Annotated in this window: 39 protein-coding genes, 1 tRNA gene and 2 pseudogenes (1 of these 42 running past the window's edge); 23 read left to right on the top strand and 19 right to left on the bottom strand. The window is 64.9% G+C overall.

What is annotated here, in order from left to right:
• Both D9599_RS19790 and D9599_RS19785 read left to right on the top strand, forming a co-directional pair.
• On the top strand, positions 1–882 hold an 882-nt coding region (locus D9599_RS19790), incomplete at its 5' end, for a bifunctional diguanylate cyclase/phosphodiesterase (protein WP_232480700.1).
• Positions 883–1,505: 623 nt separating this feature from the next.
• Positions 1,506–2,837: a TIGR03013 family XrtA/PEP-CTERM system glycosyltransferase gene (locus tag D9599_RS19785; RefSeq protein ID WP_198383013.1), complete on the top strand. Its 1,332-nt coding sequence runs from the start codon at positions 1,506–1,508 to the stop codon at positions 2,835–2,837.
• A gap of 516 nt (positions 2,838–3,353) precedes the next feature.
• Here the strand turns inward: D9599_RS19785 and D9599_RS19780 are convergent.
• Positions 3,354–3,575, bottom strand: a complete 222-nt coding sequence (locus D9599_RS19780; RefSeq protein WP_198383012.1) for a hypothetical protein — start codon at positions 3,573–3,575, stop codon at positions 3,354–3,356.
• A 282-nt stretch (positions 3,576–3,857) separates the two neighbouring features.
• On the opposite strand from D9599_RS19780, the gene D9599_RS19775 reads away from it, so the two are divergent.
• Positions 3,858–4,652, top strand: a complete 795-nt coding sequence (locus D9599_RS19775; protein ID WP_232480699.1) for an N-acyl amino acid synthase FeeM domain-containing protein — start codon at positions 3,858–3,860, stop codon at positions 4,650–4,652.
• 111 nt (positions 4,653–4,763) lie between these two features.
• Positions 4,764–5,477: an OmpW family outer membrane protein gene (locus tag D9599_RS19770; protein ID WP_309228666.1), complete on the top strand. Its 714-nt coding sequence runs from the start codon at positions 4,764–4,766 to the stop codon at positions 5,475–5,477.
• 19 nt (positions 5,478–5,496) lie between these two features.
• Here the strand turns inward: D9599_RS19770 and D9599_RS19765 are convergent, their stop codons facing one another.
• Positions 5,497–7,797, bottom strand: coding sequence for a bifunctional diguanylate cyclase/phosphodiesterase (locus tag D9599_RS19765; RefSeq protein ID WP_198383010.1), 2,301 nt, complete (start codon positions 7,795–7,797; stop codon positions 5,497–5,499).
• 14 nt (positions 7,798–7,811) lie between these two features.
• A complete protein-coding gene (locus D9599_RS19760) occupies positions 7,812–8,249 on the bottom strand; it encodes an isoprenylcysteine carboxylmethyltransferase family protein (RefSeq protein ID WP_198383009.1) in 438 nt (145 codons plus the stop codon).
• Between the two features lie 408 nt (positions 8,250–8,657).
• On the opposite strand from D9599_RS19760, the pseudogene D9599_RS19755 reads away from it, so the two are divergent.
• Positions 8,658–9,368 (top strand): annotated as a pseudogene (locus D9599_RS19755) (IS6 family transposase).
• Between the two features lie 70 nt (positions 9,369–9,438).
• Here D9599_RS19755 and D9599_RS19750 read toward each other — a convergent pair.
• From D9599_RS19750 to cyoA, 7 genes are all read right to left on the bottom strand, one after another.
• Complete coding sequence (locus D9599_RS19750) at positions 9,439–9,975, bottom strand: response regulator transcription factor (RefSeq protein WP_198383008.1); 537 nt, start codon at positions 9,973–9,975, stop codon at positions 9,439–9,441.
• A gap of 1 nt (position 9,976) precedes the next feature.
• Entirely contained in the window at positions 9,977–11,209 is a 1,233-nt protein-coding gene (locus tag D9599_RS19745; protein WP_198383007.1) for an ATP-binding protein, read from the bottom strand.
• 83 nt (positions 11,210–11,292) lie between these two features.
• The gene (locus tag D9599_RS19740; protein WP_198383006.1) at positions 11,293–12,021 is read right to left on the bottom strand and encodes an SURF1 family protein; all 729 of its coding nucleotides are present in this window, start codon (positions 12,019–12,021) and stop codon (positions 11,293–11,295) included.
• A gap of 4 nt (positions 12,022–12,025) precedes the next feature.
• Positions 12,026–12,412 (bottom strand): cytochrome o ubiquinol oxidase subunit IV, encoded by a 387-nt coding sequence (gene cyoD / locus D9599_RS19735; protein ID WP_198383005.1) that lies wholly within the window; start codon positions 12,410–12,412, stop codon positions 12,026–12,028.
• The gene (cyoC, locus tag D9599_RS19730) at positions 12,409–13,047 is read right to left on the bottom strand and encodes a cytochrome o ubiquinol oxidase subunit III (RefSeq protein ID WP_198383004.1); all 639 of its coding nucleotides are present in this window, start codon (positions 13,045–13,047) and stop codon (positions 12,409–12,411) included. Before cyoC ends, cyoD begins: the two co-directional genes overlap by 4 nt.
• Before the next feature lie 2 nt (positions 13,048–13,049).
• The gene (cyoB, locus tag D9599_RS19725; RefSeq protein ID WP_198383003.1) at positions 13,050–15,050 is read right to left on the bottom strand and encodes a cytochrome o ubiquinol oxidase subunit I; all 2,001 of its coding nucleotides are present in this window, start codon (positions 15,048–15,050) and stop codon (positions 13,050–13,052) included.
• Positions 15,051–15,116: 66 nt separating this feature from the next.
• Complete coding sequence (gene cyoA / locus D9599_RS19720; RefSeq protein ID WP_232480697.1) at positions 15,117–16,268, bottom strand: ubiquinol oxidase subunit II; 1,152 nt, start codon at positions 16,266–16,268, stop codon at positions 15,117–15,119.
• Positions 16,269–16,375: 107 nt separating this feature from the next.
• Here cyoA and D9599_RS19715 point away from each other — a divergent pair, with 107 nt between their 5' ends.
• On the top strand, positions 16,376–17,704 hold the full coding sequence (locus D9599_RS19715) for an MFS transporter (protein WP_198383002.1): 1,329 nt from the start codon (positions 16,376–16,378) through the stop codon (positions 17,702–17,704).
• Between the two features lie 356 nt (positions 17,705–18,060).
• On the opposite strand, the gene D9599_RS19710 is transcribed toward D9599_RS19715, so the two are convergent.
• Positions 18,061–18,381, bottom strand: coding sequence for a hypothetical protein (locus tag D9599_RS19710; RefSeq protein ID WP_198383001.1), 321 nt, complete (start codon positions 18,379–18,381; stop codon positions 18,061–18,063).
• A 212-nt stretch (positions 18,382–18,593) separates the two neighbouring features.
• Entirely contained in the window at positions 18,594–19,319 is a 726-nt protein-coding gene (locus D9599_RS19705) for a hypothetical protein (protein ID WP_198383000.1), read from the bottom strand.
• 28 nt (positions 19,320–19,347) lie between these two features.
• Between D9599_RS19705 and D9599_RS19700 the strand changes: the two genes are divergently transcribed.
• Complete coding sequence (locus D9599_RS19700) at positions 19,348–19,542, top strand: hypothetical protein (RefSeq protein ID WP_198382999.1); 195 nt, start codon at positions 19,348–19,350, stop codon at positions 19,540–19,542.
• Positions 19,543–19,597: 55 nt separating this feature from the next.
• Here the strand turns inward: D9599_RS19700 and D9599_RS19695 are convergent, their stop codons facing one another.
• The gene (locus tag D9599_RS19695; protein WP_198382998.1) at positions 19,598–20,629 is read right to left on the bottom strand and encodes a tyrosine-type recombinase/integrase; all 1,032 of its coding nucleotides are present in this window, start codon (positions 20,627–20,629) and stop codon (positions 19,598–19,600) included.
• 392 nt (positions 20,630–21,021) lie between these two features.
• Positions 21,022–21,393, bottom strand: a complete 372-nt coding sequence (locus D9599_RS19690) for a hypothetical protein (RefSeq protein ID WP_198382997.1) — start codon at positions 21,391–21,393, stop codon at positions 21,022–21,024.
• A 95-nt stretch (positions 21,394–21,488) separates the two neighbouring features.
• Here D9599_RS19690 and D9599_RS19685 point away from each other — a divergent pair, with 95 nt between their 5' ends.
• The 3 genes from D9599_RS19685 (at position 21,489) to D9599_RS19675 (ending at position 24,766) form a co-directional block, all read left to right on the top strand.
• Positions 21,489–22,229, top strand: coding sequence for a tyrosine-type recombinase/integrase (locus tag D9599_RS19685; protein WP_198382996.1), 741 nt, complete (start codon positions 21,489–21,491; stop codon positions 22,227–22,229).
• An 83-nt stretch (positions 22,230–22,312) separates the two neighbouring features.
• Positions 22,313–23,245 carry a replication protein RepA gene (locus D9599_RS19680; protein WP_232480696.1) on the top strand — a complete coding sequence of 311 codons (933 nt, stop codon included), beginning with the start codon at positions 22,313–22,315 and terminating at the stop codon, positions 23,243–23,245.
• An 876-nt stretch (positions 23,246–24,121) separates the two neighbouring features.
• The gene (locus D9599_RS19675) at positions 24,122–24,766 is read left to right on the top strand and encodes a ParA family protein (RefSeq protein ID WP_198382995.1); all 645 of its coding nucleotides are present in this window, start codon (positions 24,122–24,124) and stop codon (positions 24,764–24,766) included.
• Between the two features lie 702 nt (positions 24,767–25,468).
• Here the strand turns inward: D9599_RS19675 and D9599_RS19670 are convergent.
• A pseudogene (locus tag D9599_RS19670) lies at positions 25,469–25,939 on the bottom strand (IS6 family transposase); the annotation flags it as partial.
• A gap of 222 nt (positions 25,940–26,161) precedes the next feature.
• On the opposite strand from D9599_RS19670, the gene D9599_RS19665 reads away from it, so the two are divergent.
• Together D9599_RS19665 and D9599_RS19660 are read left to right on the top strand one after the other, a co-directional pair.
• The gene (locus tag D9599_RS19665; RefSeq protein ID WP_198382994.1) at positions 26,162–26,407 is read left to right on the top strand and encodes a hypothetical protein; all 246 of its coding nucleotides are present in this window, start codon (positions 26,162–26,164) and stop codon (positions 26,405–26,407) included.
• Positions 26,404–27,024, top strand: coding sequence for a hypothetical protein (locus tag D9599_RS19660; RefSeq protein ID WP_198382993.1), 621 nt, complete (start codon positions 26,404–26,406; stop codon positions 27,022–27,024). Before D9599_RS19665 ends, D9599_RS19660 begins: the two co-directional genes overlap by 4 nt.
• Positions 27,025–27,166: 142 nt before the next feature.
• Here D9599_RS19660 and D9599_RS19655 read toward each other — a convergent pair whose 3' ends face one another.
• Positions 27,167–27,634, bottom strand: coding sequence for a hypothetical protein (locus tag D9599_RS19655; RefSeq protein WP_198382992.1), 468 nt, complete (start codon positions 27,632–27,634; stop codon positions 27,167–27,169).
• A gap of 208 nt (positions 27,635–27,842) precedes the next feature.
• On the opposite strand from D9599_RS19655, the gene D9599_RS19650 reads away from it, so the two are divergent.
• Positions 27,843–28,022, top strand: coding sequence for a hypothetical protein (locus tag D9599_RS19650; protein WP_198382991.1), 180 nt, complete (start codon positions 27,843–27,845; stop codon positions 28,020–28,022).
• A 338-nt stretch (positions 28,023–28,360) separates the two neighbouring features.
• Here D9599_RS19650 and D9599_RS19645 read toward each other — a convergent pair.
• Together D9599_RS19645 and D9599_RS19640 are read right to left on the bottom strand one after the other, a co-directional pair.
• Positions 28,361–28,433 (bottom strand) — tRNA-Gly (locus tag D9599_RS19645).
• 477 nt (positions 28,434–28,910) lie between these two features.
• Positions 28,911–29,993, bottom strand: a complete 1,083-nt coding sequence (locus D9599_RS19640) for an IS5 family transposase (protein ID WP_198382990.1) — start codon at positions 29,991–29,993, stop codon at positions 28,911–28,913.
• Positions 29,994–30,484: 491 nt separating this feature from the next.
• Between D9599_RS19640 and D9599_RS19635 the strand changes: the two genes are divergently transcribed.
• The 10 genes from D9599_RS19635 to D9599_RS19590 all read left to right on the top strand — a co-directional run bounded on the left by D9599_RS19635 (position 30,485) and on the right by D9599_RS19590 (position 49,947).
• Positions 30,485–30,649 carry a hypothetical protein gene (locus D9599_RS19635; protein WP_198382989.1) on the top strand — a complete coding sequence of 55 codons (165 nt, stop codon included), beginning with the start codon at positions 30,485–30,487 and terminating at the stop codon, positions 30,647–30,649.
• Entirely contained in the window at positions 30,646–31,836 is a 1,191-nt protein-coding gene (locus tag D9599_RS19630; RefSeq protein ID WP_198382988.1) for a cysteine desulfurase family protein, read from the top strand. Before D9599_RS19635 ends, D9599_RS19630 begins: the two co-directional genes overlap by 4 nt.
• Positions 31,833–32,762, top strand: coding sequence for a DUF4007 family protein (locus D9599_RS19625; RefSeq protein WP_198382987.1), 930 nt, complete (start codon positions 31,833–31,835; stop codon positions 32,760–32,762). Before D9599_RS19630 ends, D9599_RS19625 begins: the two co-directional genes overlap by 4 nt.
• Complete coding sequence (locus D9599_RS19620; RefSeq protein WP_198382986.1) at positions 32,759–35,950, top strand: hypothetical protein; 3,192 nt, start codon at positions 32,759–32,761, stop codon at positions 35,948–35,950. Before D9599_RS19625 ends, D9599_RS19620 begins: the two co-directional genes overlap by 4 nt.
• Positions 35,947–36,759: a phosphoadenosine phosphosulfate reductase family protein gene (locus tag D9599_RS19615; protein WP_198382985.1), complete on the top strand. Its 813-nt coding sequence runs from the start codon at positions 35,947–35,949 to the stop codon at positions 36,757–36,759. The genes D9599_RS19620 and D9599_RS19615 overlap by 4 nt, the downstream gene beginning before the upstream one ends.
• 14 nt (positions 36,760–36,773) lie before the next feature.
• Entirely contained in the window at positions 36,774–38,642 is a 1,869-nt protein-coding gene (locus D9599_RS19610; protein ID WP_198382984.1) for a hypothetical protein, read from the top strand.
• Between the two features lie 2 nt (positions 38,643–38,644).
• Positions 38,645–40,300, top strand: coding sequence for a hypothetical protein (locus D9599_RS19605; RefSeq protein WP_198382983.1), 1,656 nt, complete (start codon positions 38,645–38,647; stop codon positions 40,298–40,300).
• Positions 40,301–40,343: 43 nt separating this feature from the next.
• The gene (locus D9599_RS19600; RefSeq protein ID WP_198382982.1) at positions 40,344–45,635 is read left to right on the top strand and encodes an FtsK/SpoIIIE domain-containing protein; all 5,292 of its coding nucleotides are present in this window, start codon (positions 40,344–40,346) and stop codon (positions 45,633–45,635) included.
• Positions 45,636–45,637: 2 nt separating this feature from the next.
• Complete coding sequence (locus D9599_RS19595) at positions 45,638–47,656, top strand: DNA phosphorothioation-associated putative methyltransferase (protein ID WP_198382981.1); 2,019 nt, start codon at positions 45,638–45,640, stop codon at positions 47,654–47,656.
• 497 nt (positions 47,657–48,153) lie between these two features.
• Positions 48,154–49,947, top strand: a complete 1,794-nt coding sequence (locus D9599_RS19590; protein ID WP_198382980.1) for an SIR2 family protein — start codon at positions 48,154–48,156, stop codon at positions 49,945–49,947.
• 56 nt (positions 49,948–50,003) lie between these two features.
• Here the strand turns inward: D9599_RS19590 and D9599_RS19585 are convergent, their stop codons facing one another.
• Positions 50,004–50,581 carry the final stretch of an AIPR family protein gene (locus tag D9599_RS19585; protein ID WP_198382979.1) on the bottom strand. The gene runs 1,180 nt beyond the window's last position, so only the last 578 of its 1,758 coding nucleotides appear in the window; its start codon lies beyond the right edge, outside the window; its stop codon occupies positions 50,004–50,006.

Raw genomic sequence — 50,581 nt, 5'->3', positions numbered from 1 at the left:
CTAGATACCCTGTTGAGCAATGCTGACCTTGCGCTCTACCAGGGCAAGGCAGCCGGACAGGGCACCTGCCGGCTTTTCGAGGCGTCCATGCGCGCGGAGTACGATGCTCGGCGCAGCCTGGAGGGAGAGGTTCAACTCGCCGCCCACCGCGGCGAGTTCGAGCTGTTCTACCAACCCCAGGTGCGCCTTGCGGATGGCGCGCTGGTCGGCGCTGAGGCGCTGCTGCGCTGGCAGCACCCCAAGCGTGGGTTACTGGCTCCTGCTGCCTTTCTGTCCGCGCTGGAAGCGGGACCCCGGGCCGGGAGCGTGGGTGACTGGGCGATCAACGAGGCCTGCCGGCAAGCCGCAGCCTGGCGCGAGCGCGGCTTCCCTCTCAAGATCGGCGTCAACCTGTTTAGCGAGCAGCTGCGCACAGGGAAGCTGGAAGCGACAGTTTCGGCGGCGCTGTGCCGGTGGCAACTTCCGGGGGAAGCGCTCGAGCTGGAACTCACCGAGATGATCGCCTTGCGCCACGATGACGCCACCCTGCGGCCGCTGCACGCCTTGCGGGACCGGGGAGTGGGAATAGCGTTCGACGACTTCGGCACTGGCTTCGCCTCACTGGCGACGCTCAAGCGCTTTCCTCTCACCCGCCTCAAGATCGACCGCAGCTTCGTCACCGATCTCGGGGCGGATCCGCACGACGCGGCGATCGTCGAGGCGGTTCTGGCGCTCGGCCGAGGGCTGAAGCTGAACGTCGTGGCCGAGGGGATAGAGACGGCGGGGCAGGAGGCTTTCCTGGCAGCACGCAACTGCGACGAGGGACAGGGCTACCTATACGGGCGACCCTGTTCCGCACCCGACTTCACCACTGTGCTTCAACGCCGGACCGGGGCTCTCTGAAAACCGGCCGCAAGGCACTGGTACCACAACGAATTTCTGCCAGAGGGTGGGGTCCCGGTTTGGCGTTTCTCTACATCCAGACGACGATCATCGGTCACAACCTTCAGCAGAATAATCCGTCATTAAGACAACTTTATCGTGTGTGATGTAGCCAAATTATCCGTGCGATGTTGGAATGGTACACTTGTCGAGAGGAGCGCTCCATGACCGCGTCCGCTTCGAAAACTCAGGATGTGGCATCACGCCAAGAGCAGGCACGAATCGACGAGGCGCCGCCTCGTTGGAGCTTGGGGACGTGCATAGGGATAATCGTCGGCGTGTCCGCTGCTTTGTGGTTTGGCCTCTATACCGCCGTTGTCGCGCTGCTTCGATGACGCCTCTGAATTGCGCTACTGATTAGGCCCGCCGGGCTGCGTCCTGACCCTGTCTCACCAGACAAGCTGATGGGCGAACGGTTGCCAGTTTAACCTTCCACCGTGGGTAGCCCGAGGCGTGCCGTTCCTTTTCCCGTCATGCCGCGCCTAGTGTTTCAGCGGTGGCCGGGACCACCTTCATCTTCCTGGAATCCCAACATGTTTGTCCAGGCGCGCTCCGGCTTCACTGCCGCTCATGCTCTGTTTCTGTTGGACGCAGCCTTAATCGGCCTGGCCTGCTGCGCTGTGATGGTGCTCGTCGGCAGGGATCATCCCATCGGGGTCGCCGCCCTGGCTTTCCCAGCAGTCGACCTGTTGCTTCTCTACGCGCTGGGCCTCTACCGGCGTGAGGCACTCGTCGAGATGGGTGAGACGCTTGGGCGTGTGCCGATCGCGGCCGGTGCCGGCAGCTTGGTCGCCTGGGCGGCGACGGCTGCCTTACCGGCGCCCTTCGGCAGCCCTGATGCTCACCTGTTGTTCGCTGCCGCCGTGCCATGCTTTGCCGTCGCCGGCCTCGCCGCTCGCCTTGCGCTTCACCTGCTCCGCCGGTGGGGTGCCTTTCGCCGCCGCCTCCTCGTCGTTGGCGCCGGGCGCCGCGCATGGGATCTGGTCTGGATGCTGCGTCGAGAGGCGCGAACCTTGGCGTTCGAGGTTGTCTTCGTCCACGACGACGTCATGGGGGAGGTGGATCCACGCCTGACAGCAGACCCGACCAACAGGATTGTTCCCGGACTGAACGGCCTGCTTGCCACCGCGCGCAGTCTCAATCCCGACCAGATTGTGGTGGCGCCCGACGAGCGGCGCGGCTTGGCCATGGATGGCCTGCTGGCGTGCAAGATGGCGGGATACCCGGTGAGCGAGTACGCGCAGTTCCTGGAGAGGGAGATCGGCCGGATCGATCTCAAGCGCCTTGACCTCGGCTGGCTCCTCTACGCGGGTGGCTTCGTCATGGGGACGAGTGACCGTTTTCTCAAGCGCGCTCTCGACCTGACCGTCAGCGCCGCCCTGCTGGTGTTCGTTGCTCCGACCCTCATTGTCGTTGCCCTCGCCGTGAAGCTCGATGACGGCGGCCCGGTCCTCTATCACCAGGACCGTGTGTCGCGGGGAGGGCGCGTCTTCCGTATCCTAAAGTTTCGCACCATGAGGACAGACGCTGAGCGGGGAGGTGCTGTCTGGGCTGCGGAGAGCGATCCGCGCATCACGAGGATCGGGTCCCTTCTGCGCCGCACTCGGCTGGATGAGCTTCCGCAGCTCTTTAACATCCTGCGTGGTGACATGGCCTTCGTTGGCCCACGACCGGAGCGGCCCGAGTTCACCCGGGATCTCTCCGCGCGACTACCGCTTTACAACGAGCGGCACCTGGTACGTGCCGGCCTCACCGGCTGGGCTCAGGTGAACTACCCCTACGGCGCCTCGCTGAACGATGCCCGGTCCAAGCTCAGCTACGACCTGTTCTACGTGAAGAACTTCGGCATCCTGTTCGATCTGCGCATCATCCTGCAGACCCTGCGCGTCATCTTCTGGCCCGGTGGAGTTCGATAACGCCAGCCGCTCTGAAGGATGATTAGCCGCGACACGTTGCCGGCCTGGAGAGGAGCGAAGAGCCGCGCCGAAATATGAGTTGCGAGCCTTCGTCGCATTGGTTCCTACGACTCCCATTCGAAGCATGGCTTGGCCCAGCCTTGCTTTGCCGATGCTACGGGTTCTATCCGGACAGCATTGTTGGCAAGGCCGGTCACTACCTCGACAGCTTGTTCGAACCCGGCGGCTTCGCTGAGGGAGCCATTCTATTCAATTTTCGCCAGTGCGCCGGGCAACATCGAATTAATGCTGCTTAGAATTTCATCACGCTTATCAAGCGGAGCAGAGTTCAGAAGCGAGACATGCGCAATAAGGATTGCTAGCACTCCTTTCAGAGCATGGACTTCACCCTGAAGCTGGAGGAACTCCCCCCCCCGGGGATGCACCGACAGTTTATTTGGATGTGAGGACATAGAACCTGACTTCCTGGCTGCGAGGCTTTAAGCAATTACAAACCCATGCAGACCAATATAGGACTTAAAATTCGGCGAGTTTTGCGAATTCCTGCTCAAGTTGAAGCTGGGCCTGATCCGGCTCGATGAAACCTGCGTCGACCGCTCCATTACGCCAGCCATGCCAATACGACATGGTCATGTCCTTCTCGCCCACGAGGCCAGCCATACCATCCATGTAACCGATGAGGATCTCTGCTTCATCTAAACTTCGAAAGTCCGTGACGCTCCGGACAGCCTTAAACATCACCTCTATCCTCACCGCGCCGGTCTGCACAACCAGATATAGCTACCATAATGCGGCCTTCTTACGCTGGGTATAGCCTGTGTGAGTAGCCGTGACCGTGTCCTTCAACTTTGATTGATTCAATTTTGCGCTGATTCGGGGTTTTAACCCGACCTCGCGAATTTTCATCACGGCTGCGGCGACAGGAGCGTTCAGAGCGCCCTCGAAACAAGAGGCTGATGCTTCGACTTGGCAGGATGGCTACCTTCCTTCTGGGGCAGAGACCCAGACAGGAGATTTTAGATGCTTCATCAGAACGACGAAGGCGCTGTATCGACCGGCCAGTCGCTGACGATGGTGAGTCTGGCGCAGACTGAACTTGTTCAGCCAACCGCGCCACCAAAGCGTCGGGTTATACCGGGCACATCGGCGAGAGGTGCGTCATACATTGCGCGAGCTGCCGTTTCGGCGAAGGTTCGGGACGATGCGTACCGCTTACGATACCGTAGCTACCTGGCTGGCGGGTTCATCAGCGAGCACCCGTCGGGCCAATTCCATGACCATTACGACGAGATGGTCAATGCAGACACGGTCGTGCTCTACGACGACGAGGTTCCAGTTGCCTCGGTCCGCGTCTGCCGGCTTGAACTCGGGTCGAACTACACTTCGCCTGCCATGGATACGTTCCCTACGGAGGTCCTGGCGCTCTTGAACGGCCGCCCGAACGATGCTTTTCATGGGCGGGCTATTGAAGTGACGCGTCTCGTCCGCAGCCCTGAGGCCGAGAATAACCAGGGGCTGGTTTTCCTACTTTACCGCATTGCCGGTTACATCGCCCTTTGTCACCACACTCAGATCTTCCTGGCCTGCGTTAGATCGAACCACGCTCCGTTCTACAAGCGCCTTGGCTATTCGAACGCCTCTGAGCCGCGCCCTTATCCCGGCCTTAGCTGCCAGATGCAACTCATGGCGAGTGACCGGCAGCGCTATGATCAGGTTCGCACGAAGGTACCGATGATGGACCCCATGACAGACGCCACAAAGAACCTGGAGGAGTTCTACAAGGGAGGGGAGGTAAGGCTGTTCCTGAACCGCTGAGTCGGCGAGGCCGCTTTCATCCAGGAGTGGCCTCAGTCCACCCCAGTTCTCGCCGGTTGGCTCTGCGTCACAGCAATTCGACGGGATTGCAGTTCCGCGCGCACGCGTAACGTGGTAGCCAACCTGTCGAGCCTACGCGGGATATCCATCTTGCACTCCAGTAGTCGTCTGGCCTGTCTGTTTGCCACTACTTGTCTGATCGCCGTTGGCGCAGCAGCACGTCCGAGCCTCTCTCAAGAGGTTTCGGACGGGGAAACGCCATTCTTCGTTCGGCTGGGCTATGGGGTGGCATCCTACCGGACCACGGGCCGAGCCGCTGTGGCTGGGCAGGCTCAGGAAGGGGCTCGCGTGGCGCTTGGCGATGTTTCCTTCGCAGCAGCAGAACTGGGTTGGCGTTTCGCGCCAGACTGGAGTGTGTCGGTCCTTGGTGGGCTGCCTCCGACGGTCGCACTCTATGGTCGCGGCGACTTTGCAGGCCAAGGGCTGCTGCGGAAGGTGACCTACGGCGCGGTAATGGTCGGGGTACAATATCATCCTTTCACTCTCGGCCGGTTCGAGCCGTTCTTGGGGGCTGGATTAAACTACACGGCGATCTTCAGGACGCGAGCGGGCGCGTTGTCCGAATTGCGTGTTGCGGACAACGCTGGACCCTACGTGCAGGTAGGTGGCCAGTTACACTTTACGCGCAGCCTTTCGGCTTTCGTGGATGTCCGTAAAACGTGGCTGTCCTTTGACTCCAAAGGCGTGGCTGCTGGCGCTCCAATCCGAGTAAGCATCGATCCCGACCCAGTATCCGCAACACTCGGCCTTTCGTACAGGTTTTGAAGGCGGACGGGTCCACCATTCAGGCCAAATATTCGATCCTTGTGGTGGGTGGTGATGGCGAGGGACGCCCAAGCAGATATCCTTGCGCAAAACGGATGCCATTCTCATTGAGCCATTCCAATTGGCTGGGCTCCTCGACGCCTTCGGCAACCACATAGATATTCAGATCCATCGCTAGGCGGGCGATCATTCGGTAGATCACGGCAACTTTCCTCTCCGGTAGCTTCCGGGTGAAAGCAGCGTCGATCTTGATGCCGCTCACTTCCACCTCGTGGAGGTAGGTGAGGGATGAATAACCTGTACCGAAGTCGTCCAAGATAAGCTTCACGCCGAGTTTCCGGATCGCGTCAAGCTGGCCCATAGTTCGCTCATCCTGGTCGAGGAGGACGCTTTCGGTGATTTCAATAGCGAGACGTTCAGGTGGCAGCCCACTTTCCTGAAGCACCTGTATAAGGATCCGTGGAAAATTGCCCGAACGTAATTGGCGAGGCGACAGATTGACGTTGACCTGAATCAGAGCTGGCCACTGGGCAGCATCGTGGCAGGCGAGTTGGAGGATTACCCGGCCGAGTTCCTCCATCAAATCAGACTTCTCCGCAGTCTTGATAAACTCGCTCGGCGGGATGGTGCCTCGAGTTGGGTGATTCCAGCGAACCAACGCCTCTACTGATACAATGCGTTGAGACTTAAGATCGACAATCGGCTGATAGAGGAGACCGATCTGGCCTGCGCTGATTGCTTCGCTCAACTCGGCTTCCCGGCTGATCAGGCTGTGATGCTCTTCCTCGATCCATGGATCGAACAAGCAGGCCTTGCCCTTACCCTCTTCCTTGGCCTTGTAGAGTGCAAGATCAGCCAGCATCATCAGCCGCTGTGGGTCGCGCGCATCCTGAGGGCAAGTGCTGACGCCGATGCTGGCCCCTGGACGGATGGTGACGCCGTCAGACTCGAAATTTTCGCAAAGACGAAGGGCCAGCCTCTGAGCGATCGCTAAGCCTTCCTCTCCATCAACTCCAGCGATGAGTACCGCGAACTCGTCACCGCCCAGCCGCGCAGCAGTATCCTGCGGGCGGATCGCCTGATGTATCCGGCCGGCGACATTCTGGAGGAGCCTATCACCAGTCTGGTGCCCATAGGTATCGTTGATTCCTTTGAAGTTATCGAGATCGATCATGGCAAGGGCAAAGGAGCGCTGCTCGGCGCAGAGTGTCTCGACGCGTTCCACGAAGGAGCGGCGGTTGAGCAACCCGGTCAGGCTGTCGTGACTGGCCAGGAAGATCACCTTCTCACTGGCCTCGTGACCGGACGTCACATCACGGCCGATGCCACGAAAACCCGAGATGCCGCCGTCGTCGTCAAAGATCGGATGGCCGGTCAGGCGGAACCATCGCGTTCCATGCGCGCCTTCGCAATGGACCAGCAATTCGCGAAATGCTTGGCGCTCTCGAAAGTAGTCAGCCAAGTCCTGGTGGACGCGATCTTCCGCTCCCCTATTTTGGGATGAAGTCGAAATTAGCTCGGGCAGCATCTTCCCATTCGCGATCATCGGCGTCAGCCCGAGGGCATCAGCCATTCGCTCCGTGGCTTCTTTCACCCGCCCGTCGCGATCGGTCTGCCAAAGCCAATCGGGAGAGCCCTCCTCATACTCGCGCAAGAACACCTTGACCGTCTCGATCTGCCGCTGCAAAGCGGCGCGAGCCTCGGAGCGACCGCTGAAAGTAATATTGGTAAAGATGATGCCGAACGTGGCATAGGCACAGAAAGATATGAAAGCTGTTGCCGAGAAGATATCGGCGTGGGGCATGGCAAAGCCGACGCCGTAAATTGAGAGCAAAGCATTGGGAATGAAAAAGCCGAAAGCAACGGTCATAGGAACGCTGATGATAGGTGTTGAAATGACGCCTGCGGCAAGACCGAGCAAGAGAACAGTTTGATCGGGCCGGCCATTTATCGCGAATAGGGTGATAGTTGTTCCCCACGCAAAGCCTAAGCAGGTATAGAGAAGCTGCGCGCACTTAAGAAAACGGTAGTCGTCCTTATTTCGATGCCAACGCAGGGCTGCTCCGATTATTGCTCCATAAAGCAGAACAACAGCAGCAACCACCATCATCATGACCGGTTCGCTGGACACCCCGAAGGCCAGCGAGTTAATAACCACATTGAGGACGCCTGCGGCAGAGAAAAGCAGGCAGAGTAGAAAGAGAAGGTTGCACTGATCACGCATGACCGCCGCTTCTTGTTCACTCCTGGGTATACGGACGATAAATGCGTCCCGGATCCTGCGGAAAATGCACCCAGTCCAGGCAACAAGCTTACGCATGCTGGTAGGCTCCATCAGAGCACACGCGGTAGGATCAATCCGGTCTTATCCCGATACCGCGCATACTCCGCGGCCAAGCCTGAGCTGGCGAAATGCTCCTCCTCCTCATGAGCCGTTTTATAATACCAGGCAATTAGAAGGATGGCAGGAATCCACTGGATCGGACCGCCCACCAGGGCGGTAGCAAGCCAGCCAAGACTGTAAGCAAGGTAAAAAGGATGCCTGACATAGGCGTAAGGACCGTCCGCGTAAATCATAGTTGGAACGTTGTTGGTGTGAGCAATCGCGGGCGGCCGAGCCTTTGTCGCGCGGACGGTCCACCAGAACAGCAGGCCACTCGCCAGGAACAGTGCTATCGCAGCGATGCCCTTGCCGAAATTAACGCCGAAGAAGGAAGCGAGCACGACGAAAAGCAGGAACGCTGCGGTGCTGCATGCGGAGAGCTTGCGCATTCTTGAAGGCATTCCACTCTCAACCCGAAAGTGGCGCTTCAATCCCCAAGCGAATGAACCAAAAGTAATGAAACCGGTGATTAATGTAGCAGCGGTCAACATGTCACGTCCGTCATCAAGTTTGGCTCCTCGACGCAGGGGCTACAGATCTTCAACTATTACGCGAAATTCGGCTGCGTGCACGACCGGTGGAGCTTGCGAATCCGGCGTTTCCCGAACATTTCGTTGTGAAGACATCCCATTCTCTTCATCGAACATGTCATGGCCAGGTCGGTTCAGCTCGTTAGACGAAGGCGCCTCGCACTTGGCCATCGTCGCCGCCAGCAGCGCGCGCAACACTTCGGGATGGCATTGTCACGTTGGAGACCGCTGGCCGGGGCGGAGCAGCTGAGCCAGGATGGCAGCGAGATGACGTCCGAGCCCACCACCTACCCCGGCTACCGCTTTCCGGCCGAGGTCGTCCGGCATGCGGTCTGGCTCTATCACCTCTTTAGCCTGAGCTTTCGAGACGTTGAGCTGCTTCTCGCTGAGCGGGGCGTGGTGGTCAGCTACGAGAGCATTCGCCGGTGGTGCCTTCGCTACGGCGCGGATTTTTCGACCAGGCTGCGCAAGCGTCGCCCGAAGCCCGGTGATACTTGACACGTGGATGAGGTGTACCTGAGGATCAACGGCGAGCTCTTCTATCTCTGGCGGGCAGTGGACCAGCACGGTGTCGTGCTCGACATCCTCGTGCAGAAGCGGCGGAATGGCACGGCCGCCAAGCGCTTCTTCAAGCGCCTGCTGGCTGGCCTTAAGTACAAGCCCCGCAAGATCGTCACGGATGGGCTGCGCAGCTATGGCGTTGCGCAGCGGGAGGTCTTGCCCGATGTGCAGCATCGGACCAGCCGGTACCTGAACAACCGTGCCGAGAACTCCCATAGGCCAACGCGACGCCGAGAACGCGGGATGCAACGTTTCAAGTCATGCGAGCAAGCACAGCGCTTCCTCTCGGCGCACTAGATGATCTACGGCCACTTCCGTCCCCGGCCGCACCCGATGACCTCCGATGGGTACCGCCGTGCGCGTGACGGCGCCTTCCGGATCTGGAAGCGGGAGACGTGCGTCCAAGTGGCAGCGTAAGGCTGGCCAAGCTCTGCCGCTCGGTTCAACGCGCCTCGTGGCCAAACAACGTGACAATGCCCCTTTTCAGTCACACGATTGGACGCTTCTCCAGCTTCCTGGCCAAAGTTCGGCGGTGCATACCGAGACGGCGCGCCGTCTCCGAGATGTTAAACCCCGTTTCGGCGAGCACCTCATTGATCCGCTCCCATTCAAGAGTCTTGATGGAAGCGGTTGGCCGACTGGTCACGGATACGTCCGGGTCACCGGCAGCCCTGTTAAACGCGGCCTCGATGTCGTCCGTGTTGGAGGGTTTGGCCAAGTAGTGGCACGCGCCGAGCTTGATCGCTTCCACCGCCGTTGCGATACTGGCAAAGCCTGTGAGCACGACGATGCGCATCGAGGGGTTGCGCTCGTGCAGCGTTCGGACGCAAGGGAGGCCCGAGGCGGCCTTCAGCTTCAGGTCCACCACAGCAAAGCTCGGTACGGTCTTCTCGAGCAGGGTGCCCAGATCCTCTGGGCCAGAGACGAGGTGGACCTGGTAACCCCTTCGCTCGAAGGAGCGCTGTAGTGTCCGTCCGAAGGTGGAGTCGTCCTCCACGATAACGAGCGAGCGCGGGTGCTCCATCTCAAGCCTGCCTGCCGTGTGCGGGCGCGAGTGGGATAAGGAGCCTGACTTCGGCGCCGCCTTCGGGAAGATTGGTCGTCTCGACACGGCCGCCGAGGCGGCGCGCCACAGTAACGACAAGGAAAAGGCCCACGCCATGGCCCGCGCCCTTGCTGGACCGGTAGGGTTGACCGAAGTGCCGCAGCATCTCCGGCGAGAAGCCAGGACCGTGGTCACGGACAGCTAGAACCAACCTGTCGCCGCGCTGCGCCGCCAGAAGATGAACCCTCCGCGGCGACACGTCGGCCGCATTCTCCAGCAGGTTCCAGACTGCCTGGCGCAGAGCGGGATCGCCTACCATCACCGGCCCCGTACTCAGGCTGCAATCGCAGATCAGCGGCATCAGAGGATGGGCGATCTGCCAAGCCTTCGCCAGCTCCTCGACAAAGGTGCAAGGATCGATGCTCCCCATCGTTTCGCTTCTGGGCTCCCCGGCCGAGTGGAGGATCTCCGTCACGATGGATTTGCAGCGCTGAACCTCAGCCTGCATCTCCCTCAACTCTCCCATCAGCTCTGGGTCATCGGCCAGCTTGGGCATACGCTGCCAGTCGCTGAGGATCACGGACAGGGAGGCCAGGGGTGTGCCAAGCTCGTGCGCGGCCCCGGATGCAAACAGGCCCATGCGTACGATGTGGTCCTCCTCGGCTGCGTGTTGGCGCATAGCGGCCAAGTAGGCCTCGCGCGCACGAAGGTTGCGGCTGATGCGGGTGATGAACATGACCAGGAGCATTGCCACGAGTGCGAAGCTCAGCCACCGCCCCAGCGTGTAAAGATCGGTGACCTCGCCCAGCAAGCCCGGTGGAAAGAGCAGGGGGCGATGACGATAGGTCAGGAGCGCGAAGCACGCCGTCGTGGCTAAGGCCAGGATCCAGACCAGCCCCGTCCTGAGCAGGATTGCCCCCAACACAACCTGGACGAGGTATAGCGCCGTGAAGGGATTGTCCGCCCCGCCGGTCAGGTAGAGCTGCGTCGTAAGCGTGCCAACATCGAACAGCAGCGCGAGCAGGAACTCGAGGTCTGTCACGCGGTGGCGGCGAAGCATCAACGTGCCGGCCAGATTAGCCAGGGCGAGCAGCCCCACGACCCCGAGTAGCGGGCCGGTCGGCAACGAGACGCCCATGCCAAAGTGCACGACTATGATAGTAACCAACTGCCCAACGACGGCGATCCAGCGAAGCTGGATCAGCTGACGCATGTTCTCCGTCGCGATCGCGTCAGGCGCCAGTCCCGGGTTCAGTACGGACCGGCGGCGCGTCAGTGCAAGGAGTGGGGTGTCCACTAAGCCTTTTCCCTCTCGGCACGGCCCGTCAACAGGAACCAGATCTCGCCCAGGCAGAGCGTCGCCAAGCCGAACCAAGTGAACGCATAGACGAGATGGCTGTTGCGGAAGGCGACCACGGTGAGGCCGCCGATGGGGAAGCCACCCGGGTTGGGTCTCGCGTCCGCGTCGATGAAGTAGGGCGCGACCGAGCCCAGGTCACGCGCCGCAGCGATCGCGGCCACATCGCGGGAGAACCAACGGTTTGCCGCGGGGTCGTTGCCACGCAGGAAGGCCCCCCCGGGCTCTGGCGCGCGCAGCAGACCAGTGACAGTAGCATGCCCGGTCGGAACACCGTCCCGGCGCGTCTCGGGAGTGACGCGATCGGGCGGAGCAAAGCCGCGGTTGACGAGCACGGTCCAGCCCTCGTCCGTGCGGAGGGGGACCAGCAGCCAGAAGCCGGGGCCGAGTTCGGTGACGGCCTGGACCAGCGTCTCCCGGTCATTCAGGAAGGTGCCCGAGGCCCGGACACGGGTATAAGCCTCGGCCTCCGCGGAGATGCCGGGCCAGGCAACAGGGCCGGGCGCCGGCTGCGGCGCGGCGTGGACGCGACGGTCCACAGCCGCGATCAGGTCCAGCTTCCAGGCACGACGCTCGACCTGCCAGACCCCGAGTGCGACGAAAAGCACTGCCGCCGCAGCAAGAAGCGCGGCGAGGAGCCCGCGCTTCGCCCGGAAGGGTAGCGCCACGGCGCTACCTGGAGCCCGCCAGGGGCATCATCGGCATCATGTTGGTGTTCAGGTGGTACATGACCCAGATCGACCCACCAATCGTGATGCCAACGATCACCACGGTGAAGATGAAGGCAATCAGTGTCCATCCTCCCTCGGACCGCGTGTCGAGATGCAGGAAGTAGACGACGTGCACCACGATCTGCACAAAAGCGCAGCCGAAGATCGCCACAGCAGTGGCGGGCGTGCTGGACAGCGTCTCCGTCATCACCAGCCAAAAGGGGATGGCCGTGAGGATGACCGAGAGCAGGAAGCCGGTCAGGTAGCCACGTCGGGTGCCGTGACCGTGCGTGTCACCGTGCCCGTGCAGTTCGGGGACGTGCGGCTCGGTCGGGTGGGTCGTGCTCATCGAAGCACTCCGAACAGGTAGACAAAGGTGAAGACGCCGATCCAGATGATGTCCAGAAAGTGCCAGAACATGCTGAGGCACATCAGCCGACGCTTGTTCTCCAGACCCAGCCCGCGCTGGCCGATCTGGACTAGCAATGTTCCGATCCAGATCAAGCCGAAAAACACGTGCATCCCGTGCGTGCCCACCAAGGTGAAGAAGGCCGAGAGGAAGGCACTGCGCTGCGGCGTCGCGCCTTCGGCAATCAGGCTGGAGAACTCGTAGATCTCGACGCCCAGAAAGGCCGCGCCGAATAGGGCGGTTACCAGCAGCCAGGAGCGCGTTCCGCTGACCCGGCCGGCTTCCATCTCGAGCATGCCGAAGCCGAAGGTGATGGAGGAGGTGAGCAGCAGGGCGGTATTCAGGGCAACCAGCGGCAGCTCGAAGAGCTCGCGCGGTACCGGACCGCCGGCGTAGCTGCTGTTCAGCACGCCGAAGGTCGCGAAGAGCGCGGCGAAGATGAGCGCGTCACTCATCAGGTAGATCCAAAAGCCCAGCAGCGTCGCGCCGTTGCCGCCGGCGTGGTCGTGGTCCTCTCCCTCCGCGAGGTGGTAGGTGCGTGCCCCCTCAGCCGCGTTCGTGGCCTGTGCCGTCATGATCAGTCCCCCGCCACTGTCGGACGCGCGCGCTGGGCTTCGGTCCGCGCCACGTTGTCAGCGGGGATGAAGTAGTCGCGGTTGTAGTTGAAGGTATGGCCGATCGCGACCGTCAGCAGGCCCAGCGAAGCGAGGGCCGCCAGCCACCACATGTACCAGATCATCGCGAAGCCGAAGACCAGGGCCAGGGCCGAAAGGTACAGGCCGCTGCCGGTGTTGCGGGGCATGTGGATGGGCCGGTAGCCCTCCATCGGTCGCTGGTAGCCACGCGACTTCATGTCGTACCAGGCATCCAGGTCGTGCACCACCGGCGTGAAGGCGAAGTTGTAGGCCGGCGGCGGCGAGGAGGTGGACCACTCCAGCGTGCGCCCGTTCCAGGGATCGCCCGTGACGTCGCGCAACTGCTTCCGGCGGACGATGCCCATGACGATGCTCATCACCGTGCCGAGGATGCCAACCAGGATGATCAGCGCGCCGACGGCGGCCACCACGAAGTAGGGCTGCAGCGTCGCGTCGTCGATGTGGCTGAGGCGGCGGGTGACGCCCATCAGGCCGACGACGTAGATCGGTGTCCAGGCCACCCAGTAGCCGACGACCCAGCCCCAAAAGGAGACCCCGCCCCAGAAGGGATCGAGCTTGAAGCCGAAGGCCTTGGGGAACCAGTAGGTGATGCCGGCCAGAAGGGCGAAGACCACGCCGCCGATGATAACGTTGTGGAAGTGCGCCACCAGGAACAGCGAGTTGTGCAGAACGAAGTCCGCCGGTGGTACCGCGAGAAGCACGCCTGTCATGCCACCCACGACGAAGGTGAGCATGAAGGCGACGACCCACATCATCGGCAGCTCGTAGATGATGCGGCCTCGATACATGGTGAAGAGCCAGTTGAAGATCTTCGCGCCCGTCGGGATTGAGATCACCATCGTGGCGATGCCGAAGAAGGAGTTCACGCTGGCGCCCGCGCCCATGGTGAAGAAGTGGTGCAACCAAACGATGTAGGAGAGGATGGTGATGACCACGGTGGCATAGACCATCGACGAGTAGCCGAAGAGCCGCTTGCCTGTGAAGGTAGAGGTGATCTCGGAGTAGATGCCGAAGGCCGGCAGCACCAGCACGTAGACTTCAGGGTGCCCCCAGATCCACACCATGTTCCAGTACATCATGGGGCTGCCGCCCATGTCGTTGGTGAAGAAGTGGGTGCCAAGGTAGCGGTCGAGGATCAGCAGGAAGAAGGCCGCGGTCAGCACCGGGAAGATGGCAATGGCGAGCACCTGGCTGCACAGTGCCGTCCAGCAGAAGACCGGCATCTTCATCATGGTCATGCCGGGCGCGCGCATCTTGATGATAGTCGCCACCAGGTTGATGGCCGAGAGCGTGGTTCCTATGCCGGCTATCTGCAGTGACCAGAGATAATAGTCCACGCCAGTGTCCGGGCTGTACTCCAGCCCGGCAAGCGGCGCGTAGGACAGCCAGCCCGTGCGCGCGAACTCGCCCACGAAGAGCGACATCATGACCAGCCCGGCGCCGGAAACCGTCAGCCAGAAGCTGAGGTTGTTTAGGAAAGGAAAAGCCACGTCCCGCGCACCGATCTGGAGCGGCATGACGAAGTTGATCAGTCCGGCCACGAGCGGGATGGCCACGAAGAAGATCATGATCGTGCCGTGCGCGGTGAAGATCTGGTCGTAGTGGTGCGACGGCAGATAGCCCTCGTTTGGGCCAAAAGCGACTGCCTGCTGTGCCCGCATCATCAGCGCGTCGGCAAACCCCCGGAGCAGCATGACGATGCCGAGGATGACGTACATGATGCCGATGCGCTTGTGGTCCACGCTCGTGAACCACTCCTTCCAGAGATAGCCCCAGAGCCGGAAGTAGGTCAGCGCCGCCACGATCCCGAGGCCGAGCACGACCACCACAATGAAGGTGGTGAGCAGGATCGGCTCATGGATGGGAAAGGATTCGAAGGTAAGACGGCCGAACACCGTCTTCAGGAAGCTATGCTCTGGCATGATCCTGTCCGGGAAAGGGAGGAGGGCTCCGGTTAAGGCCGGCGCCCGGAGGCTTGGTGAAAGAGCCTAGTAGGGAGTGCGGTGCCCAGGTCCTGTCGGGTGGGGTGGCGCGGTGACGTTGGGGCCCGTGCCCTTGTCCTCCGGGTCGCGCAGCAGCGCGGGCTCGGTGCGCGAGGAGCCGCTGGACGGAGAACCTGCCCGCCCGGCCGGCATGCCCGAGCCCAGGTGCCCGTGCGGCTCGCCGCCGCCGCGCTGCCGGTCCCGGGCCATCACGTCGGCCGCGCAGGGCTTGCCGGACTCGACGCACTGGTTGAGGGCGCGGTCGAACAGGCCCTCCACCACGGAGGCGAAGCGCATTACCGGCACCCGCTCGCTCGGGCGGTCGAGGGCGAGGTACTCGCCCTGCGCCAGGGTGCCGCCGGCCGCCTTGGCCTGCTGTACCCAGCCGTCGAAGCCCGCGCTGTCCACTCCGATGAGCTTGAAGCGCATGTAGGAGTAGCCGGCCCCAGTGTAGTTGCCCGAGTAGCCCCAGCTCTCGCCCGGCGCGTTCAGCACCGCGTTCAGCTCCGAGCGCATCCCAGGCATGGCGTAGATCATGCCGGCCAGGGTGGGCGCGTAGAAGGTGTTCATCTGCGTGGATGAGGTGATAGAGAAGCGTACCGGCACGTCCACCGGTAGCGCCAGCTCGTTCACGGTCGCGATCCCCTGCTCCGGGTAGATGAACAGCCACTTCCAGTCCATCGCCACCACCTGGATCTCTAGCGGCCTGGTGCCCTGCGGGACGGGGCGGCCCGCCGTGATACGGTCCAGCGGCCGGAAGGGGTCGAGCAGGTGGGTGCTCGACCAGGTGATCGCGCCCAGGCAGATGATGATCAGCAGAGGGCAGGACCAGATCACCAGCTCCAGCGTGGTGGAGTGGTCGAACTTGGGATCGTAATTAGCCTTGGGGTTGCCGGCCCGGTAGCGCCACGCGAAGAGCACGGTCAGTACCATGACGGGCACGATGATGAGCAGCATCAGGCCCGTGGCGATCAAGATCAGGTCGCGCTGCTGGACGGCGATGTCCCCGGTGGGGTTCATCACGACCATGTCGCACCCGGTAAGGGTGAGAAGCAGAGGGATCATGCCCGCGCGGGCAAGGCGCCGCGCCGCGGCCGTGGTCTGTTCGCGCATGGCGTTGCCCATACAGGGGGGCGGCCCCGGCGTGACATTGGACATTTTGTCCAATCCCCTCGACCACTGGTTTCGGGCATCAGGCTGCGGATAGCGATGATGGAACCGGTTCTGCGAATGGATCCGGCGCCGGACCGGAATAGGATGCAGGCATGAGCGAGGCCAACGCCGCCGCGAGTTCGACACCGCTGGAGCGCGACGCCCGGCTCGTCACGGCGCGCGAGCACCGCATCGCGCCGGGCGAGATCGCGGTCGGCGTGGTCATCGGCCGGATGAGCGAGTTTTTCGACTTCTTCGTCTATGCCCTCGCCTCTGTGCTTGTGTTTCCTTCCCTGATCTTCCCCTATGCGGATCCGCTGACGGGCACGCTCTACTCCTTCGCGATCTTCGCACTGGCTTTCCTCGCGCGCCCCATCGGCTCACTGGTCTTCATGGCGATCGACCGCCGGCACGGCCGCGGCGTGAAGCTCACCATTGCCCTGTTCCTGCTCGGCGGCTCGACCATGGCGATCGCCTTCCTGCCCGGCTACCAGCAGATTGGCATCACTTCGGCCTTCCTGCTCGCCCTGTTCCGGGCCGGTCAGGGCGTGGCCTGGGGCGGGGTCTGGGACGGCTTGCCCTCGCTGCTGGCGCTGAACGCCCCACCGGAGCGGCGCGGCTGGTACGCGATGGTCCCGCAGCTCGGCGCGCCCTTGGGCCTGCTCGTCGCCGCCGGCCTCTTCGCCTTCTTCCTGTTCACCCTGTCCGCTGCCGACTTTCTCGATTGGGGGTGGCGCTACCCCTTCTACGTCGCCTTCGCGATCAATGCGGTGGCCCTGTTTGCCCGGTTGCGCTTGATCGCGACGCCCGAGTTCGCGCACCTCTACGAATCGCGTGAGCTGCAGCCCGCACCGGTGGGCGAGACGCTGCGCCTCGAGGGGCACACCGTGGTGCTGGGCGCCTTCGCGCCGCTGGCCAGCTTCGCACTTTTCCATTTGGTGACGGTTTTCCCGCTCTCCTGGGTGGTGCTCTTCAACCGTGAGGCGCCGGCGCGCTTCCTTGTGCTGGAGATGGTCGGGGCGGTGGTCGGCCTGCTGGCTATCCTGGCTTCCGGCCTGATCGCCGACCGGCTCGGCCGCCGCATGGTGCTCGGTGTCTCGGCAGCGCTGATCGCGGCTTATAGCGGTTTCGCACCGCAGCTGCTCGATCAAGGCCAGGGCGGAGTGACCGTGTACATGATCCTTGGCTTCCTGCTGCTGGGCTTGGCATTCGGGCAGTCCTCGGGCGCGATCAACTCCTCTTTCTCGGCCCGGCGCCGCTACACGGGAGCGGCGATCACCTCCGATCTCGCCTGGCTGATCGGCGCCGGCTTTGCGCCGCTCGCCGCCCTCCTGCTCTCCACCCACTTCGGGCTGCTGTCCGTAGGCGCCTACCTACTGTCCGGCGCGATCTGCACCGTAGCAGCCCTAGCCATCAACAAGGAATTGGCAGGCAAGGCCTGATTATCCTCCGTGCGGGTGGACACGGATCATGGTCTAAGCGGCCGCGTCGAGTTGTTCCATTCCTGCTGCCGATCCAAGCCACTTCTGCCACCTGTATCAGCGGACGACTGTTAAATCTCCAGAACCCTACCGCGTCGCGCCCCACTTGAACTCGCGTTGTACCTTGCTAGTCGTTAACGCACCTCCCTAGGAAGCTTCTCCGTGGTGTCCACGAGCACAGCGGAGGATTACATGAGGCACTGGCATACTATGGCTGCTTCGTCCACGCGATGCCGAGATGCGGACGCTGCTGTTCCTGGTCAGCATGACCCAGCCGCAGCGCTTTGGCGAAGGCACATTCACCACTGTTAAGTTTACTACTCTCGCGCCTCTGCTGCAGGATCCCAGACGGCCACCTTTTCGCGTAGAACGATCTCCACCGCGTCGATGTCCCCCTCGTCAAAGCAGAACTCCGCCAGGGCGTAGGGTGGGCCGTTCAGCCAGCCGGGCAGCTTGCGCGGGTCCGCGGCGTCCTGGTCCGTGGCCCAGGTCTGACTTTCGCCGAGCGGGCGTAGCGTGATGACCTTGTCGATCCGCACGGCAACGAGGGTTCGGGTGCCGACGTCGGTACACCGCCACAGCGCCGGCCCGGTCGAGAAGGTGGTCCCGATCTGGAAAGCCACCCCGTCGGCCCTCACCAGCCTCGCCAGTCGTACCTGGCTGGTCGGTCAGCATCAGGATGGAGAGCGGGCCGAGGTCCACCCGCTGACGCCGGACCATCTCGAGCAAGAAGTCGAGCGGGCCCTCGTAGCCCTCCACCCGCAGGTGCGGGGTGGCCTCACCCCGGCCGGGCTCGTGAGCGCCCCTCCCCTGCTCCTCTCCGCCGACGTCCCCGTCCAGGGCGAGCGCCTCACCCACGGCGCGCTCGGGCCCGGCTCACCGGGGCGGACTTGTTCCTCTCACCCGCGCTCGCCGCCCCAGCCGCTTCGCCCTGCCCTTCCGCCCCGCCCGGCGCGTAGTCCGGCGTGAGCACAAAGGAGAGCGCGGACCAGTTCCGCCTCAGCCGCACCACCGCCTGCCAGGGCGACCAGTCCGCTGACCAGAAGCCCACCCGCAGTTCCCCCATCTTCTTCTTTCGCCTGTCCAGCCTGCTGGGCAGTTCCTCCACATGCCGGAGCGGACGCGTGGTGCCCCAGTGGGCGAGGAGCCAGTCCCGGCTCGCCGGCTCCTCGGGGCCGAGCTTGAGGATGCTGGCCGGCACCGGCAGCAGGCGGTGCAGGTCGAGCGGGCAACTCCGGTCCGTGTCCAGACCTGAGAGGGCGCGCTGGTGGTTCAGCGCCACCGCCTCGCGCAGCCGCCGCGCCAGGAGCTTGGCGCCCGCAAGGCTGATCGCCGGCACGCTGTCCGGGGGTGCCGCCATCGGCAGGAGGAACTCCTCCTCGAGTGCTGCAAGGTCCAGTTCCCAGGAGATCATGCCAGAACCTGCAGCTGCCGCCCGGAACCGCGCCACCTCCTCGGTGGGTCCGCTCACCGCCAGCGTGTTGCGCAGCCAGTCCATGTGGGTGCGCTCCGGCCGCCAGGGGGGGGCCTGTGCGTCGGGTTCATCCGTGGCGGCTGGGCTCTCCTGGCTTGGCATCCCGCGCCGGCGCTCCTAGGACGCAGCCATGCTGACGAAGCCGCTCCACCCCTCGCACGAAGCTCCCGAAGCCAAGGAGATCCGCATCAGCCGGGAGGGGTCAGGCTGGAACAGCTGGCGTTGGACAATTTGGAAGGGCTCGACCCTCGTCGCCCGTTCACCCGCCGGCTTTCCGGGTGCGGAGGCCGCGTACGAGGCCGGCCGCCGCGTTCTGAACCGCTGAGGCTCCGGCCAGTTCGGATAGGCGCGCTCCTCAGCCTCCCCGGTCCAAACCACGTTCACAGGTCGAGCAGCCGCGCCGGGCTGTCCTGCGTGATCTTGGCGCGCCGGCGGTAGCCCTGCGTGGTCGCGATGCTCCGCTGCCGCGTGTGGTGCATCACCTGCTCGTCGAGAGCGCCCTTGAGGTAGGCCTCCGTGATGAACCCGGCCCTGAGCCCGTGTGGGGAGAGCCGCTCGCGCTCGTCCACTGTGAGGTCCGCCATCTCCGCCCGGCGCCGCAGGATGCGCCACACCCCTTGCGGCGTCAGCCGGTCCTCCAGCCCACCGCCGGCACTCACGCGGCGGAACACCGGCCCCCACTCGATGCGAGAGCGTTTGAGCCAGGCCTCCACCGCCCGCACCGGGCAGGAGAGTGGGTTCAGCCCGCGCGGGATGCCGATCGAGGCTCCCTCCCCCTCCTGGTCGCGCTTGGAGCGCGGGATCAGCACCGTCATGCCCTCCGAGGTGAAGCGCAGGTGCTCGCGGTCGATGCTCACCAGCTCCGAGCGCCGCAGCGCGCCCGCGAAGCCCACCAGCAGCAGCGCCTTGTCCCGCAGCCCCGCCACGTCCGTGCCACAGCTGGCCAGCAGGCGCTTGACCTCGGCCGAGGTCAGTGCCGCCGCCGGGCGGGCGGGCTTGCCGTGCGAAGCGAGGATGCCGCGCATGGTGGCGCTGATCGCTGGTTGGCGGATCTCCCAGAGATGTCCGGCTTGGCGGTGGTGGTGGGCAATGGCCGCGAGCCGCCGCCGCAGCCCGCTGCGGCCAAGCGCCTTGCTCAAACTTGCCAGGTGGCCGGCAACCACCACCGGCGACGCCGGCAGCGCCGAGACGCCACCCGCTTCGCACCAGGCGCAGAAGGCGCGCCAGTCGGAGGCATAAGCCCGCTTGGTGTTCTCCGACAGCGCCTGCCCCGCATAGCCCGCCGCCCGCGCCACCGCCTCGCCAACCGGCCCCACCAGCACCGACAGCGCCTCCGCCGGGAGCGCGCCCGCAGCCATGCGCACCACGGCCAGGGGAACGACCGGCGCGCTCGACCCGCCGTGTCCGCTCATGCCTCTCCCCTCACAGGCCGAGAACCGAAAAGCCCGGTGTTCTCTGGCGTTTCAGCCGAGGCCCCCACCAAAGTCCCCACCCTCTTACTCCGCTCGGGCCAATCCGAAGGGCGCCCCCGCGCCCGTCTTCTGGCCGGCTGGATTGTGCCAGGAGCCACCATCCTGTGGCAACCGCCCCCTCCCCGCCCCTTACGCACGATAATGAATAGTTATCGTGCCTAGCCCACCGGAAAAGCCTTGTTTTGCTCAGGCTTCCTGCCTCGCGGGGGGCCGGCGCGGCGTCCCGCGACGGGCCGCGCATTCCGTCCGCTAATTCCCTTCGCGGACGGAACGAGGCGGGCCGACGGGGGCGCAGGCCTGACGACGCGCCCCCTCCCCCGCCCCGGCCGCCCTCAGCGCCGGCCGAGGCGTCGTCCGCCGCGGCCGAGACCCTGCTGCTGCATACCCGCCTGCTGGGTGACCTCCGGGTGCCGGGCAACCCGGAATAGGCGGCCGAGCTGCAGGCGCTCTCGGCGCACGCCGCCGTCTACGCCACCCGCGCCCGCGGCGCGGGCACCCGCCGCGCCTACCGCTCCGCCTGGCGCGCCTTCGAGGCCTGGTGCGCCTCGCTCGGCCGCGAGCCGCTGGCGGGCGATCCTGAGACCCTCGCCATGTACGCCGTCCGCTGCACCGATCGGGGCCTGACCGTCGCCAGCCTCCGCGTCCACCTCGCCGCCATCGGGGCCGCGCACCGTCTTGCCGGCGTGGCGCTTGACCTCCGCCACCCGTGCCTCGTCATGGTTCTCGAGGGCATCGCCCGCGACAAGGGCGCCCGCGCGGCAAGGCCGCCGCCGCCGCCGGGCTGGACACCCTCCGGCTGATGCTCGCCACCCGCCCCTCCCCTGCCACCCCGCTGGGCGCTCGCGACCGCGCGCTGTTGTTGGCCGGCTTCGGAGCCGCCCTGCGACGGAGCGAACTCGCGGGGCTCCGCCTCGGCGACGTCACGCCCGTCCCCGGGCGGGGGCTGCGCGTGCTGGTGCGTCGCTCGAAGATCGACCAGCGCGGCGCCAGTCAGGAGGTCGCCGTCTGGGCCAACCCAGGCGAGCCGGGCTTCTGCCCGCTCGCTGCCCTCGAAGGCTGGCTCGCCTTCCGGCAGAAGGGGCCGGACATCACCGGTGGGGCGTCGGACCGAGAGCGGCCGCTCTTTGTCGGCATGAGCAAGGCCGGGCGGCTCACGGGCCAGGAGCTGTCCGAGAAGGCGGTGGCGCGGCTGGCGAAGGGAGCCGCCAAGGCGGCGGGGCTGGAGGGGTGGGAGCACTTCTCGGGGCACTCGCTGCGCGCGGGGCTGGCGAGGCCGGTGCCGACCTCGCCCAGGTCATGCGCCAGACCCGTCACCGCTCGGCCGATGTCGCGCTCGGCTACCTCCGCCCCGCCGACCTCTGGCGCAACAACCCCACCAAGGGCATTTGGGGCGAAGCGGATCCAACGCGGGTCTGACCACCGCCACAGCGGATCGCGACAGTCTGGAACTCGGCTTCCAGCGCAGATCGATTCGCCCACAGAGGCCGCGCTGCCGCCTTGGACTCTGGTGGCTTGGGCTTGGACTCTAGTGGCGGAATAGGGCCTTATCCCCTGGACTCTGGTGGCCACTCTAATAACTAAGTCTAATATTCTTTCGAATAGTCCGCGCCACTAGAGTCCAACTTGACGCTGTCGGCGATGGACCGCCACTTTGGCGTCATGGCTGAGATCCACCGCTTAATTCGAACGCAAGGGGTGGAAGAAGCTCGCCGTCAGGCAGTCAACGCCCATGAGCGCGCCGTAGTCGAGGCCGCTTACCGAGTTCTAAGCGAAGAGACAGAGAGTATCGGCTTCACATACTCCGGCTTCGCGCTGACCTCGCTGCCGCACAAGGAGCAGGAGGAGGCCGTCTGGCGCCGTGAGGGGCATAACCTCACGCTCATTCTGCAATCCGGCGCGGATCGCAAAGGCCAGCTCGTCGGCCTTCCTTATGGCTCCTATGCCCGCTTTATCCTCCTTTTCCTGCAATCGGAGGCAGTCAAAACGGGCAGCCGCGAAATCGAACTGGGCCGCTCAATGCAGGTCTGGCTTGGGCGGATGGGCCTCTCAATCGGCGGTAACAGCTACCGCTTGGTAAAAGAGCAAGCCAAGCGCATTTCGGTTTGTCGACTAACCTTCTTTGCCGGGACTGGCGATGCGGAGCTGCTGCGCAACGGCGGCTTCGTGGAGGGGGCAATTACTCTGCATGGCAACGGAGAGCAGCCCCAACTCTGGCAGGACCGTGTGATGCTGGATGAGGCGTTCTATCGGGCCTTGAGAGAGCATCCGGTACCGGTGAGCGAAGGAGCGCTGCAGGCTATCGGCCCGCGCTCCATGACGCTCGACGTTTATATCTGGCTGGCCTATCGGCTGCACGCTCTGAAGCGCGACCAAGAAGTAAGTTGGTCGGCGCTCTACGGACAGTTCGGCGCGGGCTTCAAGCGCCTACGGGCCTTCCGTGCGCAGTTTCTGGACAGCCTCCAACTGGCGCTGGCCGCTTATCCCGAGGCGCGGGTGTCCCTGGCCGAGAACGGTATCACCCTGCATCCCTCACTCCCGGCTATTGCGAAGCGCTAGCGCCAGTAGAGTCCAACCAAGCTCCGTTGCGGCTGTCGGTCATGGAAGCGGCCGTCTTGATAATTGCGGCTGGGCAAGGCTTCAGCGACTTGCGGAGTTGGACTCTGGTGGCGCTCCGCCCGTGTGGGAGCCTCTCGCTTAAGGGTTAATTTCCGAGTCTTCCTGTGCCACCCCCTTTGGCTTCGAGCGGAGCTTTGCAGGCAGGGAGATGGTCCCAGCTTATGGATCACCTGCTAGCGAGAGAATGAGCAGGGTGCTCCGCCCTCGCCTTCTGCATTGCTTAACATGATGCGCGATGCGTGATGCACCATTCGTTCACCACGCATCAGGAATGCATCTATGGGCTTTTGGTGGGCGCTTCCGCTCTGCCTCAAGTGCGGTCATTAACATGGAAGCGATCGCCCGATGCAGCGGCCGGAGCACCTGGGTGCTGCTCCAGGGATCGTCTGGGTCAGAGTTAGCTCTCCAGCGGGGCACCTACCCGCCGAACTTTCAGCCCACCCGGGCGTCATTACCGCATCGGGGCCTCTGGCCAGCAAATGGGTCATCAGGTTGATCGCGATGCGTGATGCACGCATCTACCATCGGGCACACACACCCTTGCGGTCGCCTTAACGCATTCGGCGTGATGCGTGATGCACATTAAAGTCTTGAAGCTGAGGGCTGGACCTCAGACCATCGGCGCGATGCGTGCCCCGTTCGCCACGATGCGTGCTGCATTCATCGTGATGCACCCATCACCGCTGGCGGAGACGAGCTTGATCGGGCAAGGTACCACTGGAGAAACGGTAGTGCGGGGGCACAGCCCACCTACAACGTGAAGCGTGCAGAGCGATGCGTGATGCACGCATCGCTCTGCCGGGGAATAGGGGATCAATGCGTAGAATCGTTCTCGTTCAGCAGAAGGGCGGAGCTGCCAAGACGACGCTATGCGTTCACTTAGCGGTAGCAGCTGAGCAGGCCGGTTTTAAAACGGCCATCATCGATACTGACCCGCAGGGCAGCGCCTCGGCGGTCTGGGGCGCAGCACGTGGTGACGTCGCCCCGCCGGTAGCGGCGGTGATCGCGGCCGAGCTGCGTGAAGCGCTAGAGGCGGCGGAGGCGGAAGGCTACCAAGTCGTCTTCATCGACACCGCGCCACATACGGCTCCGGCGATCGAGGTAGTGGCCCGCACCGTGGATCTCGCCATCGTGCCAGTGCAGCCTTCCATCCTGGATGTGGCGGCCACCCAGCGGACAGTTGACCTGTTGAAAGCCAATAAAGTGTCGGCGGTCGCTGTGATGACCCGGGCTCCGTCCCGGCGGGACGAGGAGACCAACGAGACTGAGAAGGCGATGGCGGCGCTCGGCCTGCCAATGCTCTCCAGTTGGATGGGTGAACGGAAGGTCTACCGCCGAGCGCTGACCCAGGGGCAGGCCGTGGCCGAGTTCGATCCGAGCAGCAAGGCAGCCAAGGAAATTAAGCAGATCTGGAAAGAAATCGAGAAGCTGGGCACGAGCAAGGTGAAGGCTGCAGCATGAGCACCGCTCCAAAGAAAGGTTTCTCGGATTTTATTAAACGCGATGCACCAGCCGCTTCAGGTGCCCTATTACCGCCCGCTCCGATGCCGCGGGAAGTTCCCCCGGCGCAACCGCTGGAACCCGAGGCCCCAACGCTTGCCGCCGATCCAGCGCCTACGGCAGCCCCGGAGCGGGTCCGGCAGGTCACCTCAACAGGACGAGTGCGGACCCATAGCGCGAGCCGGCAACTGCCTGGCGTAACGCTGAGGCTTTCTGAGGGACGGTGGGAGCGGCTGAAGATGCTTTCCATTCAGGAGCGCCGCCCGATCCAGGACATTCTGGGAGACGCCATGGACGCGTACATGAAGGGCAGGGGTCTGCCGTGGTAAGTGCCACATACATCAAGATGCGTGATCCATGATGCGTGATGCACGCATCATGATGAAGGGCTAACATGCTGGAATTACTGTCATTGCGGACGGTATGCGTGGCTATGGCAATTGCCTTTCCGGGCCTTCTTGTCTTTAAAGAGGGCCTGCCGCCTCGACCGGCTTTAGGGTGACCGCCGGAAATTTCCCTATGGCTTGGTGGGATAGATATTCAGGGCCACCACGGCAATCATCCGATTTGATAACAGCCTATTATCGTGCGTAAGGGTAGGGGAGGGGGCGGTTGCCACAGGATGGTGGCTCCTGGCACCCGCGAGAAGGCCAGAACGGCGGGGTGCTCGACGGAAGGCATCACCTCCTTCTTCGCGGCACCGTAGCTGGCCAGCTTGTTGGTGATCAGGACCCGTGGTGGCTGCATCTGCCGCTTCAGCAGTTTCCTGAGTAGCCGCTTGGCAGCTTGCTTGTCCCGTCGGCTCTGCACCAGCACGTCGAGTACCATCCCGGCCTGATCGACGGCGCGCCAAAGCCAGTGCGTCACACCGTTGATCTTGAGGACGACCTCATCCAGGTGCCACTTGTCACCGGCCTGGGGCAACCGGCGGCGGATCGCATTGGCGAAAGCCTGGCCGAACTTGCGACCCCATTGCCGGAGCGTCTCGTGGCTGACCACGATGCCGCGGAAGGCCAGCATTTCCTCGACCATGCGCAAGCTGAGCGGGAAGCGGAAATACAGCCACACCGCCTGGCTGATGATCTCGGCCGGGAAGCGATACCCGGCAAAGCTGGGGCAGGCGGGGGCGGTCATCCCACCCGCGTACCCGGCGGTGGGCCGCTCAGGCAAGCTGGCGGCCGGCCAAGTTGACGATGCCCCTGGACCTCCTGATCGCGGAGATCCGGGCGGTGGCGGCGAAGCGAGTACCGGATGCAAACGCCTATTGTGATTTGCGTTAAGCCCTCGAGGACCCCATAAAATATTCGCTGTTAGGCAAGATTTTGCCTGGCAGACTAGGAAGAGGAGGGCGGCAACATGATGGGACGGATGACAGTGCCATCGGCTTGGGGTGAGCCCACTCCCACCCCGCAGGAGGACCCCAAGGCGCAGACCAACCGCCGGGTTGTCGTTCGTGGTCCGCGCCGCAGGCACGTCCAGAGCTCGCTGGAGCGGCAGATCCTCTCCGTGGCCAATCGTCAGGCGACGTACCACGAATTCGAGCTAGACGGCCGCACCGATGAAGAGATCGCCGCCGCCCTCATGGGCCTCGGCCGGGGTTGAAGCCTCCTAATATCGAGCATGCGCTGGCGGAGCGCACTCTCCGCCCGGGGCCCAAGCGCGTCATCTTCGCGAACCCGGCGGGCCCCTCCAACGACCGGCCGTATAGCCCGCCCAATTACACGATGTCCTCGGACGCGGCGCTGTCCCTGGCGAAGCTGCTCCGCATCCTGAAGACGGACTGCGACCCGGTTAAGCTCGCGCCCTACTACCGGCAGAGCCCTGGTGGCGATGACCTGCTGCTGGGTCCCTGGCGCTGCATGCATCTCCACCTCGGCAACGCGGGCAGCGACGACATCGTCTACCTTTTGCAGCTGCCGGACAGCCTGATCATCATGGAGGTGTCGGACCACCGGCACCTCAAGAGGCCTTTCCCCGGCAAGAACCTGCCCCTGCAGCAGGCCAAGGCCGCCGCGGCCGCGCTGGCCATCCCGTTGCCCACGCCCGCCCGCAAGCCGGTGGTGGTGCTCGGCCCCGCCCGGCCCCCGCTCACCCGCTACCCTGAGGGGATGCTGATCGACCCCTTTGCCGGTCAGCCCAAGCCCCCGGTCGAGGTTCACCGGGGATGGGTGCAGCGGACCTTCGTCAAGCGGCCCAAGAAGGGTCCGCCCAAGCCGTAGCCGCGCCTACCCGCGGCAGGGCAACACCCTGATCTCAATCAAATCGAACGGGGGTGTGTTGCACCGATCGGCCTGGCGATCCGCTTGAGGTAGGGTGGTAAGGGGACGATGTCCTGCTCAAGGTCGCAACTATGCAGGGCTGCTAGCCCAGCAAAAAGAAGCGCCGCAATGACTGGTGCGTAATCGGTGTCACGGCATATTTGCCCTGGAGGTTGTCGACCTCCCCCCAATCGTCCCATCCCAAAAGGAAGATGCCCTTGTCACCAGTGATGGTACGAGTGCGGATTGTGGTGCGTGACTGGAAGTGAGCGAGGTTGTTGATCCCCGCATCAACTAGTGCTTGGGCGCGGATCACAGGACCATGCTCCGCGAAAACCCGGAGACCGAGCTTGGTCTGGTCTGAGGCTGCTACCATCCATTGCTGGATCTGCTTGAAGGTGAGGTCCGCAACGTTGGTCATATCGATACCGCGGTAGCGTTCATCCATCGTCGGCGACATGTCCGACGGCACCGATGATGCCCGCTCCTTCCCCTCCAGGATGGCGAGCAATTCGCTGCGAGTGGCGTTGCTCAGGTTGGCGAACTCTTCGCCCGAGATAGTCAACATCATTTGGGATCCACCTCGACCCACCATGGGTCTAGATGACAAATGGTGACGTACTAGTCCAGCTACAATGCCATCTTGGAAAGATCTTGCACCAAGATGGAATTTAGCGTGGCAAGCTGTTCCCGCGCATTTTGGTGGAGGTGCAGCCACAACTGTTCACTTTAAGTTCTCGTTTGGCCTCTGTTTCCTCGCTCTCTTGAGGGTTTTGGCCGTGCAGCTCACCCTTCTCCCCACCCCGCCCGAGCCCGTCAGGGCGGCGCCAGGCCGCGCCGAGCTCGGGACCATCTGGGATGGCTTAGACCAGGAAGGCCGGCGCCTGCTGCTGGCCCAGGCACGCGCTGTGGCCGAGGTGACGGGGCGGGTGCAGCAGCAGAGCGGGGATGGGCACTGAGGCGTGGACGAGCGCGCCTCGATGACAGCGGACGAACCCGAGCCTGTTCGCCGCGACCGGGAAGCCATGGCCCGGTCCGTGCTGGACTTCGCCGCGCCGGCCGAGGGTTGGGAACTCGTCATGCAGTGCGCCGGCACTTGCTCGAGGCGGAACCGCCTAGTGGCCGATCTCGTGCCCCAGATCCCCGCCGGCCTGACATGGGCGGAGGTAGTGCCCAAACTGCGGTGCAGCCAGTGCGGCGGGTCCGCTTCCATCGTGGGGTTGAGCGGCCCACCCAAGACGCCGGGGACGGGCGCTACGTGGCTACTGCTTCAGCGCGGCGAGGGGAAGTGGCGGAGTGGAGCGGGGAGAGGGAATTGAACCCCATCAGCAGGTTGGAAACCTGCAGCTCTACCGTTGAGCTATCCCCGCCGCGTCTGTGACCAGGCTGACCCTACTTTGCACGACGCCAGTTAAGACGCCGTTGCTGCGGCTGTCGGCTTTTCGCTTACGCCCTGTCAGGGCGCGACGATCGAGCTGCCGCTGGTGAGCAGATAGCAGCGCACGAGCTGCGAAGTGGCCGGCCGGTGGTGCTGTCAACCCAACCGGCCGGCCGCTACCGAGGGGGACTGCCGTGGCTGCTCTCGCAGGCCTTAGCAGCCCAGGCCATTCCAGATCCAACGGCGCACTGTCAGAGGTGTTTAGTGTCGGCCCTCTCAGTAAGGGCAATGACACCAGGGAAAGGTGAGCGAACCTCTAACAGGCTGCGGAAGAACGGTGAAAAGTTGAGGTTTTCCGGTCTCCAGGTTGGCCTGGAGAGAGCTGCGGCGGGGTAAGTTCGCCGACTTTCGTGTGCTGCCGCGTAGAATTTATGCGGCCCGGCACACTCGGTTCAGACCCCGGGCGTGGCTACGCCGCGGCAGCCAGCAGCTTCGGCAGGCGGACCAGGTTGTACGCGGCCGCCGCGAGGGTGAAGCTCCAGCTCACCTTGGCAGTGCCGCGGAAGCGGGTCTTGCGCTGGCCGCCGATGGTCTTCATCCAGCCGAACACCTCCTCGATCCGTTTGCGCAGGCGCTGGCTGGCGGCATAGCCGGGATGGCGGGTGGTACGATGGTCGATCGCCGAGCGGCGGTTCCTGTCGTTCTGGGCCACATGCGGAGTAGCGCCGAGGTCGCGCATGTCAGCGACGAACCCCGCGGTGTCATAGGCCTTGTCGGCGCCGACCGTGATGCGGTGGCTGCCGGGCAGCTCGCCGACCATCCCGGTCGCAGCCTCACGCTCGGCGGTGCCGGTGGCGTGCGTGGTGTCGGTCTGCACCACAAGGCCGTGGCGGTTCTCCATCGCCACGTGGCCCATGTGGCAGAGCTTCGCGGCTTGGCCTTGAGCTTTCCGATACAGCCGCGCATCCGGATCGGTGATCGAGGCGTGGGTCTCGTTGCCACGCTTCTCGCCGTGGAAGTCGCGTTCGCCGTTGCGCCCGGGCGCGGGTGGCTCGTCGCCGCCGTCCTTCGGCCGGAAGCTCTTCATCGAGGCCCAGGCTTCGATCAGCGTGCCATCAACCGAGAAGTGCTCGTCCGACAGCAGCGGCTTGACCCGCGGGTCCGCCAGCAGCGCGGCCAGGAACGCCCGCGCCACGTCGCCATCCAGCAGCCGGTCCCGGTTCTTCGTGAACACCGTCACGTCCCACACCGGCGCATCCATCGATAGCCCGACGAACCAGCGGAACAGCATATTGTAGCCCAGCTGCTCCATCAGCTGCCGCTCCGAGCGCACCGTAAAAAACGCCTGCAGCAGCAGTGCCCGCAGCAGCTGCTCCGGCGGGATCGAGGGGCGCCCAATTGCCGAATACATCCCCTCGAACTTCGGCGAGAGCCGCTCCAGCGCCGCGTTCCCTAGCTCACGGATCACCCGCAAAGGATGGCTCTTCGGCACCATCGCCTCCGGGCTGAGGTAGCTGAACAGCTGCTCCGTCCGCCGATCCGACCCGCGCATCCGCCCCTCTCGACAGCCTCACTCGTTTAACCAAGTCATTCAGACCGAAACCGGTTTGACCAGGGGCTTTTTCCGCGACCTGCTAAAGCGGAATTGCGCCGGCGTATCGGTCAAATTCCTTCTCCAAGGATCAAAGGATAGCGTTCCCGTCTACGCCGCTCGTCGTTTCCCAGAATGGCGGTACGTCGGACATCTCTTGAAGTATGCGCAGGATAGCGACTGCGTTGTGGAGTAAGCCCTTGGGAGTGGACAGGCTCAGGCGGCGGATTTGACCGTTTGCTGGGCGTGTTGATCCTCGAACAGCATCGGGCTGAGATAGCCACCACAGCGACGAAAATCACGACGACCGAGTGTGCGCCGGGTCCCTCGCTCAGTCTTTATGATGTAAATGCAATGATTACATATTGCGCTACGGTCATTAACGCCGCAGACTTGACGACAAGTCATCAGGGGCGGTGGGGGTGGAGGACACGTCAGAAGAGTGTATCCGGTTGCACCAGGCGGAGTCGTCCGAGCGGCGGCTGGCCTTGCTCGGCGTCCGCATGACCACTGAACGCATCATTGAGGTGAAGGTCGAGGCTGCCCGAAAAGGTATGTCGGTGGCTGACCTCTTCGAGGTGATCTGGAAGGGTTATATGTCTAAGAGGGGTTTGTGACGCTGCTCGCGCGCATCCCGCACACGCCGGTTTCGGCCCCAATCTACCTCGACCACAACTCGACCACGCGCCCGTTGCCCGAGGTGATTGACCTAGTCGCCCGGACCATGGCGGAGACCTGGGCCAATGCTTCGAGCGCCCACTGGCTCGGCGGCGAGGCGCGTGCCGTCCTGGAGGTCGCCCGTGACGGCATCTGCGAGCTGGTCCGAGGGGGCTACCCGGACGGCGTCAGGTTCACCTCGGGCGGCACCGAGGCGAACAACACAGTGCTGCTCGGAGGCGAGCCCGCCTCCGCATGGCGGTCCGTCATCACCTGCGCCGTGGAGCACGCCTCGGTGCTGCGTCCAGCCGAGGCGCTCGCGCGCCGGGGCAGCCGCCTCCGCGTTCTCCCGGTCGGCTCCGAAGGCCTGATCGACCCCGACGAGCTCCGCCGAGCGGCGGCCGAGGCCCCCCCAGGCCCGGTCCTCGTGAGCTTGCAGTGGGCGAACAGCGAGACGGGCGTCATTCAGCCGGTTTCCGACCTGGTGGTCGCGCTCCGATCCGTCCGACCCGACGCCTTCGTGCATAGTGATGCGGCGCAGGCGGTCGGGCGCATGCCTGTGGACCTTGCCGCGACCGGCGTTGATGCAGTCGCCTTCTCCGGACACAAGATCAACGGTCCACACGGCACCGGCGCCTTGGTGCTGGCCGATCCCGACGAGGACCGCATCTCGCCTTTGCTCCTCGGTGGCGGGCAGGAACACGGGCTCCGCTCGGGCACGCACAACCTGCCGGGAATCGCCGGGCTCGGGCTGGCCGCCGCCATGCGCGCGCGGACGCTCGATCACGCCGTCACGTACATGCGGTCTGTCCGCGACGCCTTCGAAGAGGAACTCGCCTCAACGGTGCCTGAAGCCATGGTCAATGGCGGTAGTGCGCCGCGCCTGCCGAACACTTCGAGCGTCCAGTTCCCGGGCAGGGATGGCATGGAGCTCGTGGCGCGGCTCGACGCGCTTGGCGTTGCCTGCTCACAGGGATCAGCTTGCTCTAGCAGGAAGCCAGAGCCGTCGCATGTCCTCCGCGCGATGGGGCTGTCCGAGGCTGATGCGTATTCGAGCGTGAGGTTCTCGTTTTCCACGCTCAACACCACCGAAGAGGCGCAGCGCGCGGCGCGCGTCGTCGCTCAGGCATTGGGGAAGCATACATGACGGCGTCATCCGCCACTAGGGAGCGCCTGAAGTTCGAGTTCGGGCGGCACGAGACCTTCGCCGTCCGGCATGGCTGGCTCGGCAAGGGCATCGGCCACATGACCGGCGCGGACAAGGGCTTCAACGACGAGGAGACCGCCGTCGTGAAGCTTGGCCTGGGCACCCGGATGGTGAAGTCCCTCCGGTACTGGATGGAGGCGACCGGCCTCGCCGAGCGCGAAGCTGGCGACGAAGGAGCACGCCGGTCGCGCGACCTGCGCCTGACGCGCCTTGCGCAGGTGATCCAGCAGCGGGATCCCTACCTCGAGTATCCGGCCACTTGGTGGTTCGTGCACCTGCACTTGGCTCGCCGGACGAACAGCATTTGGGGCTGGTTCTTCTTGCATTTCCACGAGCGCAACTTCGATCGTGCGGTTTGCTTGGACGCATACGTCCGGCATCTCCGCCTCAACGCTGCGAAGGAGGCTTCACAGCAGGTCGCCCAGCGCGACGTCGCATGTGCGCTGCTCGCATATGCGACGCCAGCCGCCACGGAGCCGCATGATCCGGAGGACGGCACATCCTCCCCGCTGCGCGATCTCGGCCTAGTGGTGAAGCATGCCGACACCGGCCGCTTCGAGAAGACGCGCCCGCCCGACGGCGTGCCGCTGGAGGCGTTCGCGGCGTGTGTCGCGCTCGCGGCGGCTGATGTTGGCCAGGAAGCTATGTCGGTCGCCGAGATGCTCGGGCGCCGGGGCGGCCCCGGCACGGTCTTCAACCTCGACGCGGAGACCATCGAGGACATGGCAATCCGGGCCGCCGCGGAGTTCAAGGAGCGCGGGGTCGCGCTCGACCTGCTCGGCGCGGAGCGTCGACTGCGCGTTCCGATGACGGACGCCGCTGACTGGCTCGACCGGCACTTCCAGCGCATCGGGGCTGCGGCATGAGTGGCGCCACTCAGTTCCGCTCGGTCAACCTACGCGAGGATCTGCTCGATCCGCGCAGGCTCGCCCACTATCAGCCGACTACTCGCTCGGCGCCGGTCGTCCGCGCCGTCCTCGAAAGCGGGGCGCGCATGGTGATCGCCGCCTACGGCAGCGGGAAGTCGCTGGCCGCGGGGGTGGGATGTCTTCTCGTCGCGAACGGCGACAAAGCGGTTCTTCGGGACATTGTCGCGAAGATGGGACTGGTGGAGCCTGACCTTGCTATTGCGGCGGAGCGCCGCATGGAGCAGCGCGAGCACGGCCGGGTCATCGTTCTCAGCGGGCACGTCCGCGATCTGCCGGGCGCGCTGTGCGAGGCGGTCGGCGTGAAGAGGGGGCGCGGCATCGAAGCCGCCCTGGATGCTCTGGAGGCTGTCGAACGCGCGGATCGCATTGCCATCGTGTGGGACGAGTTCGGCCGCCACCTCGAAGGCATTGTCAGCGAGGGAAGGTCGCGCGAGCTCGATGCGGTCCAGCGCCTCGCCGAGTGGACCGTCCGCGCGCGCGAGCCCTCGGCGAGCCTCACGCTCCTGCTGCACCAAAACCTGCTCGCTTACGCCACGGTCCTGAACCAGACCTCAAGGAACGAGTGGCGGAAGATCGAGGGGCGCCTCGAGCAGATCCGCTTCGTAGAGGACAGTCAGGAGCTGTACGAGTTGGCTGCGACCGCCATCTCCGAGCGCCGCCCGGAAGGGGTCCGGCCTCCCAACGACGCAGTGCTCCGACGCATCGCGCGCGGCGCCATTGCCGCGGGTTGGTTCGACGGGATGTCCGACGAGGGCCACGTCGCCACCCTGCTGGGGCGTGCCTATCCGGTCTCGGCGGCTGCTCTGCACGTTCTTCCGCGGTTGGTGGCAAGGATTGGCCAGAACGAGCGCAGCCTCTTTGGCTTCATCGACGGCGTTGACCTATCCCGCCCAATCGGCATGGAAGAGGTGTACCAGGGCTTCGCAGATGCCATGCGATCGGACGTGGGCATTGGCGGCTCCCATCGCCGCTGGGTTGAGACCGAGACCGCGCGCAGCCGGGCGGTCGACGTAGAGGAGCGTGAGGCTCTCGCGGCCGCCTGCCTCCTGCAAATGGGGGTGGACGGCGAGCGCCGCAGGCTTGCCCGCTCCGCATTGGAGGCTGCGGTATCGAGCCGAGGCGGGCTTTCCGCCGACCGTGCGGCCGAGGTCGTCGAGGTGCTCGTAGCGCGCAAACTCCTCCTTCATCGGAAGCTGAATGACGACGTCTCCATTTGGCATGGTGCCGACGTGGACTTGGCGAGCCGCGTCCGCGACGAGCGCGCCCGGCGGATGCAGGGCTTTGACCTCCTGACCTTCCTCGAGGCGCAGCATCCTGCGCCGTTCGTGCGCCCGACGGGCCACAACCTGAAGTTCGGCACGGCGCGCTACCTGACCGGCAGGTATGTCCACGCTAGCGACGTGGGAGCAGGCGCTCCGCCGCCTGCAGCCGACCAGGGCAAGTCGGAATGGGGACAGGTCTACTACGTGCTGGCGGATTCGGCCGAAGAGCTCGAGCGCGCACGCAAGCGCATCGAGGGGGGATGGCCGGGTTCCGGTCGCGCCCTGGTGGTCCTGCCTTCGGAGCCGATCTCCGTATTTGACGCAGCATTAGAGATCGACGCCTTAATCGCACTCCAGGCCGATAGCTCGCTCGCGACCGAGGACCCGCTTATCCGTCAGGAGCTGACCGAGCTCCTCGCCGTCGCACGGCGCCAACTCGCGGTGCTGCTGCACCGGCTGACCACCGATCGCCCGAACACGGCCGAATGGTGGCGCGCCGGGGAGCGCCTGAGGGTGAACCGCGACCATCCGGCGGGCGTGGCAGCCAGCGCGTTGCTGGACACGCTGTATCCGCAGACTCCTCGCATCGTTAACGATCAGCTGATGCGGAATCGCCTGTCCCGCCAAATGGAGACGGCCCGCGTCCGCATGCTGACCCGCATCCTCGAGCGTGGTGGCGATCCGAGGCTCGGCTACCGCGAGGAGGAGCTGACGTCGGCCGAAGGCTCGGTCCTGAGGACCGTGCTGGAGGAGACGGGCCTGTACTCCTCCGGTGGCGACACTGGCCATTTCGCCGCCCCGGAAGACCTCCAAGACCCGGGCCTTCGCGCCGCTTGGACCGTCATCGCGGAGTTCTTCCAGACGCCCGGTCGGAGGTCACTCGCAGACGTCGTCTCAAAGCTCTCGGAGCCGCCCATCGGCGTTCCCGCGGGCGTCCTGCCGCTGCTGGTTGTCTCGGGATTTAAGGCGTTCGGCCGTGCCGTCAGCCTGCGCGTCGACGGCGCCTACCCGACCGACGTCCTGGGCTTCGACGCGAGCCGGATGTTTCTCGAACCTCAACGCATCGAGGTGGAAGTGCATCCGTCGGACGACGAGACCCGTAAGTATTTGTCTGATCTAGCCTACATCTTCAGCCATCGGACGCCCGGTCCCACGGACGAAGCCGTCCGCTTCGCTTCCGATGCGCTAACTGCATGGCGACGCTCTCTATCGGAGGGTGTCCGCCGGTCCAGGCGACACACGGACGATGGCCGCAAGCTGATGAACCTGCTGGCCGACATCGACGACCCACCGCGGCTGATCCTGCTGGCGCTCCCCGAGGCTTTCGGAAACCTGCACAAGGGCGGGCGCTTCGTCTCGACGCTCCGGGTGGCCGAGAAGGCCCGCGCGGACGTGGACCGCCTCGTCGAGGGCTACACGCGCGAGGCTGTAGAGGTCGTCGCCGAAGTCTTGAGCCTGCGCCACGATGAGGATCCGGTGGCCGGGGTCCAGACTTGGATTCGCTGCTTTGACGTCCCGTCGCTCCTCCACCGGGAGGACCTCACAATGATCGACAAGGCGGTCTTGCGCACGGCGAAAGACACCACGAACGGACGGTACACCGCCGAGAGTCTGGCGCGTGCGGTGAGCTCGGTCCTGCTGCAGAGGGGCATCGATCGCTGGGAAGACGGCACGGCATCCCAGATGCGGAAGGTGCTGCGCGAATGCCGCGCACGCATTGAGGATGCGGCACTGTCCGCCCCGGAGCCGGGGGCCGACCTCGAGGAAGTCATCAACGCCCGGATCGAAGCGCTGCAGGCGCAGCTCAAGAAAATCAGAGAAAACGTTGCGCCGGTCCGTTTGGCCGCAGGGGGGACGCGATGACTATTGTTGCAAAGACGGGGGATGCCGTCTGCGACGCCTCGGCACGCCACATCGTGCCACTGTCGGGTGGCAAGGACAGCACGGCGCTATCGATTTATCTCGCGCAAAAGTACCCGCACGTCCCGTTCGAGTACGTCTTCTCCGACACAGGCGCAGAGCTCCCGGAGACCTACGATTACTTCGAGCGGCTTGAGCATGTCCTGGGCAAGAAAGTGACTCGGATCACGGCTCTCGAGATGCTCGGCATCGGCGAGAAGCCGGGTCGGAACCCGTTCGACGTGGTACTCTACGACCACTTCTCCGGGTTCCTGCCGAGCCCGAGATCCCGCTGGTGCACGCGGATGCTGAAGATCCACCCATTCGAGCGGCACATCGGGTCCGACAAGGCTTACTCGTACATCGCCATCCGCGCCGACGAGAACAGGTCGGGATATCTAGGCAACGGCAAGCCAGTGCTGCTGTCCGAACAGCCGAACATCTCCCCCGTTTACCCGTTCAAGGACGAGGGAATCATCCTTGCGGACGTGCAGCGCATCCTTGAGGAGAGCGGCCTTGGTGCGCCGGGCTACTACGAGTGGCGTTCGCGATCGGGCTGCTATTTCTGCTTCTATCAGCAGATCGGGGAATGGCAGGGCCTGCGGGAGAGGCACCCCGAGCTCTTCGAGAAGGCAAAGGTCTACGAAGGCGGCAGGAACGGGCGCCGCTACACCTGGGTGGACGGGCGCTCCCTGTCCGACGTGGAACGCATGCCGAGGCGCGAAATGAAGCCAAAGTCGGATGACGACGGCTGCGCGATCTGCCACCTGTGAGCGGGACTGCCGGGATGAAGGACAATCCTCTCATCGCGTTCCTCGCGAGCTATGGTCCCTCCGCCGCGTCGGACTCGCTTGCGGATGAGCACGTCCAGACGGCTGTCGCGCGTCACGGCGTGCGGGCGATCGAGGCCCCCGCCCCGAAGCTCGATGCCATGAAGGAAGCCCTGCTCGGGGACGATCCATGCAGCCTCATCCTCACGGGGACGGCAGGAGACGGAAAGACCTATCACATCCGCCGCTTCTTCATCGACGCGGCGTCGGGCGATCCGAAGCTTTGGCCGGGCAAGGAGGGCGTCCTCGCGACCTCGCTCTGCGGGCGGCCGCTCCGCATCATCCGCGATCTCAGCCAGCTCACCGACGCTGCGAAGGCCGAGGAGATCGAGGGCGTCACTCGCAGCCTTCTCGGCGAGGACCGCCAGACCCTCTACCTGGTCGCCGCCAATGACGGTCAGTTGCTCAAGTTCTGGCGTGACGCCTGCGAAAAGGAGCAATTGGGAGCGCCCGGGCGGGCGCGGTACGAGGTTGTGCTGCGTGCATTGACCGACATGCTGCACAGGGACAGTGAGGTCTCCGAGGCCGGCAAGTTGCGTGTGCGGCTCGTCAACTTGAGCCGGACGGTGACAGGCGAGACCCTGGACGCGGTCCTCGACAGCATCCTCAAGCACGAAGCGTGGGACACCGGCTGCACACAGTGCCAACAGGATTCGTCCTCGGCCAATCCCTGCCCGATTCGCCTCAATCGAGCGCTCCTGATGGGTTCCGGACCCGACGGCTCCGACGTGTTCCGCCACCGTCTCAAGCAGGCGATCCGCATCGCGGCGCTGAACGACCAGCACGTGCCAATCCGGCAGATCCTCATCCTGGCTGTGAACATCCTGCTCGGTGACTCCAAGAAGCGCGATCGCCCGATGCTGACCTGCGGAGAGGCGCGGAAGCGGGCGAAGGACCTCGACTACGCGCGGACGAACCCGTTCGGTAACGCCGTCGGGCTGAACGTGCGGCCGGAGCGGCGACGCGCGCTGACGATCTTCTCCGCGCTCGAAACCTTCGGCGTGGGCAGCGAGACCAACACGGCGCTCGACAACCTTCTCATGGATCGCATGCCCGCGGAGGCGGCGGAGCGGCTGGAGAAGAGGGACCCGATCTACGGAGAGGCCCTCTTCCGCCAGCGGCTTCGCCATTACCGCGACGGCACTGAGGCGGTGACGGGCGTGAACGGCTTCGCCGTGGCGCTGGAGGCCCAGAGACGCCGGCTCTTTTTCCTGATGGACGAGCCGGCTGGCGCAGGACAGATCTCGCCCTGGCGGCTGACAATCTATCACCACGCCGGGGAGTACCTGGCTTTCGCAGGAGCCCTGTCCGGTAGCCCTGCGACCGACGCCAAGCTCGTGGACACGATCACCGGGAAGCTCGTGAAGGGCATCAACCGCACCCTGACGGGCATGATGGTGGAGGAGACGCAGCGCGTCTGGCTGGCCCGGTCGATCGGGAGGTCCGATGGCGCGAGCGGGCGGTTCACGTCGCTGGATCCGGTGCCGCGGAAGGCTGCGACCCCTCAGCGGCTGACGGCCGCCCTCGACCCGGCAACCGGCCGTCCCCGCCTGCAGGTCGTGCTGCGGACACCGGGGCAGTCCGACGTGGCGTCGGCGCCGCTCGAACTCCGGCCGCTCCTGTTCGAGTACCTTATGCGGGTCGCCGACGGCAGCCTTCCCTCGAGCTTCTCCCGTCAGTGCCAGCAGGAGGTCCGCCATTTCGCGCTGGCGGCTTCCTCCTTCATCGAGAACCACTTTGCGCGGGATGAGACCGAGTACCTGCCCATCCTGATCCTGTCGGCCGGCCGGGACGGTCAGATCCAGAGCCGCGACATCGGAGTCTGAACATGCCTTCGAGCAACACCAACTCCGAGCTGTGGCTGTCCAAGGGTGCGCTGACGGTGCCGGAACACCAGAAGATCCACGCGCTCACCGTGTGGTGTGACCCGGCCATCTGGGGTCTCGCGCTCTACGACGACCAGGCGCCCTGGTTCACGCTCATCGAGTGCCTTCAGCTGCTCACCTTCCGACAACGGGAGGGCAAGGCGCTGTTCCCCGGCCTCGATGGCACGCTGGACGCTCCCTCGCACGAACGCCAGTCCTACCGCATCAAGCTCAACACCAACCTTCGCCACCTGCTCTTCCGTGACCAGGAGGTCGGGCGCGTCGCAGCCCGCGGCGGCTCCAACGACGAAGTGCGCTGGCACCAGTGGCTAAAGCGCACCAGCGAGGACTTCCCGGACCTCGATTTCTCGTACCTCAAGTCGGCGTTCTCCGACGACTTCACGCATTTCAGCGAGGCGCTCGAGCTCATGCGCTCAGCAGAGGTCGAGCAATTCGGTCAGAAGCGGTGGACGTCTCGGCACCTCCAGCCGGTCGGCGAGGCGATGCTGTTCCCCGACGTCAAGATGAAGGATGACGGCTTCGCGTTGGACCGGCGCTTCTTCCAGCGGACCGGCGAGATCCTCTACCTCATGCTGAACCGCTCAGCCGAGCGCGACCAGCTGGCCCAGCTCGTCGGCAGCCGGGTCCTGAAGGCGGACGGACCATGGAACCGGATCGCGAGGCGGCTCCAGGGGCCGGAGGCGGACGCCACGACCGATCAGCCGAAGTGGGTCGAGGCGCCCACCATCGGCTACTTGCCGCTCGTCCGGCTCGACCGCTACGACGAGCTAGCCCGAGACTGGGTGTCCATCCTGTCGCAGTCGGCAATTCCACTAGAGGACGCGCTCGAGTTCCTCGCGCGACTCAGCGGTCTGCATCAGGTGATCTACATCACCGAGCGCGCGGTGGACGTCGCTGGACGGGCCAACCTGATGCCGTTCATCCTCGAGATGACCGGATCGGCGCGCAACAACCCGGTGCAGGTGCTGTCGGCCGAGCGGTACAAGGCGCACAAGATGCTGCCGTCGCAGGCCGTCGAGGCTTTCGTCCAGTCCTATGCCGACACGCCAGAGTGGAGCGGGATCGGGACCGGGCCGATGGACGGTCTAAATGCCAAGACCCTCCTGTCGAAGCGGTTCGCCTGGGCGCCGAAGAAGACCGCGAGCGCGGCCGGGCTGCCGTCTCCAGCCGAGCAGCTCCAGGCGATGCTGGACGCGGCCAAAACCCGCAACCACGACATCGGCTCGACCTTCACCTCGCATGCCAAGAAGGTGGGCCTGCTCACCGCGCGTCAGCGCGCCGGAACATGGTATTCACCCTCGGACGGCCTGCTGGAGGCGCTCGTGCTGGCGAACGTGGACGGCGCCATGGAGCTGGGTCAGTTTCTCTCCGTCCTGCGCCGCCGCTATCACGTGGTCATCGGACCCGAAGAGGCCCGGACGCGTAGCGGCGAGCTTCCGGTGCCGCTGGAAGACCTGCGCGAGAACGAGCGCAAGCTGGAGGAGCGCCTCCGGGTTCTGGGCTTCATCAACAGGAAATCGGACGACTGCGCCTTCGTGGTGAACCCATTTTCCGGCGGACGCGCTGTGGTAAGGAGCCCCGCCCATGCAGCCGCATGATCTGATCGGGAAGGTCGCGGCCTATCGGCTGCAAGGCCTCCTCATGGCCGAGCCCGCAGGGCGGCTGCTCTACGGTATCCTGGGGTTGCCGCCCGACGTCACGTGCTCCATCGCTCGCGAGGTCGCCGCGCTTCCGGTGACCGGCGGCCGGATCGACGCCTGCGTACATCCGGAACTCGCGACGGGAGGCTACATCGGCGGCGCGCGGGTATCCGACGATACGGCGACGCACCATCGGAACCACGCCGACCCGGACGTCGTGCTGACTCTCTTCTCGGTTCCGGCGCGCGACGTAAAATCCGTCGAGCAGAGCCTTTCGCATGTCGAACACCTCGACGACCAGTGGCTTCTGGAGGACGCGCAGACCTGGGCGACGAAGGCGCTGCCTCCCGATACCGACGACGAGACGCGCGCTCAGCTCGCCGCGATCCTGTCCGGCCTGGTGCGCTCGGGCGTTGGCTTCGACGCCCGGCGCGTGGCCGAGTTCGCCGTCAGGCTCGTGCGCCACCACCTCGCCGACGGCCTCAAGCTGGCCAACGCGGCGCGCCGGGCACTGCCAGCGATCCGGCTGTCCGCAGACGCCGGGGACACGCGGGCGAAGCTCGCCGATGCCGCCGAGGTGGAGCACTTCTTCCGGCGCCTCCAAGACGAGGTCAAGCCCGGGCTGCACCTGCAGGCGCGGGATGGCGAGCCGCTGTCCAGGTCGGAACTCCGCAAGCGTCTTTCCGAGCTGAGGACGGCGGCCGAGATTTCTGACTCGGCTGCAGACGCCTTCGAAGCCCTGCTTGCTGACGCTAATGTCGGCGACGGCGGCTGGACCAAGGCGCAAGCCGATGCCGCGGAGGTGCCCTGGGGCGAGACGGAAAAGCTGTTCGCGGGCGACCGCAAGAAGACGAAGGAGACCTTCGGCGAGGAGACGCGAAAGTTCTTCGAGCGGAAGTTCCCATCGGCCCTGAAGCAGGTCGACCTCGACCTCCTCGACGACCTCAGGTCTGACACCGCGCGGCCGAAGGAGGCGTACGACCGGTTCTTTGGCGAGCATCGCGAGCGGCTGCGCGCCGACCCCAAGCTGTACCGGCGATGGGAAAAGCTGGTCTTCCGCAAGCCCATCGAGACAGATGACCTCGCCGCCGGACTCCTCATGCTCGCGGAGCGCGCGCGCCCCGATCCCGAGGAGGAGGGCGACGTCGTCCTCTACATCAGACTCGACGGCGCCGAGTCCCTCGACTTCTGGACCGAGGACAAGAACACCAAGTTGTGCCGCGTGCTCCGCGACCGCTGGCGCGGCCTCGACCGGCTGCTCCAGCCCCATGTGATCGTTGACTTCGGGCGGTGTTGGAAAGACCCGTGGGAGGCCCAGATCCCGGCGGATCCGGGCGAGGTTTCGTCCACGGGCAAGGATGCCATCAACTTCAACCTCAAGGCATGGGCGCTGAAAAAGACGGACCTGCAGGCGGGCACGCCGTCCAGCGAGGCGCTGCGGAAGGCTCCACGTGCCCAGATGGTCTGGACGCCCAAGGCTGACACCATGATCACAGCGTTCCCCCTGGATTTGGAGGTGCTGGCCCACGATCCCGCTCGGACGCCCTTGCTCACCGCCCGCGTCGCGGCCAACCGCTACGACCGACATGGGGCGGTGCAGGCGGTCAACCTGGCGAGCGCCGCTACGATCACAGACGTCGGCGGGAACAGCGATGGCAGGCTCGCCGACCCGCGGAAATCCGCCCACCGCGTGGACGAGAACTGGCGAGCGAGCCTCTCCAAGGCGGTCGCGGAAGGTATCGTCACCTCAGACGATGCTGCCACGCTCTCCGCAGTGCTGGACGCCTTCCAGGCGGAGTACACGATGGCGATTAAGGCGATGCGCTCCGGCTCCGGCCTGGCCGACGACGCCCTGATGCAGCAGGCCGAGCTTTACGGCGACCTGCTGCGCGCCCTCGCGATCCGGGCGCGTGCCGAGGTCTGCGTTCGGGAGCTCTGGGCGCCACTTCTCGGGATCGGCGTCGCAGTGGTTGAGGGCGCCCGTGAGGCACTCATCGTCACGCCCTGGCACCCCCTCAGGCTGGCCGAGATCGGCGCGAAGGCACGACAGCTCGCGGAAGGCATGCGGCGCGTTGTGCTGAGCCCAACCCGGCTGGCAGCCGAGGTCGGCGAATACGTGGACGACCTCTCGCGTGCGCTCTCGCGCACCTACTATGCGGACGTCGGAGCGCTGCCGGGCACCCCTTACACCCTCGTCGCCGAGACGCGGCACCTCGCGGACGTCAGCCTTCTGGAAAGCCCGGTTGCGGCCCCGGACCAGGTCCTTGCCGACGAGCCCGCTGAAGGCACCGTCGAGGCGTATGAGCGCGTGGCGAAGGAGTATCTGGACTTGCGCCCTCACGAGAAGGCCAGCTTCTCCACGGTGCTGCTCGATGCCGAGTCCGAGGATCTGCCGGTCCAGATGGCGGAAAGCATGGCGAGGCGGATCGATAGCGACTCAGGTCTGCGCTGCGATCTCGTCCTGACCCATGAGAACGTCGGGAGCCTGAGGCGCATCTACGAGCGGCAGAACCGTCGCATCGGTCACGAGGTCGACGCCTCGCTCACCAGCGAGGCGGCGCGGAATTTCCTCTCCCGCCTGCGCGTCGCGATCGTGGACCGTCAGTTTCTTGACCTTGGCGGGGCGAAGGCCCACGACGTCGTGGTGCTTCAGGACGTCATCGCCCGGCGCGCCAAGGTGAAGTGGACGCGGGCGGCCGGACTGGGCGCGCCCCAGCTCGCGACCGCCGTACCTACAGCGCAGTCGCGTCGGAAGCCGTTCCGCAAGGGTGACACCACCTCGGGCAGCTACCTGACGGCGCCCGCGGGGCCCGAGGCTGTCCAGGCTTACGTGGACGCGCTCCACGACACCGTTCAGGGACGCGCGTCCGAGAGTGGCGATCCGTGGCTCCCGATGCAGGAGGTCGAATTCCAGGCCGGGGAGGTGCGCGAGGTACTCGACAAGGCTCACCACCTAGCCAACTGGGTCATGACGTACGACCGGCTTGCCGACCGCCGTCTCGTCGGCTCCTCGGATCGGAGGATCATTCGGTACTTCAGCGACCCTCGGTCCGACCACAACGTGATCGTATCGGCCGAGATCGGCGAAGAGGTCATCGGGGAGCGCCTGATCGACGACCTGAGGGCCGCGCTTCCGTCCGAGACAGAAGATCGGCTGGCGCGCATCCGGCAGGCCATCCATCGCGCATCGGCCTCGCTGTCGGGCGCCATCGTCATGCGCGCGGCGCAGAAGCTGAACTACGCGCAGGAACTCCTTGGGCTGGTGCTGACGCAGCACGAGCTGAATCGCCTGCTCCGCGCAGAATCGCAGGAGTTCCGGGCCGCGTGGTTCTTCCTGGACGACATCGCCCCTTGGCTGTCGCTCGACGGCTCGCGCGCGGACCTCCTGGGTGTCTGCTTCGCGATGACCGAGGGTGGTCCCGTCATCCGCCTCATGGTGGCGGAAGCCAAGTTCGTGGGGCAGAGCAGCCTGTCCGAACAGCGGCATCGCTCGCTCGAGCAGCTCATCGCGACCTTCGGCACCCTTCATCAGCGTCTCGTCGCGCGTGACGGCACCGTGGACCCATCTACCTGGCGGAACCGGCTCGCCGACCTCGTCCTGGAGCACATCGATCCCTTCGACCAGATCGGCGGGCGGCCCTCGGCGCAATGGCTCGCCGATCTCCGCTCCCCGGTGACGCCGCTGGAGTTGTCAGGGCACTCGATCGTCTTCGTTCATGACACCAGCGCAGTGCCCGGAGAGATACTCTTCGTTCCCGACGCTGACGAGCCGAAGGCCAAGCGTCGTCGCCTGGCGCAATGGGTGCTCAGCCGCAGCGCGGTCGCGAACTCGCTGAAGGGCCTCATCGACACCGGATCGAAAACCCAGATCTGGACGCCTCCGGACTGGCCTGATGCGTCGGAGGTGACCGAGCCCGTCGAGGCGAACGGAGCGGGCGGGCAGGAGAGCTCCACTGAGATCGTGGGCAAACCGCAGCACGGAGAGGATGTCCCGACGGCCGAGGGCCAAGCCGGTGGTTCGGCGTCTGAGCCGACACTGGGAGACGCAGCTGAGACCGAAATGCCGACAGCGACTGTGGCGGGATGGCTGCCGGAGGTCCAAGCAGCATTAGCTGACATGGGGCGCACTGCAGCGAGCGGCGAGGGCGACGCATGGCTTCAGGAGCAGGTCAAGCGACTGCAGTCAGCCCTGCAGAAGGAGGGCATGGACGCGCCTGTTTTGGCGTCTCGCCTGACGCCGAACTCCGGTCTGATCGACCTTGATGGGCGTTCGGTCACCGTGGCGTGGTTGGAGCGGAAGCAGACCGAGCTGTTGACGAAGTACAGCCTGGATATCATCCGCATCAGCCCAAAGGCGGGACGGGTGGTCGTCGGCCTCAGACGTCCAAAGCGCGTCGTGCTGCACCTGGCGGAAGCGTGGCGCAGGCGTCGCTTCGAGGAGATGGCACCCCGGTCGAACTTGGCGTTTGTTCTCGGAGAGAAGGAGGACGACGGGGAGCTGTTCTACCTCCCCCTGGGCGGCTCCTTTGGAGACCAAGAGCGGGCGGCACCTCACTCGATCGTCTCGGGTACAACCGGCAGCGGCAAGGGCATCCTGGCGACCAGCCTCATGCTGGACGCCTGCGCCTTCAACGACCCGTCGCTGGTGGAGATCCGTCTGATCGACCCCAAGAAGGGGGTCGACTATGCATGGGCGCGCAAGTTGCCGCACCTGAAGAACGATATCGTCGACGAGAAGACCGGCGCCGTCGAGCTCTTCAAGAAGCTCGTCCAGGAGATGGAGGACCGCTACGCGAGCCTACGACAGGCGGGCGTCGCCAACATCGACCAGTTCAACCGCCGTGTTGGGGCTGCCGGGTCAGGGCTGATGCCCCGCATCCTTGTATTCTTCGACGAGGTGGCTAACTGGATGCAGGACGAGGACTTCAAGGAAGCGGTCGAGCCGCTCATCAACGAGATCGCCACCAAGTCGCGTGCGGCAGGTATCCACCTGTTCATGATCTACCAGCGTGCCGACAACCAGGTGATGACCATGCAACTCCGGACGAACCTAGGGAACAAGCTGGTCCTACGCCTCGGCGACGAGGGCTCCTCGCGCATCGCCTTAGGCGAGAAGGGTGCTGAGCGCCTGCTCGGCAAGGGGCACCTCATCGCGAAGCTCGACAGCGACGAGAAGATCTACTGCCAGGTGCCCTTCATCGGGGAGGACGAGGTGTTCCGGCTTGCTGAGGCGATCGCGGCGGGATGGAGCAACGGCGCGGCCGCGGCGCAGGCCACGCCGAAGGCGGCCTGAGGATGGCGCCCCCACGCCCTGCCCGCCAGGTTGGCGGGAAGCGCGTGGGTGGCGCCGTGTACCTGCATGCGAGCGCGATCGACGATCAGACACGCTCCGTGGTGGAGCGAGCCGTTGCGCTGGCCGACGGCTTCGATTGGAACGTGGTCAAGATCGCACCAGGCTCGGTGTCGCTGCTGCTGTACGAGGACTTCGACACCGCCGGCTTTCCGGCCCTGTTGGCGTCGCTGAAGGTGGATCTGGAAACTGGCAAGGCGACAGCGACGGATTACCGGAAGCGGGAGAACCCGCCGATCCTCCACCGCAAGGAAACGCTGCTTCCGGCAGACGCCCCCCAACGGCCTCGCTTCGCTGCCCTGACGCGGGCGGCAGAGGAGCACGGCCTCTTCGCAGAGCCGACGAGAATCGGCACGCGGCGCCAGTGGTCCGAGCTGCTCGCCTCGAAGGGGCTGCACGTCGAGGGGCACTCCATCGTCCCCGTCGGGGCCGAAGCCATCGAGGTGGCCCGGCACAAGACGGCCATTCCCCGGCGCGACCTGTCTCAACCGATGCAGCTTGCGATCGCCCACGGCGTGCTTCCGCCGGGGAACACCGTCTTCGACTATGGCTGCGGCCTGGGCGACGACGTGGCCGCGCTCTCTGCGGCGGGCTACGAGGCATTCGGCTGGGATCCCCACCACGCGTCCGACGGCCCCCGCCGCGCGGCCGACCTCGTGAATCTCGGCTTCGTGCTCAACGTCGTCGAGGACCGGCACGAGCGTCGGGAAACGCTGCGCGCGGCCTGGTCCTTCGCCCGGCGCGCCCTGGTCGTGGCTGTTATGGTTATGGGGAAGGCCGACCTCACCGCCCTACGCCCGTACCGGGACGGGCACCTAACCTCGCGTGGCACCTTCCAAAAGTACTTCGGGCAGCAGGAGCTGCGGGACTTCATCGAGGAGGCGTTGGGCGAGGCGCCGCTCGCCATCGGTCAGGGCGTCTTTGCCGTGTTCCGGGACAAGGACCTCGAGCAGGAAGTCCTCTTCCGACGTCAGGCCCGGGCCATCGTGCGTCCGGTCGGGATGCGCCCGCCGGAGCGGAATCGGTCCAGGGCGGCGCCACGGCCCGGCTTGGCCGAGCGCATTCGGCCGGAGCTGGAGACCCTCTGGGTGGCAATGCTCCAGCGGGGACGCGCCCTCGACGGCGACGAGCTCCCGGCAGACCTGCTCGGGCGTCTGCAGGCGGCTAAGGTGTCCCCGGCGCGCGCGACGTCCCTATGCCTCTCGGACCTGTTCGAGCAAGGGGAACTGGCCACGGCGGCCTCCGGGCGCCGCGAGGACCTTCTGGTTCACTTCGCCATGCTCATGTTCCCCGGCGCCCCGCGCTACGCGAACCTCGCGCGCTCCATACAGCGGGACGTCCGCACGTTCTTCGGAAGTCACGCCGCCGCGCTTGAGGAGGCACGACGCCACATGTTCTCGGCTGGGAAGCCAGAAGCCATCTCCGAAGGCGTCGAGGCCGCGGTCGCTGCAGGTCTCGGCGCCATGCGTGACGAGGAGACCTTCCGCTTTGCGGTGCCGACCCTGGATCGCCTGCCGCCCGCGGTCCGCCTTCGCGCTCTCTGCGGCGGCCTACTCCGAGGCGGAGTCGAGGGCGCGGATTTTATAGACATGAAGATCGGCGCCCCGCGGCTGACCTTTATACAGTGCATGAACGCCTCAGCGCGACTGCCGGTGATCTCGGAGACAACGCGCGTAGACCTCGGTCGAGCCAGGGTGACGGTGGATCGGCCCGACGGGATGGTTCTCTACCTAAAAGGTCGTTTCCTCCCGGTGGATGCCCCCAAGCGAGAGGAGCAGGTGGAGTTCGATCGGCGACTCCTTGTTGCCGGCATAGTGACGCCGGACGGCAAAGGGCCACGACTGGCCGAGCTTCAGGAACTCATGCGGAAGCGGCGCGGCTCGCGTTCGACTTCACCAGCGCCAGCGCAGGCTGCCGTCGACGGCATGGTAGCCGGGCCGCCTGCCACAAAGGCCGCTTCGTGAGTTGCGGCGCACAATTCCTCTGAACGGCACGTTTATAGCTACGCTCGTCTCGCCGAGGCGCCGATCGACTGCTCCAGGTCTGCTACGCCGCCTACAACGGCACATTCGGCACCGGCTACAGGCAGCGCTTCCTGGCTGCCAACGACTGTCACCCGCAGGCGGCTACCGCCGCCTGACCCCCAGTTTTGCGGCAGTCCCACGCCAGGACGCGGCACCTCTTGGTGGTGAGGAGGTCCATCTGCTCCACCTCGTCGAAGAGCTGCGCTGTCATCTTCACACGCCGTAAGCATCGATCACAACCTGCCTGGCCGATCCATCGACCTCGTCGGCATTACACTATCTTCAAGGATCCAGCGGGCCGCCAATGAGGCTCGTATGCATAGGTTAGGAGAGCAGACCATAACCCTGGTTCCAGGAGGGCATCATCTGGCTGCACCAAACCGTTCGATAGGTTTGGCGCTGGTACTGCGGATTGCGATGGATGGGATAGTCACGTGATGAAGCCTAACCCTATGCAGGAGCTCGGCGAAGCTCTGCCAGGCCTCCAAGCTGCCCGCGAGGCTGGCCGCCTCGTGCCCTTCGTCGGTGCGGGCCTCAGCCGTCCCCATTGCAGGGCTTGGCCGCAGTTCATCGAAGCACTTTACGACGGGTTCGGGGTGACCGCGGCTGAGAGGATCGCGGACGTGAATCCAGAAAACCTCTACCGTGTCGCCGACCGGGTGGCCGCATGGCTACGGCTGCTCCCTGACGAGGAGAGACAGCGCCGGCTCCGTGAGGCGTTGCACGATCCTGCTTCACCAAATCTCCCGGCGCAGGCGGTCGCCTTGGCCTCCTTCGCTTGGCCGCTGGTCATCACCACGAACTACGACGACGTCGTCCCGCTCTCCTTCAGGCAGTGCCAAACCGAAACGCCGCGCCTCCTCGGCCGCTCGGCGCAGGACTGCATCCAGGTGGTCCGGTCACTCGATGCCTTGGACACCCCAATCGCCTGGTACATCCAAGGATACCTCGGCGCTCCAGCCGACAGTGCCGCCCAGCGCTCGGCGTCGAGGTCCTTGCTTGACGAGGTCGTCGTTGGACACCAGCAGTACCAGCAGGCGATCAACTCCAGCCAGAGCTTCCGGCGCGCCTTCAGCGAGGTGTTCCGTCGCCGCTCCCTAGTCTTTGTCGGCAGCGGCTTGGCGGAGAGCTACTTTGTGAACCTCATTGCGGAGACGCTTCTCTCTCTCGGGCCCAGCATTCACCCACACTTTGCACTGTTCAGCGAGCAAGAGCTTGAACGGGTCGACGCGGACTTCCTCTCCGTTCGGCTCGGCATCACGCCCGTTTGCTATGGCGCGGACTACGCCGACCTGCCGGCGGCCCTGGAGCGCCTTGCAGCAGTCAGCGTTCCTGGCAGGCAAGGAGGCGCCCGTGCTGATGCGCCGCGCATGAGCGGCGCGAACTTCGACATCCCGCGGGTGGGGGGCGGGACTGCACCGGCGGAGCTTTCTGTCGCTTTGCGCCTCGGGCGCATCGCTTCACCCGGGCCTAGCGCCTGTGTCGTGCTCAGTGTGGGGCGTGACCGCCAGGACGGCCGCTTTGTGCCGGGAATTGGGCAGCAGGCCTGGAGCTTCCTTCGAGAGTATGAGGCTGGCGGTGTACTCAACGTCCGTACCTACGAGGACGTTCCCGGCCTTGCCCAGGGGCGCATGTTCCGCGTCCACCACGGCGGCGAGCCAGCGCCTATCTTCCTGCTCGCGGCGCGCGAGATGAACGAACAGCCTGATGACGAGGCCCGCAGCCTCGCCGCGCTCACAGAGGCCACGGCGGAGGCGCTCGGGGCGGTCGAGCGTGCCGGCTTTGCCCAGGTCTCGATGGGACTGATGGCGGCCGGGCCGAACCGACGGGACGCGGCGCCGTACTGCCTTGTCGCTCAGCTCTCGGGCGTGCGCGACTTCGCGACTGTGCCCCCGGAGGGCACTGTCGGCCTCTTATCCGTGAGCATCGACGTGCTGGACAAGGAAGCCTGGTCCGCCCTGATGCAGGGCCGCATCCCGGTTATCGACCTCCTAACCTCCCGCCTCGCACGGGTCCTGGTGCGCGTGGCGGACCGAGAGGGACGTGTAGAGGAGTTCGCCCTGTCGGTCCCACACAGCGCTACGGTCGGCGACGTGCTGGCGAGCTACCGTATCCAGGAGGAGGGCATTCAGGTCAGCGTCCGTCCGCTGCCGCGTCAGACCACAAATGCGATCCGCGCAGTGCGGGTGTTTCCCGGCATGGTAGTCGAGGTCACCCCGGCCGTACGCTGACCAATCTAGACCAGATGTCCATCTGAAGCGGAAGTGGCCCGCCTAGAACTGTACTGTCACCTCAAATATTTTCGTTTCCAGCCGCATCGCTGACCAGCTATGTCCATCGCTTTATCAAAGGTGGCTGTCTTCCGGAGGAAAGAGAAGGAGTTGTCCTTGATAAGTCGCTTGAACTCGTCTTCGTTGGCCAAGTTGCGCAGGATGGTCTTGACCGGCCCTGTCGCCAGCCCTGTGACGAGCGTCAGGTAGTCATCACGGATTCGCAGGTCGTTCCCGAACTCTTCGGCGTGCTGATTAAGCTCTTTGCTGTTGAGGAGCGCTTGGCAGGTTAGCCCCCAAACGAGGTCCCGGCTTCGATTGACAAAGGCGTACCGATCGGTGGTCACCGTCTCGCTGATGGCATTGACCACCTTGTTGAGGCGAAATTGCATCTTGTAGCAGAGGACCAGCACGCGGAAGTCAAAGTCGAGGCGCTGCTCGTTGAAGATGTCAGCATAGTGCTTTCCATTTTCTGCGACTTCGCCGATTTGCGATAGGCGTGTGATTTGGCCTTCGGCCGCCAAGTAGGTGCGAGCGAGCTTGATCATCTCAACGGGCTTGGTTTCCGTGATGCTCGCTTGCTCGCGCTCCTCCT

Source organism: Roseomonas sp. KE2513, from assembly GCF_016107305.1.
Taxonomy (GTDB): Bacteria; Pseudomonadota; Alphaproteobacteria; order Acetobacterales; family Acetobacteraceae; genus Roseomonas.
Note: the sequence above shows the minus strand (reverse complement) of the source record. Positions and strands in the feature narration are given on the sequence as shown.

Bases quoted from the DNA above. Each gene is read 5' to 3' on its own strand.
- D9599_RS19780 (WP_198383012.1), bottom strand. From the start codon at position 3,575: ATGTTTAAGGCTGTCCGGAGCGTCACGGACTTTCGAAGTTTAGATGAA.
- D9599_RS19775 (WP_232480699.1), top strand. From the start codon at position 3,858: ATGCTTCATCAGAACGACGAAGGCGCTGTATCGACCGGCCAGTCGCTG.
- D9599_RS19765 (WP_198383010.1), bottom strand. From the start codon at position 7,797: ATGCGTAAGCTTGTTGCCTGGACTGGGTGCATTTTCCGCAGGATCCGG.
- D9599_RS19760 (WP_198383009.1), bottom strand. From the start codon at position 8,249: ATGCGCAAGCTCTCCGCATGCAGCACCGCAGCGTTCCTGCTTTTCGTC.
- D9599_RS19750 (WP_198383008.1), bottom strand. From the start codon at position 9,975: ATGGAGCACCCGCGCTCGCTCGTTATCGTGGAGGACGACTCCACCTTC.
- D9599_RS19745 (WP_198383007.1), bottom strand. From the start codon at position 11,209: ATGCGTCAGCTGATCCAGCTTCGCTGGATCGCCGTCGTTGGGCAGTTG.
- cyoD (WP_198383005.1), bottom strand. From the start codon at position 12,412: ATGAGCACGACCCACCCGACCGAGCCGCACGTCCCCGAACTGCACGGG.
- cyoC (WP_198383004.1), bottom strand. From the start codon at position 13,047: ATGACGGCACAGGCCACGAACGCGGCTGAGGGGGCACGCACCTACCAC.
- cyoB (WP_198383003.1), bottom strand. From the start codon at position 15,050: ATGCCAGAGCATAGCTTCCTGAAGACGGTGTTCGGCCGTCTTACCTTC.
- cyoA (WP_232480697.1), bottom strand. From the start codon at position 16,268: ATGTCCAATGTCACGCCGGGGCCGCCCCCCTGTATGGGCAACGCCATG.
- D9599_RS19715 (WP_198383002.1), top strand. From the start codon at position 16,376: ATGAGCGAGGCCAACGCCGCCGCGAGTTCGACACCGCTGGAGCGCGAC.
- D9599_RS19705 (WP_198383000.1), bottom strand. From the start codon at position 19,319: ATGCCAAGCCAGGAGAGCCCAGCCGCCACGGATGAACCCGACGCACAG.
- D9599_RS19700 (WP_198382999.1), top strand. From the start codon at position 19,348: ATGCTGACGAAGCCGCTCCACCCCTCGCACGAAGCTCCCGAAGCCAAG.
- D9599_RS19695 (WP_198382998.1), bottom strand. From the start codon at position 20,629: ATGAGCGGACACGGCGGGTCGAGCGCGCCGGTCGTTCCCCTGGCCGTG.
- D9599_RS19685 (WP_198382996.1), top strand. From the start codon at position 21,489: ATGCTCGCCACCCGCCCCTCCCCTGCCACCCCGCTGGGCGCTCGCGAC.
- D9599_RS19675 (WP_198382995.1), top strand. From the start codon at position 24,122: ATGCGTAGAATCGTTCTCGTTCAGCAGAAGGGCGGAGCTGCCAAGACG.
- D9599_RS19665 (WP_198382994.1), top strand. From the start codon at position 26,162: ATGATGGGACGGATGACAGTGCCATCGGCTTGGGGTGAGCCCACTCCC.
- D9599_RS19655 (WP_198382992.1), bottom strand. From the start codon at position 27,634: ATGATGTTGACTATCTCGGGCGAAGAGTTCGCCAACCTGAGCAACGCC.
- D9599_RS19640 (WP_198382990.1), bottom strand. From the start codon at position 29,993: ATGCGCGGGTCGGATCGGCGGACGGAGCAGCTGTTCAGCTACCTCAGC.
- D9599_RS19625 (WP_198382987.1), top strand. From the start codon at position 31,833: ATGACGGCGTCATCCGCCACTAGGGAGCGCCTGAAGTTCGAGTTCGGG.
- D9599_RS19620 (WP_198382986.1), top strand. From the start codon at position 32,759: ATGAGTGGCGCCACTCAGTTCCGCTCGGTCAACCTACGCGAGGATCTG.
- D9599_RS19615 (WP_198382985.1), top strand. From the start codon at position 35,947: ATGACTATTGTTGCAAAGACGGGGGATGCCGTCTGCGACGCCTCGGCA.
- D9599_RS19610 (WP_198382984.1), top strand. From the start codon at position 36,774: ATGAAGGACAATCCTCTCATCGCGTTCCTCGCGAGCTATGGTCCCTCC.
- D9599_RS19605 (WP_198382983.1), top strand. From the start codon at position 38,645: ATGCCTTCGAGCAACACCAACTCCGAGCTGTGGCTGTCCAAGGGTGCG.
- D9599_RS19600 (WP_198382982.1), top strand. From the start codon at position 40,344: ATGGCCGAGCCCGCAGGGCGGCTGCTCTACGGTATCCTGGGGTTGCCG.
- D9599_RS19595 (WP_198382981.1), top strand. From the start codon at position 45,638: ATGGCGCCCCCACGCCCTGCCCGCCAGGTTGGCGGGAAGCGCGTGGGT.
- D9599_RS19590 (WP_198382980.1), top strand. From the start codon at position 48,154: ATGAAGCCTAACCCTATGCAGGAGCTCGGCGAAGCTCTGCCAGGCCTC.